Below are 57,671 nucleotides of genomic sequence, written 5' to 3' on the forward strand. Positions count from 1 at the left end.
TGCTATTTATCGTGATCAATATCCAGCTTGCTGAACGTCACCTGCCCACCCTCGCTGGTGTACCCGGTATTGTCCTGCACATACACGCCCGCCTTGAAATACAGCGGCTTGTTGCGCCACGTCGCGCTGATCTGCGAATCCCACTGATACCCGGCCGCACTCACGCCCAGTGCGCCGCCGGGGCTCAGGTGAATGAGGTAGTTGAACTCGCGATTGAGTTTGATCCCGGTGGCGAGGGTGATGACGCGGCTTTCGTCCTGATCCGGATGGGTGCGCAGCTTGATCACCAGGTTGCCGGTCTCGGTTTTTTCTTTGTATTGGTATTCAAGCTTGAGCATCGGCTTCTGGCTTTCATAGGCGTGGATCTGGCCGATGACGATCTTGCCGGAGCTGGGCACCTTGTTGACCGAGAGGGTCGCGCGCAGCAGGTTGTCGGCGTCGGGGTAATACCAGTTGCGCAATGTCCCGTTGCTCCAGGTCTCGCGCAGTTCGGTGCGCGGGTAGATGGCGTTTTCGGTTTTCGAACCGGTCACCGGGGACCAGAAGAACAGGGTGCCGGTGTCGGAATGGAAGTACTGATCCTTGAAGCCGTTCACCAGTTTGGAGGTTTCGACGGTGTAGGGCGGGCTGCCAACGGGAACGCTGAGGTTCCAGGTTGCGAGATCAATCATGTCGGTTCTTCCACTCTGTTTCTCTTGCACACGCGTGCCAGAAGCTCTAGCCCGCGCCTCTTGGGGGCGGCCTTTATAAGCGTAGAGGGATTTTTTGTTAACGGCCGTCTGGCGGATGATTGGCGTCAACATCCTGTCGAAATGCCATCTTTCCCGGTTTTCGGGGGCTTCAGCGGTGACCGTTAGTCGGCTGCCTATCGGTTTGGTTAAATGATGGCTGGATGACAGCTATTGCTTTTACAGATCCCGGACTAGAGTGAAGGCTCAGTGACTGTACGGTTTTCACGAGGAACCGCCCGGAACGCTGATCCGAGATGCCCCGACACGAGATGTCCCGACAAGAGAAGCAGCATGGAATGCGCGCAACCCCAGCCAGGTGAAGGCAGCTCAGTCCTTTTGATCGTTGATGACTACCCTGAAAATCTGATCAGCATGCGCGCGTTGCTGCAGCGCCAGGACTGGCAGGTGATGACTGCGGCGTCCGGTTTCGAAGCCCTCAGCCTGCTGCTCGAACACGACGTCGATCTGGTGTTGCTGGATGTGCAGATGCCGGGCATGGACGGTTTCGAAGTCGCGCGGCTGATGCGCGGCAGTCAGCGCACGCGCCTGACCCCGATTATTTTTCTCACCGCCAACGAGCAGTCCCAAGATGCCGTTATAAAGGGTTACGCCAGCGGTGCTGTGGATTACCTGTTCAAACCGTTCGATCCGCAGATTCTCAAACCGAAAGTCCAGGCGCTGCTGGAGCACCAGCGCAATCGCCGTGCGTTGCAGCGTTTGAGTCAGGATCTGGAATCGGCGCGGGCCTTCAATGCCTCGGTGCTGGATAACGCTGCTGAAGGCATTCTGGTGTTGGCCGAGGATGGCTTGATCCGCTTCGCCAACCCGGCGATTTCCCGGCTGCTGAATGCGCCGGTGAAGGAGCTGGAAGGGCAGGAGTTTCTCGATTTCCTGCAGAAACCGCACATTCCGCTGTGGGCCGATTCCGAGTTTTATGCCAGTTACAAACGTGGCGAGACGTTGCGCTTACACGACGCGTTGCTGCGTACCGCGCCGGGCCAGCAAGTGCCAGTGGCTTTGTCCTGCGCGCCGCTGCCGAGTGAACAGCACGCGATGGTGGTGACGGTGCTGGACATGTCGGTGGTGCGCCATCTGCATCAGCAGCTGGAATTTCAGGCGGTCACCGACCCGCTGACCGGGCTGCTCAATCGCCGGGGTTTCTACCAGACTGTGGAAAACCTGCTGCTGCGCGGCGAGCGCACGGACAGCAGTTGGGTGTTGATGTACCTCGATCTCGACGGCTTCAAAAGGGTCAACGATTCCCTCGGCCATGATGCCGGGGACCGGGTGTTGCGCTGGGTCTCCGAACAATTGAAAGCGTGTTTGCGGCCGTTCGACATTCTGGCGCGGATGGGCGGCGATGAGTTCACCGCGCTGCTGGATCTGGAATTCCCCGAACAAGCGGCGAAGATTGCTGAAAAACTCATCGAGCGGGTGTCGATCTGTCAGCAGATCGAAGGCCTCGATATCGCTCTGGGTGCAAGTATCGGCATCGCCACCTACCCGGATTGCGGCAACAACCTCGATGGTTTGCTGCGCGCCTCGGACATCGCCATGTACGAAGCCAAGCGCGCGGGGCGGCAGCAATATCGCTTCTACGATCATGAAATGAACGGCCGCGCGCGCTCGCGGTTGATGCTGGAAGAGAGCGTGCGCAACGCCATCGAGAACCGCGATTTCAATCTGGTGTATCAGCCGCAGGTGGCGATTGGCGACGGCCGGATTCGAGGTTTCGAGGCGCTGCTGCGCTGGCAGCACCCGAGCGTCGGCGATGTGCCGCCGGGGCTATTCCTGCCGTTGCTGGAAGAGGCGACGCTGATCAGCCGACTCGGCAGCTGGATTTATCATCGCAGCGCCGGGCAGCGTAAGGCGTGGGAGGCCGAATTTTCCAAGGATCTGGTGATCGGCGTGAGCCTGAGCAACACCCAGTTCGGCCTGCCGAATCTGGTCACCGAATTGCGTCAGGTGCTGGAGCGCCATGGTTTGCAGCCGCACCAGATGGAAGTGGAAGTGACCGAAGAGGCGCTGACGATCAACCCAGACGAGACCCGCAAACAGCTGAAGCTGCTGCGCAATCTCGGGGTGCGGGTGGCGCTGGATGATTTCGGTTCCGGCGCCTGCTCGCTGGCGCATCTGCGCGATCTGGAACTGGACACCCTCAAGCTCGATCGGCACCTGATCGCCCGATTGCCGGACTCGTCCCGCGACGCTTCGCTGGTGCGCACGGTCATCGACTTATGCAAGGAATACGGCTTGCTGGTGATTGCCGAAGGCGTGGAAACCGTCGAGCAATATCAGTGGCTGCAAGCCCATGGTTGCGAGTACGTGCAAGGCTTCCTGGTGGCGCGGCCGTTGGTCGCCGAGGACACCGCACGCTTTACCGAGCCGTTCGACTGGAGCGCTTTGGCCGGTTGAATTCGCTACACTGGCGGCCTTTTCATGACCCGTGCCGCCCCATGACTGCGTTGAAATACCTCCAGGCCTATCCCGCGAATCTGCAGGATCAGGTGCGCCAATTGATCGCTGACAACCGCCTCGGTGATTACCTGAGCCAACGCTATCCGGGTCGCCACGATGTGCAGAGCGACAAGGCGTTGTACGGCTACGCGCTGGACTTGAAGCAGGAATACCTGCGCAACGCCCCGGCCATCGACAAGGTGCTGTTCGACAACCGCCTCGACCTGACCCACCGCGCCCTCGGCCTGCACACCACGGTGTCGCGGGTGCAGGGCGGCAAGCTCAAGGCCAAGAAAGAGATTCGTATCGCCTCGCTGTTCAAGGACGCCGCGCCTGAGTTTCTGAAGATGATCGTCGTGCACGAACTGGCCCACTTCAAAGAGTCGGATCACAACAAGGCGTTCTATAAATTATGTGAGCACATGATGCCGGGCTACCACCAGGTCGAGTTCGACCTGCGGGTGTACCTGACGTGGCGGGACATGCAATAAGACATCAAACAACGGAGCGCAGGTATGGAAGTAAGCAAGACCAAGAGCAGTTTCTACCGGCGCTTGTACGTGGCATACCTGATCGACAGCGGCCTGGCCAGCAGTGTGCCGGCGCTGACCGAGGTCACCGGCATGCCCCGGCGCACGGCGCAGGACACCATTGCGGCACTGGCGGATCTGGATATCGTCTGTGAGTTCGAGCAGGAAGAGGGCGCGCGCAACCATGCGGGGCGCTATCGGATTCGCGAGTGGGGGGCGATTGATCGGGGGTGGATCGAGCGGAATTTGCGGCAGATCAAGGCTGTTCTCGAGTATCCCTGACCTCAGCAGTCCCTTCGCGGGCAAGCCCGCGAAGGGGAAATCTCAAGACCGACGCATTCCTATGTGCGGAATGTCATCCTCCAGATATTCCTCACCCGCCACCACAAACCCGTACCGCCCGTAATATCCCTGCAAATGCGCCTGGGCCGACAGATAGATCGGCACTTCAGGCCAACGTTTCTCGGCCTGTTTCAGTGCCTGCTCCATCATTTCATGCCCCAACCCTTTGCCACGCCCGGCCGGCGCCGTGAGCACGCGGCCGATCACCACGTCGCCACCCTGGGATTCCGGGTCCAGCAGGCGCAGGTACGCCACCAGCTGATCACCGTCCCAGCCCATCAAATGGCAGGTGTCACCGTCCAGATCCTGACCGTCCGGATCCAGGTACGCGCAGCGCTGTTCGACCACGAACACTTCCGAGCGCGATTTCAAAATGGCATACAGCTGCTCCAGTCCCAGATCGCTGTGATGTTTGCAGACCCACTCGATTGTCATCTTCCGATTCCTTGAACTACGTCGCCCGATACTAAGCGCAGCGTCGAAATATGTCTGTATGGCTGAGAAATCTGTGACAAAGGCCAAAATGCCATCATTCCAATATCGCGGCCCGCCGTACTTTGTGTAATCTGCTGGGAAGCGCTGTGCGATGGCTTCAATGAGCTAAGGTTAGGGCCTGGGATTCGCCGGTAAGGGGCCTTGGGGTTTTGACTGAAAACACGCCGGGCGGCCCGCCCGCTAAGGATTTTCAAGCATGCCGCGATTGCATCGAGCCTTTGCTTTGATCGGATTGCTGTTGCTGGGTCAAAGCGCGGCAGCGGAGAAATTGCGTCTGGTGTTCGACGTCTGGCCGCCCTTTACCGATGACACGCTGGTCAACGGTGGGCTGGCGACCGACATCGTCAGCACGGCCCTGGCCCGTGCCGGTTATGCCAGCGGTTACGAGCAAGTGCCGTGGGCGCGGGCGTTGATGGGGGTTGGCGAAGGACGTTACGACGTGCTGGTCAACGCCTGGTACAACGACGAGCGCACGAAGCTGGGGCAGTTTTCCGCCGAGTACCTGCTCAATCGCGTGCGCTTCCTCAAGCGCAAGGACGCACCCATCGAATACAACAACCTGCAGGAACTGCACACCTATCCGATTGCGGTAGTGCGCGGCTACGCCTATTCGGCGCCGTTCGATGCCGACACCGCGTTGCAGAAAGTTCCTGTGCATAACTTCGCCATGGCCGTGCGCATGCTGGCGGCGGACCGGGTCAAGCTGACCTTGGAAGACGAATACGTCGCCCGCTATTACCTGGCCCGGGAATCACCGAAAGTGCGCAACGCGGTGGAGTTTTTGCCCAAGCCGCTGAGCGAGAACAGCCTGCACATTCTGGTCAGCCTGAAGAACCCGCAGCACGAGCAGATCGTGGCCGGGTTCGACAAGGCGATTGCGTCGATGAAGGCCGATGGCAGCTATGACAAGCTGCTCAGGCAACACGGCATGTGAGGCGGCTCAATCTTCGGCTGTGTCTTTGATCAGGTGCGCCGCCAGCGTGCGCAACGGGCCGAGCTGGCGGCAGATCAGCGCCAGTTGCGTCTGCACCAGCCGTTGGCCTTCGTCGATTTCGTCCGGCATCTGCTCAAGCTCATTGGCCAGCGCTTCTTCCTCATCACTTTGAATCGCAATCGGCTGTTTGCTCGCCAGACCCTGGGCGATTTCATCGATGCTCGCCGCCAGACTCACCCCGGCACCGTCGATCAGGTGTTCGCGCACCTCGGCCGGCAGCTGGGTTTCCCGGTGTGCGCCGAGGCCTGACAGATAGCTGAGCAGGGTGTGCGACAGCACCAGGAAGCGGAAGCCCACGTCGGCTTCCTTCCGGAAATGCCCCGGCTCCATCAGCATGTTCGCCAGCGTGGTCGACAGTGCCGCGTCGGCGTTGTGCGCGTTGCGTCGAGCCAGGCGATAAGCGAGGTCGTCGCTCTTGCCGGCGGCGTATTGCTGCATGATCTGGCGCAGGTAAATGCTGTTGCAGGTGAGGGTGTTGGCCAGCACCTTATTCAGACGCCGACCCTGCCAGTCCGGCAGGAACAGGAACACCGCCAGCCCGGCGATCAGGCTGCCGAGCAAGGTGTCGAACAACCTCGGCACAAACAGCCCGTAGCCGTCGCCGACCTGGTTGAAGCAGAACAGCACCATGATCGTGATCGCGGCGGTGGCCACGGTGTAGCGAGTGGTGCGGTTGGTAAAGAACACCACGCCGGCGGCGATGGCGAAGCACGACTGCACCAGCGGATTCGGGAACAGATCGAACAGCGCCCAGGCAATCGTCAGACCGATGGCGGTGCCGAAGATACGCTGGCCGAGTTTACGGCGAGTGGCGCCGTAGTTCGGCTGGCAGACGAACAGCGTGGTGAGGATGATCCAGTAACCCTGCGACGGGTGAATCAAATGCACCATGCCGTAGCCGATGCTCAGCGCCAGCGGCAAGCGCAGGGCGTGACGGAACAGCAGCGAGGTCGGCGTCAGCTGGGTGCGCAGGCGAATCCACACGTCCTTGAAGTTGCGCGGCGAGCGGTCGAGCAGGCTGCTGTCGGTGGCATCGGCCAAGGCGTCGGGGTTGCTCGCATCGCTGAGCAAACGGTCGAGGGTGCCGAGGTTGGCCGCCAGTGCGCGCAACGAACGGAGCAGCCCGCGCCAGGCCGGGTTGCTCTGGATGCGCAGGTGTTCGAGGGAGGCGTGCAGGTCGCTCAGGGCTTCGGCGAAACTTGCGTCGTAGATGAACGGCTGACGCATCTGGATCGATTCGGCCAGCGCCCGACAGGCCTTGCCTTGCTGGCGCAGCAGGCGCTGGCAGCGGAACAAGACATCGCTGTGGAAAAACGCATCGGCCAGGGCGTTGTAGGGGTAGTGGGAAGAACTGGCGCGTTCGTGGATGTCTTGCGCCAGGAAGTACAGCTTCAGGTAACGGCTGACTTTCGAGCCGGGGCGACCGTTGCCGACCCGGTGCAGGATGATTTCCTTGGCGCTGTTCAGGGCTGCGACGACCCGGCCATTCTGCTGGGCCAGTTCCAGTCGCCGTGCTTCGACGTCCATCTGCCGGATCGGCTCGAACAGCGAGGATTTCAGCTTCAGGTAATAGCCGAGTTCGCGGAACAGCCGCGCCAGACTCTGCTGCACCGGCTGATTGGAAAACATCGCCTGCCATAGCACCGACAGCAGGCCGTACCATGCGGCGCCGGCTACCAGCAGCATAGGCTCATGCCAGAAATCCGTGACCGCGCCGCCGCGCTGATCCACGCCAATCATGGTGTAGACGGAAAGAATCAGGGTCGCCGAAGCAATCGCACCATAACGCTCGCCGAGCGCACCGAGCATGGTCAGGCCGAAACTGGCCAGTGCCAAAGCGATGACGAACACGATGGGGTAGGGGAACAGCAATTCCACGGACAGCGCCGCGACACTGAAACACACCAGCGTCACCGCCAGTGCGTTGAGGCGGCCCTGCCAACTGTCGTCGGTCTCGGCCAGGGCGCTGGCGATAATCCCGAGGAACAGCGGGATCAGCAGCCCCATTTCATCCTGATACCAGCACAGCGCCATGCTGCCGGTCAGGGCGATGAACACCCGCACGCTGTAGCTGAATTTATCCAGCGCCCACAGGCGCCGCAAAGACTGACGAAACGAGGTCGAGGACATGAAGTGCGAAGGCCTTCCGAGGCGATGCCGCTAAATTGAGCCAGTAATGACGCCGACGCAATGGCGCCGATCACATCTGACAGCAAAAAGTGTTCCCTACAGCTTCACCGATAACAAATGTGGGAGCAGTCTCGCCCACAGTTTGATTTGTGTTTATCAGACGTACTGCGCGGCGGCGTAGCCAGAGGCCCACGCCCACTGGAAGTTGAATCCGCCCAAATGCCCGGTGACATCCAGCACTTCACCAACGAAGTACAGGCCCGGGCTTTTCAGCGATTCCATGGTCTTGGACGACACTTCGCGGGTGTCGACCCCACCCAGCGTTACCTCGGCGGTGCGGTAGCCCTCGGTGCCGGCCGGCACGACTTTCCAGCTGCCCAGCTTCTCGGCGATGTCCGCCAGTTCGGCATGGGTGTACTGCTTCATCGGTTTGGAGACGAACCAGTTGTCCGCCAGCAGGTTGGCCATTTTCTTGGTGAAGATTTCGCCGAGCAGGGTTTTCAGTTCGCTGTTCGGGCGCTCGGCGGTTTGCTGTTGCAGCCAGCTTGCGGCGTCGTGATCGGGCAGCAGATTGATCTCCACCGTGTCGCCCGGCTCCCAGAACGAGGAAATCTGCAGAACCGCCGGACCGCTGAGGCCACGGTGAGTGAACAGGATGTTCTCGCGAAAGCTCTGGTCGTTGCAGCTGACCAGGCAATCCACCGAGGTGCCGGACAGTTCGGTGCACAACTCCTTGAGCTGATCGGTGATGGTGAACGGCACCAGCCCGGCGCGGGTCGGCAGCAGTTCATGGCCGAACTGTTTGGCGACCTGATAACCGAAACCGGTGGCGCCCAACGTCGGGATCGACAGGCCACCCGTGGCGATCACCAGCGACTGGCACTGGATCTGGCCGAGGGTGGTGTCGAGCAGGTAACCGCCCTCGACTTTCTCGATGGTCTGGATCGAGGTGTCGAGGTGCAGGTTGACGCCGACCTGATCGCACTCGTCCAGCAGCATGCCGAGGATGTCGCTGGATTTGTTATCGCAGAACAGCTGACCGAGCTTTTTCTCGTGATACGGCACGCCATGCTTGGCGACCATGCCGATGAAATCCCACTGGGTGTAGCGGGCCAGCGCGGATTTGCAGAAGTGCGCGTTCTGCGAGAGGAAATTGCTCGGTTCGGTGTACATGTTGGTGAAGTTGCAGCGTCCACCGCCGGACATCAGGATTTTCTTGCCGGCCTTGTTCGCGTGGTCGAGCAGCATCACCTGACGCCCGCGCCCGGCGGCGGTCAGTGCACACATCAACCCTGCGGCGCCAGCGCCAATGATCACGACTTCGGTAGAGCGCAAAACAGTGTCCTCACACTAAATTCAAATTCACCGGAAACCAATGTGGGAGCGAGCCTGCTCGCGATGAGGTCGGCACATGCAACATAGTTGTTGACTGACAGTCCGCCATCGCGAGCAGGCTCGCTCCCACAGGGGATCTTCCTTGGATGGAAGATCGCTTACAAAACCCGGACGCGCAGCGAACGACCCTTGATCTTGCCGTTGTTCAAACGCTGCAGCGCCTGCATGACCACGGTGCGCTCGACGGCCACATAGGACTGGAAGTCAAAGATCGCGATCTTGCCGACCTGGGCGCCCGGAATGCCGGCCTCACCGGTCAGTGCGCCAAGAATGTCGCCCGGACGTACCTTGTCTTTCCGGCCGCCAGCGATGCACAGCGTGCTCATCGGCGGTTGCAGCGGGGCACCGCCCTGGGACTTGAGGTTGTCCACCTGATCCCAGTTCAGCGGGGTCTTCTGCAGTTGTTCGATGGCTTGCGCGCGGTGCGCTTCGGACGGCGCCACCAGGCTGACCGCGATGCCTTTCTCGCCGGCACGACCGGTACGGCCAACACGGTGAATGTGGATTTCCGAGTCGCGGGCCAGTTCGACGTTGATCACCATGTCCAGTGCATCAATGTCCAGACCACGGGCGGCAACGTCGGTGGCAACCAGTACCGAAGTACTGCGGTTGGCGAACATCGCCAACACCTGATCGCGGTCACGCTGCTCCAGATCGCCGTGCAGGCCGACGGCGGAAATGCCTTTGGAGGTCAGGTGATCGACAGTTTCCTGCACTTGCTGCTTGGTGAAGCAGAACGCCACGGTGGAGGCCGGACGGAAGTGGTGCAGAACCTTGGTCACCGCACTCATGCGCTCTTCCGGAGAAATCTCGTAGAAGCGCTGCTCGATCTGGGTATCGTCGTGGAACGCTTCGGCCTTGACCGTTTGCGGATCGCGCATGAACTTCGACGCCAGTTGCTTGATGCCCACCGGGTAGGTCGCCGAGAACAGCAGGGTCTGACGACGGGCCGGGGTCTGCTCGATGATGTCTTCGATGGCGTCGTAGAAACCCATGTCGAGCATGCGGTCGGCTTCGTCGAGGATCAGCGTGTTGAGGCCGTCGAGGACCAGCGAACCCTTGCGCAGGTGCTGCTGGATGCGGCCCGGGGTGCCGACGATGATGTGCGCGCCGTGCTCCAGCGAGCCGATCTGCGGGCCGAAGGACACGCCGCCGCACAGGGTCAGGACCTTGATGTTGTCTTCGGCACGGGCCAGACGGCGGATTTCCTTGGCGACCTGGTCAGCCAGTTCGCGAGTCGGGCAAATTACCAGCGCCTGGCAACCGAAGTAGCGCGGATTGATCGGGTTCAGCAGGCCGATACCGAACGCGGCAGTCTTGCCGCTGCCGGTCTTGGCCTGGGCGATCAGGTCCATCCCCTTGAGGATCACCGGCAAGCTCTGCGCCTGGATCGGCGTCATCTGGGCATAACCGAGGGAGTCGAGGTTAGCCAGCATGGCGGCGGACAGCGGCAAAGTATTAAAAGCGGTGGCGATGGTGGTCACGGGACTGGCCTGCAAAACAAAATGTCGCGCAGTGTAGCAGCCTCTGGCCACTTTCCTCGAAAGTTCTGGACGAACGCAAAGCCTGTGACGAGGGCCGGTTCCCTCGCCACGCAGACCCCGGTCAATGCTCGATATGTTCTTCCCGGCGTTTGGCGCGCCGTCCGTCCTCTTTCGATAGCTGCGAGAAAATCGTCGCCGCCAGCATCGCCATGATCCCCACGGTCACGAACGTGAGCTGAAATGCGCCCAACACGGTCTCAACGCCGTCGTTGCCGACTTCCGCCGTAAAGCCGCCAAGCAGCGCACCGGCGCACGCCACGCCGAGGCTCAGCGACAACTGCGCCACCACCGACAGCAGGCTGTTGCCGCTGCTGGCGCTGGCGTCGTCGAGGTCGATCAGGGTCACGGTGTTCATCGCGGTGAATTGCAGCGAGTTGATCGCACCGAGAACCGCCAGCAGGCACAGCAGCAGCCAGTACGGCGTCTGCTCGCTGACCAGCCCCATGCTCGCCAGCATGATTCCCAGAAGCAGGGTATTGCCGGTCAGCACGATGCGATAGCCCAAGCGCTCGATCAGTGGCCGCGCGCCCCACTTGGCAACCATCGCGGCCGCCGCCAGCGGCAGCATGCTCATCCCGGCCTGGGACGGCGAATAACCCAGCGCCACTTGCAGCAGCAACGGCACCAGAAACGGCAGGGCGCCGCTGCCCAGTCGGGCGAACAGGTTGCCGAGGATGCCGACCGCGAAGGTGCGGGTCTTGAACAGCGACGGCGCGAACAGCGGGTTTTCAATGTGCCCGGCGCGCAGCCAGTACGCCGCCAGACATGCCATGCCGCCGAACAGCAACAGCATCACCCGCAGGTGCGGCAGGTGCAGTTCGCCGAGGCCTTCCATGGCGATGGTGATCAGCACCATCGCTGCGCCGAACAACAGGAAACCGAGGCTATCGAAGCGCGTGCGCTCGGTGCCGCGCAGGTCGGGGATGAATTTCCACACCGCGTAGCAGCCGATGATGCCGACCGGCAGGTTGATCAGGAAGATCCAGTGCCACGTCAGGTATTCCACCATCCAGCCGCCCATGGTCGGGCCGATCAGCGGGCCGAGCAGGCCGGGAATGGTGATGAAGCCCATGATCCGCACCAGTTCCGAACGCGGGTAGGCGCGCAGCACCACCAGGCGTCCGACCGGCAGCATCAGCGCACCGCCGAGGCCCTGGATCACCCGCGCGCCGATCAGCATGCTCAGGCTGCTCGACAAGGCGCACAGCAGCGAGCCCAGGCTGAACAGCAGGATCGCGCCGAAGAAGATTTTCTTGGTGCCGAAGCGGTCGGCGATCCAGCCTGACGCGGGAATCAGCAACGCCACGGTAAGCATGTAGGCGATGATCACGCCCTGCATGCGCAGCGGGTCTTCGGCCAGATCCCTGGCCATGGCCGGCAGGGCGGTGTTGAGGATGGTCCCGTCGAGGGACTGCATGAAGAAAGCGATGGCGACGACCCACGGCAACCAGCGGGCGGTGATGGCGTCGAGAGGCGGGCGGTTGGGCATGGAACCTCTTGTGGGTTGTTGGATGATCGTTCCCACGCAGAGCGTGGGAACGATCAGGTCCGGGATTTACAAAGTCAGGGTCAATCGGCTCACCAGCGCCCCCGGCAACAGCGCCGACGAGGTATTGCGCTGGCTGTAGGTGCTCGCCGACAGCAGCAACTCGCGCTCGGCGGTCAACGCTTCCAGCTGCGAACCCAGCAGGCTGTAGGCGCTGTCGTCGAAACGCATGGTGCTGACCGGCGCCTGAATCTCGCCATTCTCGACCCAGAACGTGGCAAACCGTGTCATGCCGGTCAGGCGCGCCGCCGGTTGATCCGAGAAATTCAGGTACCACAGGTTACTGATGTACAGCCCGGTGCCCAGTTGCTTGAGAATCTCCGCTTGAGGCAAATCACCAGCGCCCATGTTCAGCGCGCTCGGCGATTCGCCGCCGCTGGCACCGTTGGCCGTCAGACCGTACTCGGCGGCACTGCGCGAACCCACCAACTGGTCACCTGCTTTGCCTTCGATGATCAGCCGCAGATCGCTGCGCGGGTAACCTTCGCCGGAGAACGCCGGGCTCAGCGATTCGCTGACTTTCTCGTCGAGGGACACCAGCGGGCTGAACGCCTGATCGCCGGCATACAGCTTCTGCAACGGGCTGCTCTTGCTGGCAATCGACTGCGCCGAGAAACCACCCCAGCACAGCATGCCCATGATTTCTTCCAGGGCTGCCGGCGCCAGGTAGGCGCGGTATTGGCCGGGCGGCAGGGTGCGCAGCGGCCGCCCCAGAAATTCGAGTTGCTCGCGGGCCTGCTGGATGCGTCTGGCGAAGTCTTCGCTGTTCCAGTCATGCCCGGCGTAGCTGGCTTTCACCGCTTCGCCGTTCTCGTGGAACAGGCTGAAATCGAAGTTGAAGCTGTTGGCCTGATGCCAGCCGAACGCGCCGGAAGAGCTGGCAAAACCACGGCTGATCGGCCCGGCGGCATAGAAGCCGACCAGATCCAGGCCTTCGGCAGCATTAGCGATTTCCGCCACCACCTGCTCGGTGTCCGGCAGCGGATGTTCCTGCACGTTCTTGCTCTGCCAGCCGTTGTGGTTGAGCAACAGGTACGGATCCTGCGGCAGCAGCGGCAGGGTTTCGCGCAGTTGTTGCAAGCCTTCGGCAAGACGTTGCAGGTCGGTGGCCTGCTCGCCGGACAGGGTGATGTGCAGGTCGGCATGGCGACCGTCGTCGATCAGTTTCAGACCGATACCGGCTTGCTGAACTTGCCCGGCCTGACGCACCTTGGCGTGGTTGAAACGGACGAAGGCCGACGATTCGGCGTCGTAACTCAGGGTGAACTGTTCCGGCTCGCGCACGGCATCGCGCAGCCAGTTGACCAGCACCTTGAACGCCTCGGACGGGTTCTTGGAAATACTCATCAGGCGTCTCCCCCAAACACATCAACATTGCTGAACACGCAGGCCGGCGACGCATGGCCGACGCGGATCACCTGGTTCGGTTCGCCCTTGCCGCAGTTCGGCGTGCCCAGCACCTGGGTGGTGCCGGCGTTGCCGACGGCGCGCAGGCTCTTCCAGAAGTGCGCGGAAATGCCCCGGTAGTTCGGGTTTTTCACCACGCCCTTGAGTTCGCCGTTCTCGATCAACTGGCCCCATTCGCAGCCGAACTGGAATTTGTTGCGCGCATCGTCGATCGACCACGAACGGTTGGTGCTCATCAGGATGCCGTTTTCGATGCCGCCGATCAGCTGATCAAGCGGCTGGTCGCCCGGCTCGATGTTAAGGTTGGCCATGCGATCGATCGGTGGGCGGTTCCAGCCACAGGCGCGGCTGTTGGCGACGCCGTCCAGACCCGCGCGGAACTGCGACAGTGCGCCGCCCAACGGACGGACCAGCAGGCCTTCGTGAATCAAAAACTGCTTGCTGGTCTTGGAACCGTCGTCATCGTGACCGTAACTCGCCAGTTCTTCGGGAATGCCCGGATCGAACGTCACGTTGAGCAGTTTCGAGCCGTATTGCAGGCTGCCGAAATCCGAGGCTTTGACGAAACTGGTGCCGGCGTAATTGCGCTCGTCGCCGAGAATCCGGTCGAGTTCCAGCGGGTGGCCGATGGATTCGTGGATCTGCAGCATCATCTGGTCGGGCATCAGCAGCAAATCGCGCGGGCCTTGCGGGGTGTTCGGCGCGAGCAGCAGTTGCAGCGCCTGATCGGCGACTTGTGGGCCGGCACCGATCAGGCCGCAACGGCTGATCACGTCGGCGCCGCCCTGCTGACCGAAGTTCTCGCGGCCGAGGCTGCGGGTCTGGCTGTCGTTGCCGTCGTAGGCGGTGACGTCCAGGCCCGGATAGACGAAGCGCTGGGCCTGGCGCAATTCAGCGCCGGCGCTGCTCAGGTAGATCTGTTCGACGTAGGTGATGCCGATGCTCACTTCCCAATTCACCAGGCGCTCATCCTTTGGCACCGAGGCGGATTCCGCGCCGAGCAGCTCGAAGCATTCGCTCAGGGACGGAAAGGGTTGTTCGAGATTGGGTGAAAAGTAGTCGGCGCGGTCGCTGGACACCGGCTGCTGGCTCAGATCGAGCAGGGCGTGGGGCTTGATCCGCCGGGCCTGCTGTTCGGCGCGCTCGAGGGCGGCTTGCAGGCCTTGTTGCGACAGGTCATTGGTCGCGGCGTAGGCTTCGACGCCGTTGACGCGCACGGTGAGCATCGCGCCTTCGTCGCGGCTCAGGCTCGGCGGCTCGGCGACGTTCTTGCGCACCGACAGGTACTGGCCGGACTCGCGTACATACCGCAGGGAAAAAAACTCGGCGCCCGTGCGCAAGGCAGCAAAGCGCTGCTTGAGCTGGGGGTGGAAATCGAACATCAGGGGAACCTCCTTGTCATGGGAGCAGCGGCGAAGCGAATTCGGCGGGGAGGGGGTGAAACGATTGGGCGAGGACTAGAGTAGGCCTGCGAGGGGGTAGGATCAAGTGAAGAGGGGGTGTAGGGGGATTTACTGCTTTGAGTAGGCTGATCGTTCCCACATTGCATGGGAACGATCACCGCCCGGTATTACAACTTACTGAGCAACAGCGCTCACATCACGCATCGCCTTGCCTTTCACTGGCGCATCGCCAGCGACGTAGTACGGCGCCTTGCTGCGCGGCAGCGGCTGACGGCCACGGATCTTGTCGGCGATTTTCTCGGCCATCATGATCGTCGGCGCGTTCAGGTTGCCGGTGGTGATGATCGGCATGATCGACGCATCGACCACACGCAGACCCTGCATGCCATGCACGCGGCCTTCGCCATCCACTACGGCCATGTCGTCGGTGCCCATCTTGCACGAGCAGGACGGGTGGAACGCGGTTTCGGCGTGCTCGCGAATGAACTTGTCCAGCTGCTCATCGGTTTGCACCTCGATGCCCGGGCTGATTTCGCGGCCACGGAAGGCGTCCAGTGCAGGCTGTTGCATGATTTCACGGGTCAGGCGGATGCCGTCGCGAAATTCCTGCCAGTCCTGCTCGGTGGCCATGTAGTTGAACAGGATGCTCGGGTGCTGGCGCGGATCCTTGGATTTGACCTGGACGCGACCGCGGCTTGGCGAACGCATGGAACCCATGTGCGCCTGGAAACCGTGCTCTTTCACACCGTTGCTGCCGTTGTAGTTAATCGCCACCGGCAGGAAGTGATACTGGATGTTCGGCCACTCGAATTCCGGACGGGTACGGATGAAACCGCCGGCTTCGAACTGGTTGCTGGCGCCAATGCCGGTGCCGTTGAACAGCCACTCGGCACCGATGGCTGGCTGGTTGTACCAGAGCAGCGACGGGTACAGCGAGACCGGTTGGGTGCAAGCGTATTGCAGGTACAGCTCAAGGTGATCCTGCAGGTTTTCGCCGACGCCCGGCAGATCGTGAACGACCGGGATGTCGAGGCTTTCCAGCAGTTTTGCCGGGCCGACGCCGGAGCGTTGCAGCAGTTGCGGCGAAGCGATCGCGCCGGAGCAGACGATGACTTCTTTGCGGGCGCGGGCTTCGACGCGCTCTTCAGCGGCGCCGACCAGGTAACGCACTCCAACGGCACGCTTGCCTTCGAACAGAACCTTGTCGGTCAGGGCGTGAGTAACGATGGTCAGGGTCGAACGCTTCTTGGCCACGTCCAGGTAACCACGGGCGGTGGAAGCACGACGGCCATTCGGCGTCACGGTGCGGTCCATCGGGCCAAAGCCTTCCTGCTGATAGCCGTTCAAGTCTTCGGTGCGCGGGTAACCGGCCTGCACGCCAGCTTCAACCATGGCGTGGAACAGCGGGTTGTTGCCCGCTTTCGGCGTGGTCACGCTGACCGGGCCGTCGCCACCGTGGTAGTCGTTCGGGCCGATGTCGCGGGTTTCCGCTTTTCGGAAATACGGCAGGCAGTCGAGGTAGGACCAGTCTTCCAGGCCTGGCAGTTTGGCCCAGCCGTCGTAGTCCATTGCGTTGCCGCGGATGTAGCACATGCCGTTGATCAGCGAGGAACCGCCGAGGCCCTTGCCGCGACCGCATTCCATCCGGCGACCGTCCATGTGTGGCTCCGGATCGGTTTCGTACGCCCAGTTGTAGCGACGACCTTGCAGCGGGAATGCCAGAGCGGCCGGCATTTGCGTACGGAAGTCGAAACGATAGTCCGGGCCGCCGGCTTCAAGCAGCAGGACGGTGACGCCTTCGTCTTCAGTCAGACGGGTCGCCAGGGTGTTACCGGCAGAGCCGGCACCGACGATGATGTAATCGAATTCTTGGGACATTGAATGCACCCTCTTTGAAGTTGGTCAGGTCAGACAGCCAGCGCTTCCCTAGTGGGAACGGGCTTGCCCGCGAAGGCGGCTTCGCGGGCAGCACACAATGGCGGGTCTTAGAACACCGAGACGTAATCGCCCAGCTCGACCTGTACCGATTTGATGCGAGTGAAGTTGTTCAGCGAGCTGATGCCGTTCTCACGGCCAACGCCCGACTGCTTGTAACCGCCAACCGGCATTTTTGCGTCGGACTCGCCCCAGGCGTTGATCCAGCAGATACCGGCTTCCAGTTGATGAATCACGCGGTGGGCGCGGTTCAGGTCGCGGGTGACGATACCGGCGGCCAGGCCGAAGTCGGTGTCGTTGGCGCGGCGGATCACTTCTTCTTCGGTTTCGTAGCTCAGGATCGCCATCACCGGGCCGAAGATTTCTTCACGGACGATAGTCATGTCGTCGGTGCAGTCGGTGAACACGGTTGGAGCCACGAACGCGCCTTTGGCGAATTCGCCGTCGGTCAGACGCTCGCCACCGCACAGAACGCGGGCGCCTTCTTCTTTACCCTTGGCGATGTAGCCCAGCACGCTTTCCATGTGCGGGAAGCTGACCAGCGGGCCGAAGTTGGTGTTCTCGTCTTCCGGATTGCCAACACGGATACGCGCAACGCGCTCGACGATCTTGGCTTCGAAAGCGGCTTTCAGGTGGCTCGGCACGAACACGCGAGTGCCGTTGGTGCAGACCTGACCGGAGCTGTAGAAGTTGGCCATCATGGCGGTGTCGGCGGCGCGATCCAGATCGGCGTCGTCGCAGATGATCAGCGGGGACTTGCCGCCCAGTTCCATGGTCACGTCTTTGAGCGACGAAGCCGAAGCGCTGGCCATGACCTTCTTGCCGGTGTCGGTGCCGCCGGTGAAAGAGATCTTCTCGATGCGCGGGTGCTCGGTCAGCCAGGTGCCGACTTCACGGCCGCTGCCGGTCAGTACGTTGAACACGCCGTTCGGAACGCCGGCTTCGGTGTAGATCTCGGCCAGTTTCAGGGTGGTCAGCGAGGTGACTTCGCTTGGCTTGAAGATCATCGCGTTACCGGCCGCCAGGGCTGGCGCGGATTTCCACAGGGCGATCTGGATCGGGTAGTTCCACGCGCCGATACCAGCGACAACGCCCAGCGGCTCGCGACGGGTGTAAACGAAGGAAGTGTCACGCAGCGGGATCTGCTCGCCTTCGATGGCGGGTACCAGGCCTGCGTAGTATTCCAGCACGTCGGCGCCGGTGACGATGTCGACGTACTTGGTTTCGGAGAAGGCTTTACCGGTGTCCAGGGTTTCCAGGGCAGCCAGTTCATCGTTGCGCTCGCGCAGGATGTCGACGGCGCGACGCAGGATGCGCGAACGCTCCATGGCGGTCATCGCGGCCCAGATTTTCTGGCCCTTTTCGGCGCTGACCACAGCACGCTCGACGTCTTCCTTGGTCGCACGTTGCACGTGTGCGAGGACTTCACCGTTAGCCGGGTTGATGGCTTCGAAGGTGGCATCGCTGCCGGCGTCGGAGTACGCGCCATCGATGTAGAGTTTTTGCAGTTCGAAACGGGCCATAGTGTCCTCGCAAGTGCATTAGTGGTTGGCGTTGGTCACCGGGTGAGCCATGTAGCTGTGGCATCGCTGGTCGGTGACAGTTCAGGGGCCGAGCGTTTTTTCTGTGCTCTAGCTCACCTGCTTGGCCAATTGGAAATCCATGTATTCGTAAGCGATCTGTTGCGCCTGCGCAGTGTCGAAAGCGTCTCCCGACAGCGCGCCGCGTAACCACAAGCCGTCGATCAGAGCTGCCAGTCCACGGGCGGCGGTGCGCGCATCTTCGAGCGGCAACACACGGCGGAACTCGCAGCACAGGTTGGAATACAGACGGTGATCGTTGATCCGCTGCAACCTGTGCAAAGACGGCTGGTGCATGCTGGTGGCCCAGAAGGCCAGCCAGGTTTTCATTGCCGGGCCATTGACCTGGCTGGCGTCGAAGTTGCCTTCGATGATCACCTGCAGATGCGCCCGGGGGCTGCTGTCTGCCAGCGCCTGACGGCGCGCGGTGACGTTCTCGCTGAGGACGCTCATCAGATACCGCATCGTGGCGGCAATCAGGCCGTTCTTGTCCTGAAAATAGTGACTGATGATGCCATTCGAGACACCGGCCAAACGGGCGATCAGCGCAATGCTGGCGTCCCCCATTCCGACCTGATCAACCGCCTGCAAAGTGGCTTCGATCAGTTGTTGGCGGCGGATGGGTTGCATACCGACCTTGGGCATCTTGCACATCTCCTTAGGCCTTCCGACGGACGACAAACGCCGATCGGATTGAGGGCCAGTCTATTTTGTTTTGATTGAACGTTCAATCAACAAAGAATAAGATCTGCGACAAATCGTCGCTGCCTACAGATTTTTCCTACGTGTAAGTGGCGATAAAACCGACATCCGAAAATGCTCGAAACCTGCGCGGGGCAAGGCGCGGTTCGACGTTCGATGGACGTGTTGAATGGGCAAGACGCTCAAGGCCAGGTTTCGGATGAACGTCCAAGCCTCGGCCACGACGGCGATTCGCGGTGCCAACTCTGCAGGTTCGGGCTTTTTTCGGGGTGTCTTTATATCACCCGCCGGTCGGCTGCCAACTAACCGATTGGTCGGGTTCCGTGTTGCCTTGTGTTCTTCTCTCGCACTGCCTGGAGCATTTGTGCCATGAGTTCTGCCTCGCTAATAAAGACCCCGCCCGAGAAGGTGACGGTCAACGGTTGGGTGTTCTACACCTCTACCGCGCTGATTCTGTTGTTGACCGCCATTCTGATCATCGCCCCGCAAGAGGCCGGCAGAATGCTGGGAGTGGCTCAGGCCTGGTTGTCCCGCAGCTTCGGCTGGTACTACATGGTGGTGATCGCCGCTTACCTGGTGTTTGTGGTGGGCTTGGCGTTTTCCTCGTACGGCAAACTCAAACTGGGTAGCAAGGACGACACCCCGGATTTCAGCTACGGCGCCTGGGCCGGGATGCTGTTCTCGTCGGGTATCGGTATTTCGCTGCTGTACTTTGGCGCCTCCGAGCCACTGGATCACTACTTCAATCCGCCGGAAGGCGCGTCGGCCACCAACATGGCGGCACGTCAGGCTGTTCAGCTGACTTTCCTGCACTGGGGCCTGCACGGCTGGGCGATCTACGCACTGGTCGGTCTGGCCGTGGCCTATTTCGCTTACCGTCATAACCAGCCGCTGGCCCTGCGTTCGGCGCTGTACCCGCTGGTGGGCGAGCGTTGGGTCAAGGGCGCTGCCGGTCATGCGGTGGACGGCTTCGGCATGTTCGTGACCCTGCTGGGTCTGGTGACCAACCTGGGGATCGGCTCGCTGCAAGTGTCCTCGGGCCTGGAAAACCTGTTCGGCATGGAACACAGCAACACCAACCTGCTGATCGTGATCATCGTGATGAGCACCGTGGCGACCATCGCTGCCGTGTCCGGCGTGGAAAACGGTATCCGTCGTCTGTCCAACCTCAACATCATCCTGTTCAGCGGCCTGCTGATTTTCGTCCTGCTGTTCGGCCCGACCCTGCATTTGCTCAACGGCTTCGTGCAGAACATCGGCGACTACCTCAACGGCGTGGTGCTGAAGACTTTCGACCTGTACGTCTATGAAGGCGACAGCGAGAAGTCCGACCGCTGGCTGGGCCTGTGGACGCTGTTCTACTGGGCCTGGTGGATTTCTTGGGCCCCATTCGTCGGCATGTTCATCGCGCGGATTTCCCGTGGTCGTACCGTGCGTGAACTGGTGGCTGGCGTGCTGCTGATTCCGCTGGGTTTCACCCTGGCGTGGCTGTCGATCTTCGGTAACTCGGCGCTGGATCTGGTGATGAACCAGGGCGCGGTGGAACTCGGCAAGACGGCGCTGGAACAGCCGTCGATGGCGATCTATCAGTTGCTGGAACACTACCCGGCGTCGAAAGTCGTGATCGGTGTTTCGATCTTCGTTGGTTTCGTGCTGTTCCTGACCCCGGCCGACTCCGGCGCGGTGATGATGGCGAACCTGTCCTGCAAGGGCGGCAACGTCGACGAAGACGCCCCGCACTGGCTGCGGATCTTCTGGTCGGTCGTGATCACGCTGGTGACCATCGGCCTGCTGTTCGCCGGTAACTTCGAAGCCATGCAGACCATGGTGGTGCTGGCCGGTCTGCCGTTCTCGGTGGTGCTGGTGTGCTTCATGTTCGGCCTGCACAAGGCGATGCGCCAGGACATGCAGATCGAACAGGAACAGGCGCAACTGGCTGAACGCGGTCGTCGTGGTTTCAGCGAGCGCCTGACCCAGCTGGATCTGCAACCGAGCCAGTCGGTGGTTCAGCGCTTCATGGACAAACACGTCAGCCCGGCACTGGAAGATGCCGCTGCGCAAATGCGTGCACAGGGTCTGGAAGTGCAGACGCTGCTGGGCAAATCCAAGCGCTGCATGGGCGTGCGGGTCGAGATGGAAGAGGGCAACCCTTTTGTCTACGAAGTGAGCCTGGACGGCTACCTGGCGACCCCGAGCGAGTCGGTTCAGTCCGATGAAGCGCGCCAGCGTTTCTATCGCGCCGAGGTGTACCTGCACAACGGCAGCCAGGACTACGACCTGATGGGCTTCACACAGGATCAGATCACACGCGATGTGCTCGATCAGTTTGAAAGCCATCGGCAGCTCCTTGGCCGGGTCTATAGCTGAGTTGTGAAGTGATCAATCCCACGCGATGCGTGGGAATGATGAAAACAAAAACGCCGCGATCCTCTCGCGGCGTTTTTGTGTCTGCTCTCTTTACCCCAGGTTCTTGCCGAGCAACGCGTGATACAGCTCGCTGTCCCCAAGAATCCCCACCACATGGTTGTTGTCGTGCAGCACCAGTTTGTTGCCGGTCTGGTATCGGATCTGCAACGCGTCGCGCATGCCGATGTTCGAGTCCACCAGCGTCGGTTTGCGCTCCAGCCCTTCCACGGCTTGCCCCGGTGCCCAGTTCTGCAGGTTCAGCACCGAACCGTTCTGCCGCGCACCCTTGATGGTGTTGCCTTCGGCCAGGTCCAGCCACGAATCGCCGCCCGGATCCAGACATACCGAACCGTTGATGCGTTTGCAGTTGTCCAGGGTGCGCATCAGGCTGCGACCGCACAGCACGTTCAGCGGGTTGGTGTGGGCGACGAAGGTGCGCACGTAATCGTCCGCAGGATTGAGCACGATCTCTTCCGGCACGCTGTACTGGATGATCCGGCCGTCTTTCATGATCGCGATGCGGCTGCCGAGTTTCAGCGCCTCGTCGAGGTCGTGGCTCACGAACACGATGGTCTTGCTCAGCTTGCGTTGCAGTTCCAGCAGTTCATCCTGCAGGCCCTGACGGATCAGCGGGTCGAGGGCCGAGAACGGTTCGTCCATCAGCAGAATGTCGGCGTCCATCGCCAGCGCGCGGGCCAGGCCGACACGCTGCTGCATGCCGCCGGACAGCTCGTCGGGCTTCTTGTTGCGCCATTGGGTCAGGCCCACCAGTTCGAGTTTGTCATCGACCAGTTTGCGCCGTTCCTTCTCCGGACGACCCTGCATTTCCAGACCGAAACTGATGTTCTCGCGCACCGTCAGCCAGGGCATCAGGGCGAACTTCTGGAACACCATGGCGATGCGTTTGGTGCGCATCATTTTCAGCTCGGCCGGGGAGCAGGAGGCGATGTCGATCTGCTTGCCTTCATGTTCGACGAACAGCTTGCCGCGGCTCACGGTGTTGAGGCCGTTGATGCAGCGCAGCAGGCTCGACTTGCCGGAGCCGGAGAGGCCCATCAGCACGCAGATCTCGCCTTTGTTGATGTCCAGGCTGGCCTTTTCAACGCCGACGATCTGCCCGGTCTTTTTCAGGATTTCACTGCGGGTCAGGCCTTGATCGAGAAGTTTCAGTGCTTCGCGCGGATCCTTGGTGAAGATCACGTCAACGTTATCGAAGCGAATTATGCTCATGCGTCACCCCCTGCTTTGGCGTCGGGTTGTTTGCAGATACGGTCGAGCATGATCGCCAGCAGTACGATCGCCAGGCCCGCTTCGAAGCCCAGGGCGATATCAGCAGTGTTCAGTGCGTTGACCACCGGTTTGCCGAGTCCGTCGGCGCCCACCAGTGCCGCGATCACCACCATCGACAGCGACAGCATGATGCACTGGGTGATGCCGGCCGCGATGCTCGGCATGGCGTGAGGCAGTTCGATCCGTGAAAGCAGTTGGCGACGCGAGCAGCCGAAGGCCTTGCCGGCGTCCATCAGTTCTTGCGGGACATCGCGGATGCCCAGGTAGGTCAGGCGGATCGGCGCGGCGATGGCGAACACCACCGTCGAGATCAGGCCCGGCACCACGCCCAGCCCGAAGAGGGTCAGGGTAGGAATGAGGTAAACGAAGGTCGGTACGGTCTGCATCAGATCGAGTACCGGCCTCATCAAAGTGTAGAACATCGGTTTGTGCGCGGCGACGATGCCCAGCGGCACGCCGATGACCACGCAGACCAGGGTCGCGAACATGACCTGGGCGAGGGTTTCCATGGTTTCCTGCCAGTACCCCAGGTTGAGGATCAGCAGGAAGGAAGCGACCACGAACGCGGTCAGGCCCCATTTGCGTTGAATGAAGTGGGCCAGCAGGGCGATGAGGCCGATCAGCACCAGCGGGTTGAACCAGGTCAGCGCAAACGTCACGCCGTGGATCATCGTTTCCAGTGTCACGGCGATTGCGTCGAAGGTGTTGGCGCCGTGTTGCGTCAACCATTCAACGAAGCCCGCGATGTACTGGCCTAAAGGGATTTTCTGATCAATCAGCATGGTAGTGAACGTCCGCATGCAAGGAAATAAACAGCCCGGACGGGACTAGCCCGCCCGGCATAAGCGATTACTGGGCAATCTTGGCTTTCACGGCCTCCAGGCCAGGTTTACCGTCAATGGTGGTCACGCCAGCGAGCCAGGTATCGAGCACCTGTGGATTCTTTTTCAGCCAGGCCTTGGCGGCCGCGTCAGGCTTCATCTTGTCGTCCAGGATGTTGCCCATCAGTTCGCTTTCCATGTCGACGGTGAACTCCAGGTTTTTCAGCAGCTGGCCAACGTTGCTGCATTCCTCGGCGTAGCCCTTGCGGGTGTTGGTCGCCACGGTGGCGGCGCCGAAATCCGGGCCGAAGAAGTCATCGCCGCCGGTCAGGTACTGAATCTTGAAGCGCTTGTTCATCGGGTGCGGCGCCCAGCCGAGGAACACCACGGCGGTGTCGCGTTTCTGCGCGCGGTCGACCTGTGACAGCATGCCCGCTTCGCTGGACTCGACGACCTTGAAACCGGCGTCTTTCAGGCCAAAGGCGTTCTTGTCGATCATGCTCTGGATCAGGCGGTTACCGTCGTTGCCCGGTTCGATCCCGTAGATCTTGCCGTCGAGTTCTTTCTTGAATTTGGCGATGTCGGCGAAGTCGTGCAGACCCTTGTCATACAAGGCCTGCGGAACGGCGAGGGTGTACTTGGCGCCCTTGAGGTTGGTGCGCACGGTTTCCACGGTGCCGGCGTCGCGGTAGGCCTTGATGTCGTTTTCCATGGTCGGCATCCAGTTGCCAAGGAACACGTCCATGTTCTTGCCGTCGGCCAGCGACTTGTAGGTCACGGGTACGGAAATCATGGTGGTCTTGGTCTTGTAGCCGAGGGCGTTGAGCACAACGCTGGTGGTGGCGGTGGTTGCGGTGATGTCGGTCCAGCCGACATCGGAGAAGTTCACGGTACTGCACTGCGCCGGTTCTGCGGCTTGAGCCAGTAACGGCAGACTCAGCATGGCGGCCAACAACAACGACGGGGAACCTTTCATGAATGGACTCCTTGGTGTTTTTTTTGGCAGTGTTCCGATTGGACCACCGCACTTATGGGTTGCGGTTGGATGGCGTTCTGGAGACAGCTCTACCGCAGCGCCTTGCAATCGAGTCGATACGATCATGTACCAGTGAAAATCTGACGCCTACAGGGTGCGTCGTATCCAGTACAGGGATGGTCGCATCCAGTGTCAGTGACGTCGTTTACAGCTTTTTTCTGCCCTGTCTGGCCATCTGAACCGCATAAAAACGGCGAAAACACGGGCTGAAACCGGCACGGCGTTGGTGGGCATGAGTGCGTCGGTGTCAGACGCCGAACGACCCGGGAAAAGCCCGATGATGCGGGCATTCCGGCGGATCGCAGCTTGAGCGTAGCAGCTCCGCCAGCGGGCGCTTCACGCCCCGGACCGGCACTCTCAGGAGCTCTGCAGCAATGGCTATCAGCGTTTTCGACCTGTTCAAAATCGGCATTGGCCCGTCCAGTTCCCACACCGTCGGGCCCATGCGCGCCGCCGCCCTGTTCGTCGAGTCGTTGCGCGACAAACATCTACTGGAGCAGGTGCGTCGCATCGAGGTGCAGCTGTTCGGCTCGCTGTCGGCCACCGGTGTCGGTCACGGCAGCGACAACGCGGTGATCATGGGCCTGATGGGCGAGTGGCCGGACGCGATCGACCCGTCGCAGATCGGCCCGCGGATCCAGGCCCTGCGCGAAACCCACACGCTGTTGCTCGACGGTCGTTTGTCGGTGCCCTTTATATGGGGCCGCGACATGCGCCTGATCGACGAAAACCTGCCGTTTCACCCTAACGCCATGACCCTGGTTGCCGAAGGCGATCACGGCGAGCTGCATCGCGACACCTACTATTCGGTCGGCGGCGGTTTTGTGGTGGACGAGGCGCAGGCTTCCAGTGGTGTGGTGGATCTGGATCGCACCGAGTTGCCTTACGATTTTTCCAGCGCGGTGGAGTTGCTGGAGCTGTGCAAGACCCACAACCTGCGCGTGGCCGAATTGATGATGGCCAACGAAAAGGTCTGGCGCAGCGAAGAGGAAATCCGCGCCGGCCTGATGAAGCTCTGGCGGGCGATGCAGGATTGCGTCGAGCAGGGCCTCAAGCACGAAGGCATCCTGCCCGGCGGTCTCAACGTGCGCCGCCGCGCGGCGAAGTTGCACCGCAGCCTTCAGGAGTTGAACAAGCCCAACGTGATCGGCTCGACCCTCAGCGCGATGGAGTGGGTCAACCTGTTCGCCCTCGCGGTGAACGAGGAAAACGCCGCCGGCGGACGCATGGTCACGGCGCCCACCAACGGCGCGGCGGGGATCATTCCGGCGGTGCTGCACTACTTCATGAAATTCAGCGAGGCGGTGACTGACGCCAACGTGGTCGACTATTTCCTCGGGGCGGCGGCGGTGGGGATTCTGTGCAAGAAGAACGCTTCGATCTCCGGCGCCGAAGTCGGCTGTCAGGGTGAGGTCGGTTCGGCCTGTGCGATGGCGGCGGCAGGGTTGGCGGAAATCCTCGGCGCAAGCCCGGAGCAATTGTGCAACGCGGCGGAAATCGGCCTGGAACACAACCTCGGCCTGACCTGCGATCCGGTGGGTGGTCTGGTGCAAGTGCCGTGCATCGAGCGCAATGCGATTGCGGCGGTGAAGGCGATCAACGCGGCGCAGATGGCCTTGCGCGGGGACGGTCAGCACTTTATTTCGCTGGATCGGGTGATCCGCACCATGCGCGATACCGGCGCCGACATGCATGACAAATATAAAGAGACATCGCGGGGCGGGTTGGCGGTCAGCGCGGTGGAATGCTGATTCCTCAGATAACGTCGGACCAGTCAAAACTGCGCACCAAGTGAGCATGGGCAATAAAACGCGCCACCTTTTGGCGCGTCGTTATCAGATAAGAGCCTTTCCCACCTCCAGCGCCTGATTCGCAGGCGCTACCGTCCGTCACCCGTGCCTGCGGTGACACTGTAGGACAATCGCGCACAGGCCAGTTCCCACAAGTGCTACCGATTTGCTCACACGCTCCGGGGCAGGGCTTTCGCGGCCGCTGATGGCACTTCGAATTACCCTCCGGCGGAGCGCTTGTATAGACGCGTCGCGACGTCGTTTTCAGGAGTTATTGAACAGCCATTCAATTTTAGGCATGGCAATTGCTCTGTCATAACAAAGCCCGTCTCACGCAAGAGAACGATGGCAATAACAAGAGCCTCCGCCTGAGGCCATCACCCGCTTTGTGTGAGGAGATACCGCGATGACGTCGTTCAACTCCGGGGCTCAACCCCAGAACCGTGCGCCTCAATCCATCGGCTTTCTGCTGCTGGACAATTTCACGCTGATTTCCCTGGCTTCCGCAGTCGAACCCCTGCGCATGGCCAACCAGTTGTCCGGTCGCGAGCTGTATCGCTGGACCACCCTCACCGTTGATGGCGGCCAGGTCTGGGCCAGTGACGGTCTGCAGATCACCCCCGACGCCTCCATGCACAAAGCCCCGGCCCTCGACACCGTCATCGTGTGCGGCGGGATCGGCATTCAGCGCACTGTTACCCGTGAACACGTCTCGTGGCTGCAAAGCCAGGCGCGTCAGTCACGCCGCCTCGGTGCCGTGTGCACCGGCAGTTGGGCCCTGGCCTGCGCCGGCCTGCTCGACGGCTTCGATTGCAGCGTGCACTGGGAATGTCTGGCGGCGATGCAGGAAGCTTTCCCGCGTGTTGCGATGAGCACCCGCCTGTTTACCCTCGACCGTAACCGTTTCACCAGCTCCGGCGGCACCGCGCCGCTGGACATGATGCTGCACCTGATCAGCCGCGATCACGGCCGTGAACTGTCCGCCGCGATCTCGGAAATGTTCGTCTACGAACGCATCCGCAACGAGCAGGATCACCAGCGTGTCCCGCTCAAGCACATGCTCGGCACCAACCAGCCGAAACTGCAGGAAATCGTTGCGCTGATGGAAGCCAACCTGGAAGAGCCGATCGACCTCGACGAACTGGCGGTGTACGTCGCCGTGTCCCGTCGCCAGCTCGAGCGCCTGTTCCAGAAATACCTGCACTGCTCGCCGTCGCGCTACTACCTCAAGCTGCGCCTGATCCGTGCGCGGCAACTGCTCAAGCAGACGCCGATGTCGATCATCGAAGTGGCGTCGGTCTGCGGCTTCGTGTCGACACCGCACTTCTCCAAGTGCTACCGCGAATACTTCGGCATTCCGCCGCGTGACGAGCGCGTCGGCTCCAACACCACCCAGCAGGTGGCGATGATGCCGCTGCCGCAGGCCATCGTGATGTCGCCGCTGTCCGGGCCGATGTCGGCGCTGAGCCAGGCACGCAACGAGTCGACCTTCGCCAGCGTGCGCCTCTAAAACGAAAGATCGCAGCCTGCGACAGCGCCTTCAGGAAAGGCACTGTCGCAGGCTGCGATCTTTTTTTGTCAGGTTTCAGGCGCGGGTTTGCTGATACTGCGCCAGGGCCGGCAGCAACTGCTTGTCGATGGCTTCGCGCACGGTCGGCTGAATGCTCGCGCTGCTGGTGTACATTTGCTTGACCATGGTGCGCAGCGTGTTGGCCCGCACATCATCCAGACCCCGCACCGCGCACTCGCAGGCCTGCTGGGCGGTGGAGCCCGACGGTACTTCGAATCCCAACGACTTGAGCTGGCCCAACAGGTCTTCCTGATCGATCAAATCGGCATACATCATGACGCGAATCCTTCTTCGGCAACGGAGGTCGTGGCTCGATTCTGGTAGGCCTGCCCAGGCACGGCAAGGGCGATTTGTCGCAGTGGCCGCGACAACTATGAACAGGTCGTTTTCGGCTAACTTGCCGTCAAGGGGAGTGGGCACACTGGCCTCAGCTTGCTTCACGAAGGTTTGGTCACCCTCGCCACGGCAGCTCCTCAACAGTACCCTCGCCCCGATCCTGTCACGGCTTGTATCGGGGCTTTTTTTGCCTGCGAATTACGATGATGCGGTCTAGCGCTGCAACACCAGAATCCGCGACAACAATTCATCCCGATCGATGTAGCAGCCCTGAAAATGTCGGGCCCCGGTGGCCGGGTCGAAGGCGTTGCGCGCGTGCAAAGTGCGGCGGTTGTCGAAGCACCACAGCTCGCCCGGATTGAGCCGCTGCATGACCCGAAAACGTGGCTCGCGGGTCATGGCGATGAAGCGCCGATAAGCGCGATACAGCAGGGGCATTTGCTCCACGGACGTGTCGAACGCCCCGCGCAAGAAGTTGGCCATGCGGATTTCTGCGACCCGACCCAACGCGTCCAGGGCGATGACCGGCGCGAGGCAGCGATAGTCGCTGTGGCGGTCCTTGTTGCGAAACTCCACCGGGATTTCGCACAGCGCCTGAAACGACGCGGGATCTTCCTGACGCAGCGTTTCGGCAATCGCAAAACCGTCGACGAAAATGCTCTCGCCACCCTCGGCGTCGTTCACCAGACAATGCAGAAATTGCAGCCCCGGTTGCAGCTCGCGGGTCGGCAGGTCGGTGTGCAATGGCAGGTTGAAAGCGGTGTAGGCGTTGCTGTCGGCGTCCGCCTTGGATTGCACGTTGAACAGCACGCCGAAGTTGCTCTCGCGGATGAACGAAATGCGCTGGGCGATCAGCTTCAGTGAGCCGGGTTCGGTGGGCACGCCGCGCACCTGGGTCAGGCCGATATCGCGTACCGCCAGCAACCATTGCAGCAGTGCGGCGTTGTCGTTCATCAGGGCTGCATAGTCGAACACCGGCAACTGCAAATCGCTGCGCCACAGGAAGGGTTCAGGTTTGGCGGCGAGGCGTTCGGCACGGGATTCGTCGTCATAGGCGTGGGCGCGCAACCAGCCGGCATCGAAGCGGCTGAGGTGGCCGTCCTGCCAGTCGATGCGCAGACAACCATCGGTGTCGATGTGCACGGCGGAGGGCGACAGATCCTGTGCCGCGTCGACGATCTCGAACACCTGCTCGCGGGTGACGCTGTAGACGCATTGCGGACACGGACAGTTGTCGCGCAACCACACGTGGTGGAACGGGCTGACACGCCCGTCAGCCCATTCAATCAGGACGCGATCCGCCAGGTTCTGCACGCCGTTCAGCGCGCTGATCAACGGATAAGTACGGAAATCGGCAACTGCAGCGGCGGTTTGCATGGCGGCTCCTTGTGAGGGATGGATTTACCGGGCTGGGGGCAGGCCGATGACCCGGCCGATGTAAGCGGGAGCGGGCAGATCGGCCTGCTCGGCGACGATGGCTTGCAGACGGCCCAGGGTGTCCGGGGTAAACGGTGCGGAGCGCGGCCCGGCGAGGTCGACGTGCAGCAGCATCTGTTCGTTGCCGGCCAGCTCCTTGTCACCGCCGGCCAGGTGCAGGCTGTGATAGAGGTGCAGGCGTTTCTGGTCGTGGCCGATGATCTGCGTGCGCACTTCGACCTCGGCATCGAGCTTCACTTCGTGCAGGTAGTTGAGGTGCAGTTCGAGGGTGAACAGCGAGTGGCCGCTGGCTTCGCGGTTGTTGCTGTCCATGCCGAGGCGATCCATCAGGGCGTCGGTGGCGTAGCTGAAAATCAGCAGATAAAAGGCGTCGCGCAGGTGGCCGTTGTAGTCGACCCAGTCCGGGATGATGCGGGTTTGGTAGGTGGTGAGGGTGGGCATGTTTATCTCCAGACACGAGCGTTCCCACGCTTTGCGTGGGACGCTCAATATGCGATTACTCGCTGAAACTCATTCCATGCTTTTCTTTGGTGGTCTTCACCGCCTCAAGCACCGCCAGCAAGCAATCATCACGATAGCGCTCCAGCGCCGAAATACTGTGCCGGCCCAGTTGATCGCTGGTGCCGTCCACCACATCGTCGATCAACTTGTCGGTCAGTTCCGGCGCTGGGAGGTATGTCCACGGCAGCTGCAACGCCGGGCCGAACTGCGACATGAAGTGGCGCATACCGGCATCGCCACCGGCCAGGGTGTAAGTCAAGAATGTGCCCATGAACGACCAGCGCAGCCCGGCGCCAAAGCGGATTGCATCATCGATTTCACCGGTGGTCGCCACCCCGTCGTTGACCAGGTGCAGCGCCTCGCGCCACAGCGCTTCGAGCAGGCGGTCGGCGATGAAGCCCGGCACTTCCTTGCGCACATGCAGCGGGCGCATGCCGAGGGATTCGTAGACTTTCATCGCCGCTTGAACCGCTTCCAGCGTGGTGTTCTTGCCGCCGACCACTTCCACCAGCGGCAGCAGGTAAACCGGGTTGAACGGGTGACCGACCACGCAACGTTCCGGGTGGGTCGAGCTCTCGTAGAACTCGCTCGGCAACAGGCCGGAAGTGCTGGAACCGATCAGCGCATTCGGCTTGGCCGCTGCGCTGATCTTGCTGTGCAGGTCCAGTTTCAGTTCGAGGCGTTCCGGGGCGCTTTCCTGGATGAAGTCCGCATCGCGCACGCACTCTTCAATGGTCGCGACAAAGCGCAGGCGATCCTGCGACGCACCCGGCGCCAGACCATTTTTCTCCAGCGCGCCCCAGGCATTGGCCACGCGTTTGCGCAGCGCCGCTTCAGCGCCCGGCGCCGGGTCCCAGGCCACCACGTCGAGGCCGTGGGCGAGGGCGCGGGCGACCCAGCCGCTGCCGATGACGCCGCTGCCGAGTGCTGCGAAGGTTTTGATTTCGGTGATAAAGCTCATGGTCACTTCCTGGAGTGAGGCAAAAAAACGGTGGGCGTCAATCGCCCGCCCACCGGGGGAAAGGGTGATTTCAGCCGCGCTGGGTCAGGCCCATTTTCTTGCGACCTTCAGCCGGGGTCAGCACGCGGGCGCCGAGGCGGCTGAGGATTTCGCTGGCGCGTTCGACCAGTTGGCCGTTGGTCGCCAGCACGCCTTTGTCCAGCCACAGGTTGTCTTCCAGACCGACCCGCACGTTGCCGCCGAGCAGTACCGCTTGCGCGGCCATCGGCATCTGCATCCGGCCGATGCCGAACCCGGCCCACACCGCGTCGGCAGGCAGGTTGTCGACCATGGCTTTCATGGTGGTGGTGTCGGCCGGCGCGCCCCACGGGATGCCCAGGCACAGCTGGAACAGCGGATTGTCGAGCAGGCCTTCCTTGATCATCTGTTTGGCGAACCACAGGTGGCCGGTGTCGAAGATCTCCAGCTCCGCCTTCACGCCCAGCTCGGTGATGCGCTTGGCACCGGCGCGCAGCTGGGCCGGGGTGGAGACATAAATGGTGTCGCCGTCACCGAAGTTCAGGGTGCCGCAATCCAGGGTGCAGATTTCCGGCAGCAGTTCTTCGACGTGGGCCAGGCGGGTCAGCGGGCCGACCAGATCGGTGTTCGGACCGAACTCCATCGGGCTCTCGCCAGGGCCGATTTCCAGGTCGCCGCCCATGCCGGCGGTGAGGTTGACGATGATGTCGACGTCGGCTTCGCGGATACGCTCCATGACTTCGCGGTACAGCGCCACGTCGCGGCTGAACTTGCCGGTCTGCGGGTCACGAACGTGACAGTGCACGACCGTGGCGCCGGCCTTGGCCGCTTCTACTGCGGCAGCTGCGATCTGTTTTGGGGTGACCGGCACGTGTGGGCTTTTGGCGGTCGTGTCGCCAGCACCGGTGAGTGCGCAGGTGATGATGACGTCGTGATTCATGGTGCGTTTTCCTTCAGGCGTGATGGGTCTGTTCGCAGCCCGTGGCGGGCTGCGAAGTGGTTCGTTCGTTGCGGTTTATTTGCTGGTGAGCTGGAGGTTTTCAGTCGCCGGTTTGCCATCGAAAGTGGTAACGCCTTCGAGCCAGCGCTGTTTGTCCTGCGGGTGATCCTTGAGCCATTGTTTGGCCGATTCGAAAGCGTCCTTGTGATCGAGCAGCGGCTGCATCATCCGGCTCTCGTCTTCGGCGGTGAACGTCAGGTTGCTCAGCAGACGGCTGACGTTCGGGCATTGTTCGGCATATTTCGGCGCGGTGACGGTCCATACGGTGGCCATGCCTTCGTTCGGGCCGAGGGCGTCGTCGCTGCCGGTCAGATAAGTCATCTGCACGTTGACGTTCATCGGGTGCGGCGCCCAGCCGAAGAACACCACGGCTTCCTTGCGGCGCACCGCGCGATCGACGGCGGCGAGCATGCCGGCCTCGCTGGATTCCACGAGCTGGAATTTGCCGAGGCCGAACTGGTTCTTGGCGATCATCGCCTTGATCTGGGTGTTGGCGCCCGAGCCTGGTTCGATGCCGTAGATCTTGCCGCCCAGTTCCTTCTCGAACTTGGCGATGTCGGCGAAGGTTTTCAGGCCCTTGTCCGCCAGATAGGTCGGCACGGCGAGGGTGGCGCGGGCGTCTTTGAGGCTTGGTGCTTCGAGCACTTTGACCTGGTTGGCATCGACGAACGGGGTGATGGTCTGGGTCATCAGCGGGTTCCAGTAGCCGAGGAACAGGTCCAGACGCTGGTCGCGGATGCCGGCAAAGACGATCTGCTGGGAGGCGCTGGTCTGTTTGGTGCTGTAGCCGAGGCCGTCGAGCAGAACCTGGGCCATGGCGCTGGTGGCGATCACGTCGGTCCAGTTCACCACTCCCATGCGCACGTTCTGACACGATGGGGAATCGGCCGCCATGACACTGGCGCTTAAAAACGCGGTACCGCTGAGTGCGAGAACACAGCTGCTGATCAGTCGTTTCATGTCGGGTTCCTCGGCAGGTCGTTATTGTGGGTTCCGGTGTCTGTGCGCCGGTGATGCTCAAATTACGCAGCTGTACGCCCTTGAAAGCGCACTGCGGCGACCAGCTCTTGCACTGCAGCGACCTGTGCTCTTGAATGCCGCTCGCAACTGGCGTATCAACGTTGCACGCTACCCGCTGACCGAGTGCGCGCCATGTCCCAGGATTTCTACTTTCTGTTGATGCCGGGTTTTTCCGCCATCGGGTTCATCTCTGCGATCGAACCGTTGCGAGTGGCCAACCGCTTTCGCGGCGAGCTGTATCGCTGGCATGTGTTGAGCGCCGATGGCGGGGCGGTGCTGGCAAGCAACGGGATGTCGGTCAACGCCGATGCGGCGCTGGAGCCGCTGAAGAAAGGTGCGACGCTGCTGGTGGTCGCCGGTTTCGAACCGCTGAAGTTCGCCACCCCGGCGCTGGAGCACTGGCTGCGACGGCTGGACAACGAAGGCGTGACCCTCGGCGCCATCGACACCGGTAGCTTCGTCCTTGCCGAGGCGGGCCTGCTCGATGGTCATCGCCTGACTCTGCACTGGGAGGCCATCGACGCCTTCAAGGAATCTTATCCACAGCTCAGCGTCACCCAGGAGCTGTTCGAGATCGACCGTCGGCGCATCACATCCGCCGGCGGCACCGCGTCCATCGACCTGATGCTCGACCTGATCGCCCAGGCCCACGGCCCGCAGCTGGCGATCCAGGTCAGCGAGCAGTTTGTATTGGGGCGCATTCGTCCGCGCAAGGACCACCAGCGCATGGAGGTCGCCACGCGCTACGGCATCAGCAACAAGAAGCTGGTGCATGTGATCGGCGAGATGGAGCAGCACAGCGAACCGCCGCTGACCACGCTGGAACTGGCGGAATCGATCAAGGTGACAAGGCGGCAACTGGAGCGGTTGTTCCGTCTGCACCTGAACGACACACCGAGCAATTTCTATCTGCGCTTAAGGCTGGAAAAGGCCCGGCAGCTGTTGCGCCAGACCGACATGAGCGTGCTGGAAGTCAGCATCGCCTGCGGGTTTGAATCCCCGTCGTATTTCACCCGCAGCTACCGGGCGAAGTTTGCCCGGTGTCCGCGGGAGGATCGGCGTACGATACCTATAGATTAGATGTTGGATGATTTTGGTAGTTGAAGGTCAATAAAGACTGCCGCTAACATTTGCTCCTTTTAGTTGGGAGGGATTTTAGCGGAGTTTGTTATAATTCCTGTTTTGATAGGCTACACATTCTAAATAATTGGGAAAGTTGCTGCCGGTGAGAAAGTCTTTTTTTTCTCTTGCCCAACCGTCATAGGTTCTTATTTGGATATAGTGGTTTTCTTCCGTCTTGGCTGTCCATCTATCCTGTCTTTGGATGCTGTTAATTTCTGCGCTTCGACCGTATATCAGTATCCCTCGTGGGGCATACATTGTGATTGCGTCCCCGGATTTTCGTCTTAAAGGTTCTAATTGTTGGCTTAGTGATTCTCTATTTTTGGAGCACCAGATTAACCAGTCATTGACTTGTTGCAATGCTTGATTGAAATCTTGTGTAAATTGATCGTTTTTTGTGAAAATGGATTTGCTCGGGCTTTCTAGCTCGACCAGATAAACAAAACACCGTCCCGACTGAGGGTTGACATATGAGAAGTCAGTTATGTAGTCGGTGCCAAGTGGGAATTTTCGGATAACGGCGTTGCCCATGAGGTACCCGCTTCCGCAGATGGCTCCAACATTAGACTCGAAAAAATTTTGGCAGTCGCGCTCTTCAGGGTTTGTTTGTAATAGTGCTTCTAGTGTGTTGTTTGTCATATTTTAATGTTTTAGTATGTTTATGATTATGCTGATTTTTTTGCGCGAGATAAGTTTGGTCTTGTTGTAATTGTTTCGCTATGCATTAGCCACAATGAGTGTAAATAGATTCGGTCTGGGTACAAGCCGGTTAGTGTTTACCGATCAAGACCTAAATTTTTTCGCCAATGCCGCGCAACCTGCCTTGTACGCCTCATGCTGATATTTGTTCAGCGTGCCCGGCAGCTCGAAATTGTGCTTCTTGGCCTCGGCGTTGATCGTCTGCGGCGAAAGCAGCGTCACCTCGCAACCATCCAGCAACTGAAACACACCCTCGATCTTGAACGTGGTCGGGCCACCTGCAAACTCGCCCTTCTTGCTGCGCTTCTTGATCGCGATGCGATCGATGGAGTTCTCGCGCACGAACGACGCGACCTGCGCGGCGAATAGTTTGACGTTGGCCGTCTCGTCGTCATCGTCCAGCGCGATTTTCTTGGTGCTCAGCGCGACATGGCTCAGCGCCGAACCGTCGAGGGACGCCACCGCGATAATCGCTTCACTGCCTTTGATTTCGATACCGCAAATGTTCATGTGAATCCCTTTAGATGAAGATGCCAGGCACCGCGATAATTATGGAAATGAACCCAGTTATGAAGGATGTGTGAGATCACCATTGGAAAAGTGAATCCCAACGTGTTTGTGCACGGCTTTTGTAATTCCCAATAATGTCTTGTTCAAGCTTTCCTTCGGAAGGGGGCAGATTTCCTTCCGCTAATAGGGTCTCGTGTAGAAATAGAATGGACGCTGAAAACTTTCCTTTACATGCATTTGTAAAGCCACGTCGTTTTGACTTTGGCATGCATAAGTAGGTGTGGGCGACAAATCTTCTCAGATGGTTTTCGGTGTTTTTATTTGCGCTTTCGAGATTGCTCCATGAACTATGAGCCAAGCTGTTTCTGACAGCTCTTAAAAGATTCAGACCATCGAGTGTTGCTGGGGACAAGGTTCCAGCTTTATCCAGGGCATCAATTTTATTGGAAAATGACGGGAATGAGCCCTGCCTGATCGTCAGTGAAATATTGTTTTGCCGAATAATTGAATCTAGAACACCTTCGATTAAGAGTGTGCTTGAGTTTGCCGTCTTTAGTGCATCGTATTTATGAACGATACCGCCAGCTCGAGTCAAGGACTCCAAGTCTACTCCATCAGTAGTCAGCGCTTTTTCAGTAGTTTTTGCCAGTATAAAAATAGTATCAGTCGAAATTTTTTCCAGATGTTGGATGTAGCTCTTGAGGATTTCAGTTATTTTTGCGTGTGCCTGGAGGAAGTCTTTTTGAATAAACAGTATTTTTGGGGAGTTTGCTATTCTTTTGAGACTGACTAGCGGGAGGCTTGGTAAGCGAACGCTCTTGCCTTCATGTCCTTCAACTTCCAGTCTTTCGAGCGTTAAATATTTTTTGTGCAGGAAAAAACTGATGATCTTAAGGAACGCTTTGGTCTTCGTCTCGTCCAGCGTCAAGATCGGCGTTTTATCTACACAAACGAAAGAATATGTTTTTAGAGACGCTGGGATCAAGCTAAGGCTGTCTGCGGATTTTGCATGGCTCAGCAGTCGATCTATTCGATCCGTCTCACTAATTCCGGATTGATGAAAGAGTGCGTCTTCGAGAATATCTTCCTGTTCCATTTTTAGCTAAATCGTTCCTGAAATAATAAAGTCACCGCTTACAACGATATACGGAATGAGGAGAGTCACTCCTGACCAATCGACTCCAAAAACTCCGACCGCTCGTCACTCATCCGCGCCACGCAGTCATTCTGCGCAATCTTGAACGCCTTGCTGCCGTCCGTCGCCGGGAAGGCTTCTACGGCGCAGTCGGCGTCGCGGGTTTTCAGCCATTGTTGCTGGGCGGCCTTGAGTCTGGCGGTGATGTCGGCCAGTTGTGCCGGGTTCTTGCCGTAGGCGGTCTGCATGCGCTCGTTCAGGCTGGCGTAGTTGTCCTTGAGCAGGTCCTCGGCGGTGGTGCGGCTGTAGGCCGAACATTCCAGGGTCTGGATGTCGTTTTCCACCGCGTCGCACGGGTTGTTGTCGGACTCTTCGGCGGCGTGTACGCCGGTCGCAATCAGGGCCAGGGCCAGGAAGATCGATTTCATTGATGTCGCCGCTCTAATCCAGTGGTGTTTCCGGGATGCGGCAGATTCTGGCTCAAGCTCGCGGGCTTGAACAGGTGGCCGGTCGGACCGGTTGGCGACCCTTTGTCGCGGATTGACGCTTTCGGCAATTCCCCTGTCGTTTTTGCACCCGGCTGGTCGCGCACCGAGGCATATGCTGGCCCCAAAGCGCCGGCAGACGATTCGGCGCATGAATCGCCAATAAGGGGACGCCTGATGAGCCCAGCCGAATTACACGCCGACAGCATCGTTATCGACGGTCTGATCATTGCCAAATGGAACCGCGAGCTGTTCGAAGACATGCGCAAGGGCGGTCTGACGGCGGCCAACTGCACCGTGTCGGTGTGGGAGGGCTTTCAGGCCACGGTCAACAACATCGCTGCCAGCCAGAAACTGATTCGCGAAAACAGCGACCTGGTGATCCCCGTCCGCACCACCGCCGACATCCGCAAGGCCAAGGAGCAGGGCAAGACCGGCATCCTCTTCGGCTTCCAGAACGCCCACGCGTTCGAAGACCAGATCGGCTATGTCGAGGTGTTCAAGCAGCTCGGCGTCGGCATCGTGCAGATGTGCTACAACACCCAGAACCTGGTGGGCACCGGTTGCTACGAACGTGACGGCGGCCTGTCGGGCTTCGGTCGCGAAATCGTCGCCGAAATGAACCGTGTCGGCGTCATGTGCGACCTGTCCCACGTCGGCTCCAAGACTTCCGAGGAAGTCATCCTCGAATCGAAAAAACCGGTCTGCTATTCCCACTGCCTGCCGTCGGGGCTGAAAGAGCACCCGCGCAACAAGTCCGATGAAGAGCTTAAGTTTATTGCTGACCACGGCGGTTTCGTCGGCGTGACCATGTTCGCGCCGTTCCTGGCCAAGGGCATCGATTCGACCATCGACGACTACGCCGAAGCCATCGAATACACCATGAACATCGTCGGCGAAGACGCTATTGGCATCGGCACCGACTTCACCCAGGGTCACGGTCAGGACTTCTTCGAATACCTGACCCACGACAAGGGCTACGCCCGCCGTCTGACCAACTTCGGCAAGATCATCAACCCGCTGGGCATCCGCACCGTCGGCGAGTTCCCGAACTTGACCGAGACCCTGCTCAAGCGCGGCCACTCCGAGCGCGTGGTACGCAAGATCATGGGCGAAAACTGGGTGAGCGTCCTCAAAGACGTCTGGGGCGAATAAGCCGCCGCTTCCCGAATACTTTCCCCCGGCCGTCCGTGCCGGGGGCAACACCAAAATTTTCTGGAGTTAAGTTTCCATGGCCAAGATCGCCCCGCAATTGCCAATCGAAGTCGACAGCGAGACCGGTGTCTGGACCTCCGACGCCCTGCCGATGCTGTACGTGCCCCGGCATTTTTTCGTCAACAACCACATGGGCATCGAGGAAGTACTGGGCGCTGACGCCTATGCCGAGATCCTCTACAAGGCCGGCTACAAATCCGCCTGGCACTGGTGTGAAAAAGAAGCCGAGTGCCACGGCCTGGAAGGCGTCGCGGTGTTCGAACACTACATGAAGCGTCTGTCGCAACGCGGCTGGGGCCTGTTCAAGATCCAGGACATCGACCTCGACAAAGGCACCGCCAGCGTCAAGCTCGAACACTCGGCGTTCGTCTACGTCTACGGCAAGGTCGGGCGCAAGGTCGACTACATGTTCACCGGTTGGTTTGCCGGCGCGATGGACCAGATCCTCGCCGCTCGTGGCAGCAAGATCCGCACCGTGGCCGAGCAGGTCTACGGTGGCTCCGAAGAAGGCCACGACGACGGCCTGTTCACCGTCAAGCCGTTGTAAGTCGAGGAACCCGCCATGGCTTTCGAAGCAATGTTTCAGCCAATTCAAATTGGCAAACTGACCATCCGCAACCGCGTGCTCAGCACCGCGCACGCCGAGGTCTACGCGACCGACGGCGGCATGACCACCGAGCGGTACGTCAAGTATTACGAAGAGAAAGCCAAGGGCGGCATCGGCCTGGCGATCTGTGGCGGTTCGTCCGTGGTGGCGATCGACAGCCCGCAGCAATGGTGGAGTTCGGTGAACCTGTCCACCGACCGGATCATCCCGCACTTCCAGAATCTCGCCGACGCCATGCACAAGCACGGCGCCAAGATCATGATCCAGATTACCCACATGGGCCGTCGCTCCCGTTGGGACGGTTTCCACTGGCCGACCCTGATGTCGCCGTCGGGTATCCGCGAACCGGTGCACCGCGCCACCTGCAAGACCATCGAGCCGGAAGAAATCTGGCGGGTGATCGGTAACTACGCGCAAGCCGCGCGCCGCGCCAAGGCCGGTGGCCTGGACGGCGTCGAACTGTCGGCCGTGCACCAGCACATGATCGACCAGTTCTGGAGCCCGCGCGTCAACAAGCGGACCGACGAATGGGGCGGCACTTTCGAGGGCCGCATGAAGTTCGGTCTGGAAGTCCTGAAAGCCGTACGCGCCGAGGTAGGTGACGACTTCTGCGTCGGCATGCGCATCTGCGGTGACGAGTTCCACCCGGACGGTCTGTCCCACGAAGACATGAAGCAGATCGCCAAATATTACGACGACACCGGCATGCTCGATTTCATCGGCGTCGTCGGCTCGGGTTGCGACACCCACAACACCCTGGCCAACGTGATTCCGAACATGAGTTATCCGCCGGAGCCGTTCCTGCACCTGGCGGCCGGAATCAAGGAAGTGGTCAAGGTTCCGGTGCTGCACGCGCAGAACATCAAGGACCCGAACCAGGCCACGCGGATTCTCGAGGGCGGTTACGTCGACATGGTCGGCATGACCCGCGCCCACATCGCCGACCCGCACCTGATCGCCAAGATCAAGATGGGCCAGATCGACCAGATCAAACAGTGCGTCGGCGCCAACTACTGCATCGACCGTCAGTATCAGGGTCTGGACGTGCTGTGCATCCAGAACGCCGCGACCTCCCGTGAATACATGGGCGTGCCGCACATCATCGAGAAATCCACCGGGCCGAAACGCAAGGTGGTGATCGTCGGTGCCGGTCCGGCGGGGATGGAAGCTGCCCGCGTGGCGGCCGAACGTGGCCACGACGTGACCCTGTTCGAGAAGAAGGAATTCATCGGCGGCCAGATCACTACGGCCTCGAAAGCGCCGCAGCGTGACCAGATCGCCGGCATCACCCGCTGGTTCCAGCTGGAGCTGGCACGGCTGAAAGTCGACCTGCGCCTGGGCACTGCCGCAGACGCCGACACCATCATGGACCTGCGCCCGGACATCGTGGTGCTGGCGGTTGGCGGGCATCCATACCTTGAACAGAACGAACACTGGGGCGCCGCCGAAGGGCTGGTGGTCAGCAGCTGGGACGTGCTCGACGGCAAGGTCGCGCCGGGCAAGAACGTGCTGGTCTACGACACCATCTGCGAATTCACCGGGATGTCGGTGGCCGACTTCCTTGCCGACAAGGGCAGCCAGGTCGAGATCGTCACCGACGACATCAAACCGGGCGTGGCCATCGGTGGTACGTCGTTCCCGACCTACTACCGCAGCATGTACCCGAAAGAAGTGATCATGACCGGCGACATGATGCTGGAGAAGGTTTACCGCGAAGGCGACAAACTCGTCGCCGTGCTGGAGAACGAATACACCGGCGCCAAAGAGGAGCGGGTGGTGGATCAGGTGGTCGTCGAGAACGGCGTGCGCCCGGACGAAGAAATCTACTACGCCCTCAAGGACGGCTCGCGTAACAAGGGCCAGATCGATGTCGAGGCACTGTTTGCGATCCAGCCACAACCTTCGTTGAGCAGCACCGGCGACGGTTACTTGCTGTTCCGCATCGGTGACTGCGTGGCGCAGCGTAATACTCACGCTGCGATCTATGACGCCCTGCGGTTGTGCAAAGACTTCTAAAGGCTTGCACATGACCCTGTGGGAGTGGGCTTGCCCGCGAATGCATGCTGTCAGTCACCGCTGCATCGACTGACCCGGCGCTTTCGCGAGCAAGCTCGCTCCCACAGGAACACGCCGAACGTGTTTCTCCAGGCTGTACTGGTGGGAGCTTCACCATGTTGAACACCCTTCTTCCAATCCTGTTGTTCGCAGCCCTGGCCCTTGCGGTGCTGGGGGCGTTGCGGCGGGTGGCCATGTGGCGTCGGGGCCGGGCCTCGAAGGTCGATCTGATCGGCGGCCTGTTCGCCATGCCCAAGCGTTACATGGTCGATCTGCACCACGTGGTGGCGCGGGACAAATACATCGCCAACACCCACGTCGCCACGGCGGGCGGGGCGGTGGCGTCGATTGTGCTGGCGATTCTGGTGCACGGTTTCGGCCTGCATAACCGCATTCTCGGCTACGCGTTGCTGCTGATGACGGCGGTGATGTTCGTCGGGGCGATCTTCGTTTATCGGCGCCGGCTCAACCCGCCGGCGCGGCTGTCGAAAGGCCCGTGGATGCGCCTGCCGAAAAGCCTGCTGGCGTTCTCGGCCTCGTTCTTCCTGGTGACCTTGCCCGTGGCCGGAATCCTGCCGGAGAACTTCGGTGGCTGGGTGTTGGCAGCGATTCTCGGCATCGGTGTGTTGTGGGGCGTGTCCGAGTTGTTCTTCGGCATGACCTGGGGTGGGCCGATGAAACACGCCTTCGCCGGGGCCCTGCACCTGGCCTGGCACCGTCGCGCCGAACGTTTTGGTGGCGGCCGTTCCACCGGTTTGAAACCGCTGGACCTGAATGATCCAACCGCGCCGCTGGGCGTGGAGAAACCCAAGGATTTCACCTGGAACCAGTTGCTCGGTTTCGATGCCTGCGTGCAGTGCGGCAAGTGCGAAGCCGCGTGCCCGGCGTTCGCCGCCGGCCAGCCGTTGAACCCGAAAAAGCTGATTCAGGACATGGTCGTCGGCCTCGCCGGCGGCACCGATGCCCAGTTCGCCGGCAGCCCGTATCCGGGCAAACCGGTGGGCGAACACAGCGGCAATCCGCACCAACCGATCGTCAACGGTCTGGTCGATGCCGAAACCCTGTGGTCGTGCACCACCTGCCGCGCCTGCGTCGAGGAATGCCCGATGATGATCGAGCACGTCGATGCCATCGTCGACATGCGCCGGCACCTGACCCTGGAGAAAGGCGCGACCCCGAACAAGGGCGCCGAAGTCCTGGAAAACCTGATTGCCACCGACAACCCTGGCGGTTTCGCCCCGGGCGGGCGGATGAACTGGGCGGCCGACCTGAACCTCAACCTGCTCAGCGAGAAGAAGTCCACCGACGTGCTGTTCTGGGTTGGCGACGGTGCCTTCGACATGCGCAACCAGCGCACTCTGCGGGCGTTCGTCAAAGTGCTGAAAGCGGCCAAGGTCGACTTCGCGGTGCTGGGGCTGGAAGAGCGTGACAGCGGCGACGTGGCCCGACGTCTGGGTGACGAAGCGACTTTCCAGTTGCTCGCCAAACGCAATATCCAGACCCTGGCCAAATACAGCTTCAACCGCATCGTTACCTGCGATCCGCACAGTTTTCATGTGCTGAAAAACGAGTACGGCGCGTTCGATGGCAACTACCTCGTGCAGCACCACAGCACCTACCTGGCGGAAATCATCCAGGCCGGCGCGCTGAACCTCGGTCAGCACAAAGGCAACAGCGTGACCTACCACGATCCGTGCTACCTCGGCCGCTACAACGGCGAGTACGAGGCACCGCGCGAAGTGCTGCGTGCGCTCGGCATCGAGATCAAGGAGATGCAACGTTCCGGCTTCCGTTCGCGCTGCTGCGGCGGCGGTGGCGGGGCGCCGATCACTGACATTCCGGGCAAGCAGCGGATCCCCGACATGCGCATGGAAGACATCCGCGAGACCGGTGCCGAGCTGGTGGCGGTGGGTTGTCCACAGTGCACGGCGATGCTCGAAGGCGTGGTCGAACCGCGTCCGCTGATCAAGGACATCGCCGAACTGGTGGCCGACGCGCTGCTCGAAGACGCCGCGCCGAACAAGCCTGCCACCCCGGCCAAGCGTGAACCTGCGGAGGCCCACTGATGAGCGACATTATCCGCCGCGATCCCCGCGCCGAATGGATCGCACGCAACCGTCTGCACCCGCTGCACGCGGCCATGCAGCCGGCGCAACACAGCTGGATGGGCCCCAACGGGATCATCCGCAAGAACCTGCACGGCATCGGCTTCATCGGGCCGAACGGCATCAAGCGTATCGACCGCAGCGGCGCCCAGCAGGGCGGGGCGGTCAAACGCTCGGCCGCGGTCGAAGTGCAGTTGCCGCTGCATCAGGTGCCGGCGCCGGCGTTCTACATCAGCGTGGTGCCGGACATGGTCGGCGGCCGCTTGAGCAGCCACGACCGCGACCTGCTTGGTCTGGCTCATCAGCTGGCCGGCAGCGACGGCGCGGTGCTGGCCGTGGTGTTCGGTGAGCACAAGGAAAACGCTTTCGCCACCGCAGGCGTTGACCGCTTGCTGGTGCTGGAAGGCGAAGAATTCAGCGGTTATGCACCGGAGCAACGGATCCAGGGCCTGCGGGCTGTGGATAACCAGTTCACCCCGCGTCACTGGCTGCTGCCGGACAGCCGCAGCGGTGGCGGCGAACTCGGGCGGCGCTTTGCTGCCGCACTGGGTGAACGCCCGGCGACACGGGTGTGGCAGGTCAAGGATCAGGAGTGCATCGGCCGCGCCGGTGCCGGTCTGCAGGATCTGGCCCGTCCGGTGGCGCGGTTGATTCTGGCGTCCGCCGAATGTGCCGAACCGGTCAGCGAAACCCGTCACGAAGCGCTGCCGGTGGAGTTATCCACACCCGTCGCACGCAGCCTGTCGCGGATCGAGGATCTGGGTGCGGTGGCGGTGGATCCGGCAGCGATTCCGATGGCCGAAGCCGAGTTCATCTTCTCAGGTGGTAACGGGGTCAAGGACTGGGAGCTTTTCCACAGGACCGCCGCCGCCCTCGGCGCCACCGAAGGCGCCTCGCGGGTGGCAGTGGACGATGGCTTCATGGCCCGCGACCGCCAGGTCGGCGCGTCCGGCACCTGGGTTACGGCGCGGGTTTACGTGGCCGTGGGGATTTCCGGGGCGATCCAGCACCTGCAGGGCATCGGTGCCTGCGACAAAGTGGTGGCGATCAACCTCGATCCGGGCTGCGACATGATCAAGCGTGCCGACCTGTCGGTGATCGGCGAGAGCGCGGAAATTCTTCAGGCCTTGATCGCGGCGGTAGACGCTTACCGCAACGAAGCCAAGCGCGATGCGGCTTAAGGAACGGTTATGAGCACAAAGATCATCAGTCTGGTTTCAATCGGCGCCCACCCGACCTCCGGCCGCCCTCGCCGCGCAGATCAGGACGCCCGCGCGGTGGAGCTCGGCCTGCAACTGGCGGGGGACAACCTGCAAGTGCTGCACGCCGGTGACATCGCGGAACCGGCGCTGCGCGCCTATCTGGGCATGGGGCTTGCGCAGATGCATGTGCTGGAACAACCGGCGGGCGCCGATGCGTTGCCGGCGTTGACCGAGTATCTGCGAGATGCCGGTGCCCAGATGGTGTTGACCGGCAGCCAGGCGGAAACCGGCGAAGGTTCGGGGATGCTGCCGTTCCTGCTGGCCGAAGGGCTGGGCTGGCCATTGGTGGTGGGGCTGGCGCAGGTCGAGTCGATCAACGACGGTTCGGCGCTGGTGCTGCAAGCGTTGCCCCGTGGGCAGCGGCGCCGGCTGAAGGTGCGCCTGCCGTTTCTCGCGACTGTGGATAACGCCGCGCCCAAGCCTCGGCAGAGTGCTTACGGGCCTGCGCGGCGTGGTGTTCTTCAGGCGAAAGACGTGGAAGTGGTGGATGACGAACTGCTGGCCGTTGCGACCCTGCAACCAGCCAAGCCCCGGCCGAAACGGTTGAAGGTGATCAAGGCCAAGAGCGGGGCGGACCGGATGAAGGCGGCGACGGCCAAGGCTAGCGGCGGTGGTGGGCAAGTCCTGAAAGGCGTAACGGCGCAGGCCGGTGCCGAAGCCATTCTCAAACTGCTGATCGAAGAAGGTGTTGTCCGCTGAAACCTTTGCTGACCCTCTCCCTTCAGGAGAGGGCGCTTTACCCACAATCCCTGTTGGCGGATCTGTGGATAACGTGTTCGCCCCTCCCTGTACCCCACGCCAATCAAGCTCTCCAGCCCTCAGGTCAAAAAACAACCAGCCTAACTCGCGGTTTTTTCTGAGGTTTTCCCCAGAACAACGCCCAGACTTGCCCCCAATCTCTGTTGGCGCTTCTGTGGATAAGATGTTCGCTATCCGCCAAGAGCCCTATAAACCGTGGCTTACAAGGATCTGATCAAAAAACGCTCAATTCAACCTTTTAACCCGCCAATCCCCACGCAAACCCCGATTTACCAACGCCCTCAGCGCTTTTCCACAGCACTCGCCAAGTTACCCCCGAACTCTGTTGGCGCTTCTGTGGATAAGGTGTTCGCCATCCTCTGCAAGCCAGGTAATCCGTGCCATGTAGAGGATTGATCAAAAAATGATCAATCGCTAATGGAAACCCTGCATCTGGATAAGTCACCAATTTTCTTCACAAAACCCCGATTATTTTTCCAGGTCATCCACAGTTGTCCCCATTAGCTGTGGGTGTCTGTGTGGATAACTTGTTCGCCAAACCCTGCAACCCCCGGCGGGCTTAGTCCAAATCGCAATTGATCAGATTTCATACAGTTCTAAGAGCCCGCCTTGACTTCGATCCGGTGCCTGTCTTCACTGCAATGGCACAAGGACAGCTGTCACTTATCCACATCTGGTTCAGGGAGAACGCGTGATGGATACCCAGCCACACCGCTTACCCCCCAATCCCTGCACGCTCCGCGTTCTGCCGGCTCCTTCGCCGCGCAAGCGTACGTTGCGTCGTGCCGTCAATCAGCACGCCCGTCTGTAGCACCTGATTCCTGCCCAAACCGTTGTACTGCCGTCGGGATTTCCCGGAGGCCAGGTGCCCGTTCGCCCATTGATTGCAGGCAACCGCAGAGTTGCCCCATCTGCCTGAGAGAGGAACCCCCTCATGACACGGATCGCAACGCCCATCAGCGAAATCAAGGAACACTACGACGTGATCGTCATCGGCTCCGGGTATGGCGGCGGCATTGCCGCGTCGCGCCTGTCCAGGGCCGGTAAAAGGGTCTGTCTGCTGGAACGCGGTCGGGAAATCCAGCCCGGCGAATACCCCAACACCATGATCGCCGCGACCGAGGAGTTGCAGGTACACGATCCGGACGGCCACATCGGCTCGCGCACCGGGTTGTTCGACCTGCACGTCAACGCCCAGCAGAACGTGGTGGTCGGCTGCGGCCTCGGCGGCACGTCGCTGATCAATGCCAATGTCTCGCTGGAACCGACCGCCGACGTGTTCAAGGATCCACGCTGGCCACTGGCGGTGCGCGAGGATCACGACGGCTTACTCAAGGCGGGTTACGAAAAAGCCCGAGAGATGCTCAAGCCCAATCCCTACCCAAGCACCGCGCCGAACCTGCCGAAGCTTGATGCCAACAAAAAATCGGCAGACTTCCTCAAGCAAGGCGCGCATTTCTACAAGCCGCCGATCAACGTGACCTTCGACAAACTGCCCAACAACCTCAATCACGTCGGCGTCGAGCAACTGCCGTGCAACCACTGTGGCGACTGCGTGTCGGGCTGTAACAACAAGGCCAAGAACACCACGCTGATGAACTACCTGCCGGACGCCACCAATCACGGCGCGGAGATTTTCTGTCAGGCCCAGGTGCGGCATCTGGAGCGCGACGGCAATGGCTGGATCGTGCACTTTCAGTACCTGGACAGCGGTCGCGAAAAATTCGACGCGCCGACGCTGTTTGTGAAAGCCGACATCGTCGTGGTCTCCGCCGGCACCCTCGGCTCCACTGAAATTCTGCTGCGCTCGCGGGACAAAGGCCTGGTGATGTCCGGCCAGCTCGGCGAGAACATGAGCGGCAACGGCGACATCCTCGGCTTCGGCCACAACTGCGAGCAGACCATCAACGGCATCGGTTTCGGCGCGCATTCGGCCAAGGAACTGCAACCGGTCGGCCCGTGCATCACCTCGATCATCGACATGCGCACCGAGGGTGACCGCAGCAGTCGCATGGTCATCGAGGAAGGCTCGATCCCCGGCGCCCTTGGCCGGCCGATGGTGCCGGCGATGGCCGGGTTCGCCGAGATGATCGGCAAGCCCACCGACGACAGCTTCAGCGGCAAGGTGAAGTACAAGGAGCGCGAAGCCGAAAGCTTCCTGCGCGGCCCGTACCACGGCGCGCTGCACAACATGCAGACCTACCTGATCATGAGCCACGACAGCGGCCAGGGACGCATGGTCCTCGACAACAAGGATCAACTGCGCATCGACTGGCCGGGCGTCGGCGAGCAGGAAAACTTCAAGATCGGCAACGAACGCTTGTACCAGAGCACCAAGGCCCTGGGCGGGATCTGGGTCGAGAATCCGATCTGGACCAAGTTGCTCAAGCACAGCATCGTCTCGGTGCATCCGCTGGGTGGTTGTGTGATGGGTGAAGATGCCGCGCAAGGCGTGGTCAATCACAAGGGCCAGGTGTTCAGCGGCGCCAGCGGCACCGATGTCTACGCCAACCTGTACGTGACCGACGGCGCGGTGATCCCGACATCACTGGCGGTCAATCCGCTGCTGACCATCTCCGCCGTGAGCGAGCGCAACATGGGCCTGCTGGCGGCCGATCGTGGCTGGACGATCGACTACACGCTGCCGTCGGCGCCGCGCAAACAAACCGCGCCGCCGACCCTTGGCGTGCAGTTCACCGAAACCATGAAAGGCTACTTCTCCCGCGCCTTCACCGCCGCGCAAAGCACCGACCTCAAAGTCTATGAAGCTGCCGCCAAACGTGGCGAGGCGGACAACTCGCCAATCGATTTCACCCTGACCATCACCGCCAACGACCTCAACCGGATGATCAAGGAGCCGGAACACGCCGCGACCATCGTCGGCACGGTGATCGCTCCGGCGCTGTCGCCGGAACCGCTGACTGCCAGCAACGGCGTGTTCAACCTGTTCGAGCAATTCGAGCAGCAGGTCAATACGCGTCACATGAAGTACGACATGAAACTGACCGCCGAGGACGGCAACGACTACTTCTTCAGCGCCTTCAAGACCGTGCCGGAAGACAATGGCGTGCTGAACATCTGGCATGACACCAGCACCCTCTACGTCACGCTGTATCGCGGGCCGGACAAGACCGGCGAGGTGATCGGCTCCGGGGTGATGCACATCAAACCGACCGACTTCGCCAAGCAGATGACCACCATGAAAGTCCTCAATGCGCGTAACGAGCGTGAGCGCATCGAAGGGCTGGCGCGGTTCGGCAAGTTCTTCGCCGGGATTCTCTGGGAGAGTTATGGCGGGGTGTTTGCCGGTGACAAATACTTCAACCCCGACGCGCCGCCACGGCTGAAACGGCCACTGGATGCGCCGACGCCGGCCGTGCATTTCTTCTCCACCGAAGACGGCGTGCAGTTGCGCCTGACCCGTTATCAGGCCGGCAGCAAAGGCCCGGTGATGCTGGTGCATGGTCTGGGTGTGGGTTCGAATATCTTCTCCACCGATACGATCCAGACCAACCTGCTGGAATTTTTGTGCAAGCACGACTACGACGTGTGGCTGCTGGATTTCCGGGTGAGCATCCTGCTGCCGGCGAGCAAGAAGGAATGGAACGGCGACCAGATCGCCCAGTACGACTTCAAGGCCGCCATCGCACAGATCCAGCAGGAAACCAAAGCCAAAGACGTGCAGTGCGTGGTGCATTGCTACGGCGCCACGACCTTCTTCATGTCGCTGCTCGCCGGTTTGCAGGGCGTGCGTTCGGTGGTCTGCTCGCAGATTGCCGCCGACACGGTGGTCGCGACCGCTACGGGGCTGAAGGCCGGGCTGCACCTGCCGGGGATGCTCGATGCGATCGGCATCAAATCGATGACTGCCTACGCCGACAGCAAGGAGAACTGGTTCAACCGGCTCTACGACAAGGCGCTCAACGGCTACGCGCGGATCGAAGCCCAGGGCTATTGCACCAACCCGGTGTGCCACCGCATCACCTTCATGTACGCCTCGCTGTATCGCCACGACACCCTCAATGAAACCCTGCATGACAACCTGCACGAGCTGTTCGGCGAGTCGAACATCGAGACCTTCGAGCACCTGGCGCTGATCGTGCGCAAAGGGCATCTGGTGGATTTCAAAGGGCGCGACGTGTACATGCCGCACTTTGATCGGCTGACCATGCCGATCTGCTTTATCAGCGGTGCCGACAACCAGTGTTATCTGCCGGAAAGCACGCTCAAGACCTATCAGCGGGTTTGTGAGAAGCACGGGCCGGAACGCTACAGCCGGCATGTGGTGCCGGGTTACGGCCACATCGATTGCATGTTCGGCAAGAACGCGGTGGTCGATGTGTATCCGATCATCCTTGAACACCTGGAGAAAACGGCCCTCGGATAGCCCCCGATCGTGTCGATCGTTCCCACGCTCTGCGTGGGAACGCCGCCATGGACGCTCTGCGTCCGCTTTTGTGACGCGGAGCGTCACGAGATGCATTCCCCCGCGGACGGTTCGACGCTTCGACGGGGGAACGATCTGGGGAACTGATATGGACAGCTACATCCGCTGGTTTCAACGCTTCATCTGGCTCGGCATTGCGATGAACATGGTGTTCGCGATCCCGGCGCTGTTCGCGCCGGGGTTGCTGACATCGGTGGTCGGCCTGCCGCCGCAACTCTCCGACCCGTGGCTGGAAAACGCCGGAATGCTGCTGGTCGGCATCAGCGTGTTCTACATGCCGTCGGGCTTCGACGCGCCGCGCTACGTGGTGCATTCCTGGTTGTGCGTGCTGACGCGGCTGATTGCGGTGGTGTTCTGGATCTACCTGATCAACACCAGCAGCCAGGGTTCGGTGTTCGTGCCGATGCTGATGGGTGACCTGAGCTTTTTCCTGATCCTCGGCATCCTGCTGTACCTCGGCACCCCCCCTGAAAACCGACCCCTGGCGCTGCTGTGTGACGGCTGGCGCGAATGGCGGGCGGCGTGGGCGCGGCAGTGGCAGAGTCACGCGTTCAAAGTCGGCACCCTGATCGTGGTGGCGCTGCTGGCGTTCATCGGTTACCAGACCTGGTATCAGATGCTGCGCGTGGTGCCGGAGCAGGATTACGCCTCAGACGAAGATCACTACAAGTACGCCGCGATTGGCCTGGGTATCGAGGCGCGGATTCCCTATTACCTGTTCTCCGTGCTGCCACAAATGTGCCCGGAAAAACTGCCGAAACCCGGTGGCTGGGAAGTCTTCGGTTTCCTGTTCGAGAACGGCAAGGACCTGCCGATCGGCATGGCCAAGCGGCAGATCGGCTACCCGACCGTCGAGCCGAACTGCGCGCTGTGCCACACCGGTTCCTACCGGGCGAATGCCAGCGACGTTGCGGTGAATGTGCCGAGCGCGCCGGCCAACACCCTGCAACTGCAGGCCTTCCAGTGGTTCGCCTACGATTGCGCCAGCGATCCGAAATTCACCACCGACGCGGTGATGGCGGCGATCAACAGCAAATTCCAGCTGGGCTTTTTCGAGAAGCTCTACAACCGCTACCTGATCATCCCGATGGCCAAGACCGCGCTGCTCAAACAGAAGCAGGCCTACGCCTGGCAGAAGCTGCGCCCGCAACAGGGGCCGGGGCGCACCGACACCTTCAACCCGACGAAAATGGTGGTGTTCGGCTTCCCGGATGACTCGACCATCGGCACTGTCGACCTGCCGCAAGTGTGGAACCAGAAACCCCGGGAATCGATGTACCTGCACTGGGACGGCAATAACAACAAGATCCACGAGCGCAACTACGCCGCTGCGATGGCGGTGGGCGCGACGCCGGAGTCGGTGCTGCCGCCGAGTTTCAACCGGGTGACCAACTGGCTGCTCGGGCACAAGGCGCCGGCGTGGCCGTGGGCACTGGATCAGGCAAAAGTCGCCCAGGGCAAACCGGTGTGGGAGGCTAACTGCGCGGGTTGTCACGATTTCGGTCGCGTCGATACCGGGCAAGTCACCACCAACATCGACCAGCTCGGCACCGATCCGCACCGGCTGAACTCGTTCACCACCGGGCTGGTGGCGGCGTTCCACACCTTCAAGAAACCGCCGTTCGATTTCGGTGCCTATCGCAAGACCCAGAGCTACAGCAACACGCCCACCGACGGCATCTGGCTGCGCGCACCTTACCTGCACAACGGTTCGGTGCCGACCCTGTGGGACTTGCTGCAACCGCCGGAAAAACGTCCGCAGGTGTTCATCACCGGCTCCGATGTCTACGACCCGGTCAACGTCGGCTTCGTGACGAGTGGCGCCCAGGCCAAAGCCTCGGCGGATTTCACCTACGACACGCGTCTGGAAGGCAACCACAACAGCGGTCACCTGTACGGCACGACGCTGTCGGACGACGACAAGCGTGCGCTGATCGAATTCATGAAAACCCTGTGAACCCTTACGGATAGAGGATTTCGCCATGTCAGCGGTCGGTCATCTGAAACACGAATACGACAAGGTCAAGCTGCGCCTGCACGGCTTGTTCACGCGCATCGAAATGGCCTGGATGAAGCTCATCAGCGAACTCGAACCCAAGGAATTCGAGGCCATCATCAAGTTGCTCCAACGCGGTCACGATCAGGCGCAATACGTGCTCAAGCATGGCGAGTTGCCGACCGACGAGCCGGCCGTGCCGTGGGAGTTGGCCCACGGTTTGTCGATCCTGCGTATCGGCAACGCGACGCCGTTGCCGCAATCGCCCGATCAATTGCAGACCAAGGTGCTCAAGGACGGCACGTTGCTTGGCTGCCGCAAATGGGAACTGCTGGATCTGCTGTGGAGCGAGGCTCTGCTCAAGTGGATCGAGAACCTGCGCCATCACGCGACTTTCGGCACCGATCCGGCGCTGGTGACCATGGAGCGCGAAGTGACGCTGGCGATTGCCGGCGACTGGGGCACCGGACCGTTCAACAGCCATGCGCCGGCGGTGTCGGTGGCCAACCAGATGCAACTGGCCAATGCCGATTTCACCATTCACCTGGGGGACGTCTATTACGCCGGCACTCACTCCCAGGAAGACACCGACATGGCCGGCTGGCCGATGGGCACCCACGGCTCGTTCACCCTCAATTCCAACCACGAGATGTACAGCGGCGCCCACGGCTATTTCAAGGAACTGGCCGCGCGTTTTCCGGGGCAGCAGGGCACCAGTTACTTTGCCCTGATCAATGACGACTGGCTGATTGTCGGGCTGGATACGGCGTACGCCTCGGACGTCATGAACCTGTACATGGACGGCACGCTGAACAAGCCGCAGATCGAATGGATGAAGGGCCTGCCGAAGCGCAAAAAACTCATGGTGCTCAGCCACCATCAGGGCTTCGACATCACCGGGCACCACAAGACTGCGCTGTATCAACCGGTGTGCGATGCGCTGGGGCGTGAGCCGGATTATTGGTATTGGGGCCATTTGCACAACGGCATTGTCTATGCGGCCCAGGGCGGACTGCATGCGCGTTGTGCCGGGCACGGAGCGATTCCCTACGGCACCACCAGCGAGCTGAACGGGCATTCGCGGGTGCTGTTTTCGGAGACGAAGGATGCGAACGATCCGGACTACCCGCTGCGGGTGTTGAACGGGTACGCGAAGATCAGGTTGGTGGGGGAGGAGATTTTCGAGGAGTTTATCGGGGAGGATGGATCGGTGAGGTGGTCATCGAAATGATGCGGTGATTGTGTGATCGCTCCCACGCTCTGCGTGGGAATGCCTCAATGGACGCTCTGCGTCCGCTTTTGGGACGCAGAGCGCCCCGGGCTGCATTCCCACGCAGAGCGTGGGAACGATCTGTCACGATTCAACTTGCCAGCGATGCTTTTTAGCCTTGGACCGGCACGCCTTTGAGGTACGGCGCAGGCTCGGCGCCGAGGTTGCTCAGCATCCGCTCGCTGTACCAATCGACGAAGTTGACCACGCCGAACTCATAGGTCTTGGAGTACGGGCCCGGCTGGTAGGCGGTGGAGTTGATCCCGCGCTGGTTCTCTTCGGCCAGACGACGGTCCTGATCGTTGGTCGCGTCCCATACCTGGCGCATGCGTTCGACGTCGTAATCCACGCCTTCGACCGCATCCTTGTGCACCAGCCACTTGGTGGTGACCATGGTTTCCTGGGCGCTGATCGGCCACACGGTGAACACGATGATATGGTCGCCCATGCAGTGGTTCCACGAGTGCGGCAGGTGCAGGATGCGCATCGAGCCCAGGTCCGGGTTCTTGATCCGGCCCATCAGCTTGGCGCAGCCCTGTTTGCCGTCCATGGTCATCGACACGGTGCCCTTGAGCAGCGGCATGCGCACGATGCGGTTGCGCAGGCCGAAACTGGCGTGGGCGTAAGGGATCTTTTCGGCTTCCCACGCGGCAGCGGAGGCGGCGACGTGATCCTTGAACGCCTGATCGGCACGGGGGTCGGTGACGTCGTCCCATTCCAGCAGGGTTTTCAACAGTTCCGGGTGAGAACCGCTGCAGTGGTAGCACTCGCGGTTGTTTTCCAGCACCAGTTTCCAATTGGCCTTTTCCATCAAGGTGGTTTGCACCGCCACCTTGGTGTTTTCCATGTCGTACGGTTCCATGTAGTGGTTCAGGGTCGACAGGAAGTCATCGATGGCCGGCGGGTTCTCCGCCAGGCTGATGAAGATGTAACCGCCGGCGGTCTTAACGTTCACCGGTTTCAGACCGTACTGCTTCATGTCGAAGTCGGCGCCCATTTCGGTGCCGGCGAACAGCAGGCGACCGTCCAGCTCGTACGTCCACTGGTGGTAGTGGCAGACCAGTTTGGCGACCTTGCCCTTGTCGCTGGTGCACAGGCGCGAGCCACGGTGGCGGCAGACGTTGTGGAACGCATGCACCACGCCATCGGCGCCGCGAATGACGATGATCGGGTTCTTGCCGATCTGCAGGGTGATGTAGTTGCCCTTGGCCGGGATCTCGCAGGTCATGCCGGCGATCAACCACTCTTTCTGGAAGATCTCCTGCATGTCGATATCGAACAGGCGTTCGTCACTGTAGAACGGTTGCGGCAGCGAATAGGTGCGCTCGCGTTCCTGGAGCATTTGTGCGGTGGCCTTGCGTGCGGGTTCCAGCGGGTCGCCCAGGCTGATTTTTGCGGTGTCCATCGATGAATTCCTCAAGGCCATCTGCGTGGCCGCGAAAGTGGCTGATCAGGGTTGCAGCGCAAGGTGTAAAGAATCTGTTTGTGTTGGGGGCGAGTGTGGGGCCGCCGCTGCCCGGAACCTTATCCATGGGCGACATGGTGCAATCTGTTCCCGACGCGCAACCCCCGGTGGTTGGGGGCTGGTCGCGATAAGTATGTCAATGTCGCGGATAGGTAAACGGGGCGTTCGCGCTATACGCAGAATCGCCACATGAAGGCCGACAGTCGGCCGTGGAGAACAGCATGTCGAACAGCTTCCTGAATCCGGTCACCACCCAGACCTGGGCCAATGGCCGACACATCGTCCGTTGCGTCAAAGTCATCCAGGAAACCTGGGATGTGCGCACCTTCTGCTTCATGGCCGACCAGCCGATCCTGTTCTTCTTCAAGCCCGGGCAGTTCGTGACCCTGGAGCTGGAGATCGAAGGCCAGCCGATCATGCGTTCGTACACCATCTCCAGCTCGCCGTCGGTGCCGTACAGTTTTTCGGTGACCATCAAGCGCGTGCCGGGGGGCAAGGTCTCCAACTGGTTGCACGACACCCTGCATGAAGGCCAGGAGCTAGCGGTGCACGGACCGGTCGGGCTGTTCAACGCCATCGATTTCCCGAGCCCGAAAGTGCTCTACCTGAGCGGTGGTGTCGGCATCACACCAGTGATGTCCATGGCGCGCTGGTTCTACGACACCAACGGCAACGTCGACATGACGTTCATCCACAGTGCCCGCTCGCCGAAAGACATCATTTACCACCGCGAGCTGGAACACATGGCGTCGCGGATCGACAACTTCAGCCTGCACCTGATCTGCGAAAAGCATGGGCTGGGTGAGCCGTGGGCCGGCTATCGCGGCTACCTCAACCACAAGATGCTCGAACTGATGGTGCCGGACTTCCTCGAGCGCGAAGTCTTCTGCTGCGGCCCGACGCCGTACATGACGGCGGTCAAACGCCTGCTGGAAAACGCCGGCTACGACATGAAGCGCTATCACGAGGAATCCTTCGGCGCCACGCCGCCGGAAGCCCGTGCCGATGCGGTGGAGCAGGCCGAACAGGCAGCGGAAGCACCGGAAGTGCCGGCGGCGGATCTGCACCTGGTGGAATTCACCTCTTCGGACAAGAGCATCCGTGTCGCGCCGGGCGAGACCGTGCATGCGGCGGCTGCCAAGGTCGGCCTGATGATCCCGAAAGCCTGCGGCATGGGGATCTGCGGGACGTGCAAGGTGCTCAAGCTGGGCGGCGAGGTGGAGATGGATCACAACGGCGGGATCACCGAGGACGACGAGGCGGAGGGGTACATTCTTTCTTGCTGCAGTGTGCCGAAGGGGGATGTTCGGATCGAATATTGAATTCAGTTTGCAGGCTTGGGGGCGATCTCTCGTAGGGGAGATCGTATGAAGTAATTAGTTGCTGTTTTTAAATAACTTCTAATGCGGCGAGAAGTCCAAAGAGCAAAAAAGTTAAGCCGGAAATTCTCTGATATTTATATAGTGTAAGTAGCGTGCGTTTGAAGTCTGGCGGAAAATTTTTAATATCTTTTGCGCTCAGTTTCCCTTGGTAAAGGTAGATTTCTGGACGTTTCAGGAAGCTAAAAATTTCCCCCATCATGTAGATCCGCCCCCGCACGCCTCCATGCCATAGCATCATAAGGCCTCCGGCGATCGAACTGTTTTGAAGGCTGTTCATTATTAGTTCTATTTTTGTTTTTGCGATATATAAAACGATGCAGTTAATTATTATGAGTGCGGCGACGTTTATGATGTTTAGAATGATAAAGGCATCTCTTGCAGTTTCATAACTCATCGGGTTTTCTCGTAAATCAATTCACCGGCGATTTCGCCGCCTTTTTCGCCCATATAGCCGACCGTAAAGGATCCGGCTCCCGCAACCACGATCCCGCACAGTGCCCCACCGATTCCTGCACTGGATACCCCGAGTGCTACGCAAATGGTGGAGGCCGTGCTTGCACCTACAGCAGAACCGACAGCTCCACCCAGAAAACTTCCGGTTTCGGTGAATTTAATCTTTTCGCACTCCTCGGCGTTCTCGTTCGTACAGACATCCTGAACCTTCATTACCGAGGCTCCGCCAGCCACGGCCGTACCAATCCATCCGCCATATTTTACGTATTGCGAGGCTTTCACCACGCCTTGAATGTGAGTGGCGTACCCGGGCGGCTGGCCGATGCCGCCAGCCTTCCTCCAGCGGTGCACCAGGTGCGGATGCTCGATTCCTAGAGCGATCTTGAGGTTTGGGTGATCAGGGAGGCCAATGACTTTCTTCGTCAATCCGGTTAGCTGTCCGTCCAGCCGTTGAAGTAATTCGGCGCGCCGCTTTTTGAATGCTTTTGAGTTCAGGCTGCCATTGGTCTCGATAGTGCTGATATGCAATGCCTCAATTTCTTTCAAAGCGGCTTTTATGCCATCCAGATGATTAGCCGCCATGGCAGTACCAACCCCAATAACTTTTGACCCATCTGAAAGCGTCCGTCTGATGACCTCATAGTGCTGGGCAAAAAAGTCCGCCTCTTCCACCGTCAACGGCGCCAGCGCCATGCTGACGATGTGCGCGGTTTCCATCAGCAGTGATTCTTCATAGGTGCATTGCTGATTGTCTGGATCACTCAGAACAATCATCGATCCGGCCTTCACCACGTCCTCCAGTGGATTCAGGCTTTTGAATTTGGCGATGACACTCGGGTTTGGCGACGCAAACAGCTGCGCCTGAAGTTTCTCGGCGGACACGCTTTTGGGCACGATGTAGAACCCTGGCTCTTCGGGCGCCGGCAGCTCCTGCGGCCAATGCTCGCGGGGAACCATTCGCAAGTCGTTGACCGGACGCGGAGAGGAGGGCGGGGCTGAGTTCGGGCGTGTCACTTTCAGGTTCTGCTGGTGAGCGGCCCGCAGCAGACGTTCCGGATCGGGAGTTGCTGCAGGCTGTGGGAGCATCGACAAGCGTCGTGCCTTGGCCGTGCCGGTGATCGCTCCGTGCCTGTTTTGCTGCAGGATCCGAGACTGGTTCAGCAGGTTGTGTTGTTCCTGCACAAGCGCAAGGATTCCCTGCTCCGGAGTCAGGCGTCCGGCGGCAACCTCATCGGTGATGTGCTTGGCGAAATATGCGACTTGTTGATTGAACTGCACACGCGCGATGCCGAACGCCAGATGGCGAGCACTGGCGGTCAGCGCCTGG

At 60.7% G+C, this 57,671-nt stretch carries 45 protein-coding genes (1 of these 45 cut by a window edge); 18 read left to right on the forward strand and 27 right to left on the reverse strand.

What is annotated here, in order from left to right; genetic code table 11:
- Nucleotides 1-2 precede the first annotated feature (2 nt).
- The gene (locus QRN46_RS05195) at nt 3-671 is read right to left on the reverse strand and encodes a polysaccharide lyase family 7 protein (RefSeq protein WP_236192162.1); all 669 of its coding nucleotides are present in this window, start codon (nt 669-671) and stop codon (nt 3-5) included.
- Between the two features lie 351 nt (nt 672-1,022).
- Between QRN46_RS05195 and QRN46_RS05200 the strand changes: the two genes are divergently transcribed.
- Genes QRN46_RS05200 through QRN46_RS05210 form a run of 3 tightly spaced genes read left to right on the forward strand, consistent with a single transcriptional unit; the run spans nt 1,023 to nt 4,000 of the window.
- A complete protein-coding gene (locus tag QRN46_RS05200) occupies nt 1,023-3,146 on the forward strand; it encodes a putative bifunctional diguanylate cyclase/phosphodiesterase (RefSeq protein ID WP_285354361.1) in 2,124 nt (707 codons plus the stop codon).
- Nucleotides 3,147-3,187: 41 nt separating this feature from the next.
- Nucleotides 3,188-3,679 (forward strand): M48 metallopeptidase family protein, encoded by a 492-nt coding sequence (locus QRN46_RS05205; protein WP_285354362.1) that lies wholly within the window; start codon nt 3,188-3,190, stop codon nt 3,677-3,679.
- A gap of 24 nt (nt 3,680-3,703) precedes the next feature.
- Nucleotides 3,704-4,000 (forward strand): winged helix-turn-helix domain-containing protein, encoded by a 297-nt coding sequence (locus QRN46_RS05210; RefSeq protein WP_011336315.1) that lies wholly within the window; start codon nt 3,704-3,706, stop codon nt 3,998-4,000.
- 42 nt (nt 4,001-4,042) lie between these two features.
- On the opposite strand, the gene QRN46_RS05215 is transcribed toward QRN46_RS05210, so the two are convergent.
- A complete protein-coding gene (locus QRN46_RS05215) occupies nt 4,043-4,495 on the reverse strand; it encodes a GNAT family N-acetyltransferase (protein ID WP_285354363.1) in 453 nt (150 codons plus the stop codon).
- Between the two features lie 256 nt (nt 4,496-4,751).
- On the opposite strand from QRN46_RS05215, the gene QRN46_RS05220 reads away from it, so the two are divergent.
- The gene (locus QRN46_RS05220; protein WP_064380188.1) at nt 4,752-5,489 is read left to right on the forward strand and encodes a substrate-binding periplasmic protein; all 738 of its coding nucleotides are present in this window, start codon (nt 4,752-4,754) and stop codon (nt 5,487-5,489) included.
- Nucleotides 5,490-5,495: 6 nt separating this feature from the next.
- Here the strand turns inward: QRN46_RS05220 and yccS are convergent, their stop codons facing one another.
- From yccS to betI, 9 genes are all read right to left on the reverse strand, one after another.
- Nucleotides 5,496-7,679, reverse strand: a complete 2,184-nt coding sequence (yccS, locus tag QRN46_RS05225; protein ID WP_007959728.1) for a YccS family putative transporter — start codon at nt 7,677-7,679, stop codon at nt 5,496-5,498.
- Between the two features lie 156 nt (nt 7,680-7,835).
- Complete coding sequence (locus QRN46_RS05230) at nt 7,836-9,014, reverse strand: BaiN/RdsA family NAD(P)/FAD-dependent oxidoreductase (protein WP_011336312.1); 1,179 nt, start codon at nt 9,012-9,014, stop codon at nt 7,836-7,838.
- 158 nt (nt 9,015-9,172) lie between these two features.
- Nucleotides 9,173-10,558 carry an ATP-dependent RNA helicase DbpA gene (gene dbpA, locus QRN46_RS05235; RefSeq protein WP_007959732.1) on the reverse strand — a complete coding sequence of 462 codons (1,386 nt, stop codon included), beginning with the start codon at nt 10,556-10,558 and terminating at the stop codon, nt 9,173-9,175.
- Nucleotides 10,559-10,679: 121 nt separating this feature from the next.
- Complete coding sequence (gene mdtD / locus QRN46_RS05240) at nt 10,680-12,107, reverse strand: multidrug transporter subunit MdtD (protein WP_221615984.1); 1,428 nt, start codon at nt 12,105-12,107, stop codon at nt 10,680-10,682.
- Nucleotides 12,108-12,173: 66 nt separating this feature from the next.
- The gene (locus QRN46_RS05245; protein WP_011336309.1) at nt 12,174-13,511 is read right to left on the reverse strand and encodes a TldD/PmbA family protein; all 1,338 of its coding nucleotides are present in this window, start codon (nt 13,509-13,511) and stop codon (nt 12,174-12,176) included.
- Entirely contained in the window at nt 13,511-14,953 is a 1,443-nt protein-coding gene (locus QRN46_RS05250; protein ID WP_285354364.1) for a TldD/PmbA family protein, read from the reverse strand. The genes QRN46_RS05245 and QRN46_RS05250 overlap by 1 nt, the downstream gene beginning before the upstream one ends.
- 195 nt (nt 14,954-15,148) lie before the next feature.
- Nucleotides 15,149-16,852, reverse strand: coding sequence for a choline dehydrogenase (gene betA / locus QRN46_RS05255; protein ID WP_011336307.1), 1,704 nt, complete (start codon nt 16,850-16,852; stop codon nt 15,149-15,151).
- Nucleotides 16,853-16,959: 107 nt separating this feature from the next.
- Nucleotides 16,960-18,432 (reverse strand): betaine-aldehyde dehydrogenase, encoded by a 1,473-nt coding sequence (gene betB, locus QRN46_RS05260; RefSeq protein WP_011336306.1) that lies wholly within the window; start codon nt 18,430-18,432, stop codon nt 16,960-16,962.
- Nucleotides 18,433-18,540: 108 nt separating this feature from the next.
- Nucleotides 18,541-19,134 (reverse strand): transcriptional regulator BetI, encoded by a 594-nt coding sequence (betI, locus tag QRN46_RS05265; protein ID WP_011336305.1) that lies wholly within the window; start codon nt 19,132-19,134, stop codon nt 18,541-18,543.
- Nucleotides 19,135-19,617: 483 nt separating this feature from the next.
- On the opposite strand from betI, the gene QRN46_RS05270 reads away from it, so the two are divergent.
- Complete coding sequence (locus tag QRN46_RS05270; protein ID WP_223290698.1) at nt 19,618-21,558, forward strand: BCCT family transporter; 1,941 nt, start codon at nt 19,618-19,620, stop codon at nt 21,556-21,558.
- Between the two features lie 90 nt (nt 21,559-21,648).
- Here QRN46_RS05270 and choV read toward each other — a convergent pair whose 3' ends face one another.
- From choV to QRN46_RS05285, 3 genes are all read right to left on the reverse strand, one after another.
- Nucleotides 21,649-22,827 (reverse strand): choline ABC transporter ATP-binding protein, encoded by a 1,179-nt coding sequence (gene choV, locus QRN46_RS05275; RefSeq protein ID WP_011336304.1) that lies wholly within the window; start codon nt 22,825-22,827, stop codon nt 21,649-21,651.
- Nucleotides 22,824-23,669, reverse strand: a complete 846-nt coding sequence (gene choW, locus QRN46_RS05280) for a choline ABC transporter permease subunit (protein ID WP_039767993.1) — start codon at nt 23,667-23,669, stop codon at nt 22,824-22,826. Before choW ends, choV begins: the two co-directional genes overlap by 4 nt.
- A gap of 67 nt (nt 23,670-23,736) precedes the next feature.
- Nucleotides 23,737-24,684, reverse strand: coding sequence for a choline ABC transporter substrate-binding protein (locus QRN46_RS05285; RefSeq protein WP_011336302.1), 948 nt, complete (start codon nt 24,682-24,684; stop codon nt 23,737-23,739).
- A gap of 434 nt (nt 24,685-25,118) precedes the next feature.
- Between QRN46_RS05285 and QRN46_RS05290 the strand changes: the two genes are divergently transcribed.
- Nucleotides 25,119-26,495 (forward strand): L-serine ammonia-lyase, encoded by a 1,377-nt coding sequence (locus QRN46_RS05290; protein ID WP_007959754.1) that lies wholly within the window; start codon nt 25,119-25,121, stop codon nt 26,493-26,495.
- 445 nt (nt 26,496-26,940) lie between these two features.
- Entirely contained in the window at nt 26,941-28,044 is a 1,104-nt protein-coding gene (gene gbdR / locus QRN46_RS05295) for a choline metabolism transcriptional regulator GbdR (protein ID WP_011336300.1), read from the forward strand.
- A gap of 75 nt (nt 28,045-28,119) precedes the next feature.
- Here gbdR and QRN46_RS05300 read toward each other — a convergent pair whose 3' ends face one another.
- From QRN46_RS05300 to choX, 6 genes are all read right to left on the reverse strand, one after another.
- On the reverse strand, nt 28,120-28,380 hold the full coding sequence (locus tag QRN46_RS05300) for a hypothetical protein (RefSeq protein WP_007959758.1): 261 nt from the start codon (nt 28,378-28,380) through the stop codon (nt 28,120-28,122).
- 273 nt (nt 28,381-28,653) lie between these two features.
- The gene (locus QRN46_RS05305) at nt 28,654-29,817 is read right to left on the reverse strand and encodes a gamma-butyrobetaine dioxygenase (protein ID WP_201817872.1); all 1,164 of its coding nucleotides are present in this window, start codon (nt 29,815-29,817) and stop codon (nt 28,654-28,656) included.
- Nucleotides 29,818-29,841: 24 nt separating this feature from the next.
- On the reverse strand, nt 29,842-30,318 hold the full coding sequence (locus QRN46_RS05310) for a thioesterase family protein (protein ID WP_221615988.1): 477 nt from the start codon (nt 30,316-30,318) through the stop codon (nt 29,842-29,844).
- A gap of 55 nt (nt 30,319-30,373) precedes the next feature.
- A complete protein-coding gene (locus tag QRN46_RS05315; RefSeq protein WP_221615989.1) occupies nt 30,374-31,339 on the reverse strand; it encodes an L-carnitine dehydrogenase in 966 nt (321 codons plus the stop codon).
- A gap of 70 nt (nt 31,340-31,409) precedes the next feature.
- Nucleotides 31,410-32,297, reverse strand: a complete 888-nt coding sequence (gene cdhC, locus QRN46_RS05320; RefSeq protein ID WP_285354365.1) for a 3-dehydrocarnitine:acetyl-CoA trimethylamine transferase CdhC — start codon at nt 32,295-32,297, stop codon at nt 31,410-31,412.
- A gap of 75 nt (nt 32,298-32,372) precedes the next feature.
- Nucleotides 32,373-33,317 (reverse strand): choline ABC transporter substrate-binding protein, encoded by a 945-nt coding sequence (choX, locus tag QRN46_RS05325; protein ID WP_285354366.1) that lies wholly within the window; start codon nt 33,315-33,317, stop codon nt 32,373-32,375.
- 192 nt (nt 33,318-33,509) lie between these two features.
- Between choX and QRN46_RS05330 the strand changes: the two genes are divergently transcribed.
- Nucleotides 33,510-34,457 (forward strand): GlxA family transcriptional regulator, encoded by a 948-nt coding sequence (locus tag QRN46_RS05330; protein ID WP_221615990.1) that lies wholly within the window; start codon nt 33,510-33,512, stop codon nt 34,455-34,457.
- A 75-nt stretch (nt 34,458-34,532) separates the two neighbouring features.
- On the opposite strand, the gene QRN46_RS05335 is transcribed toward QRN46_RS05330, so the two are convergent.
- From QRN46_RS05335 to QRN46_RS05350, 4 genes are all read right to left on the reverse strand, one after another.
- On the reverse strand, nt 34,533-35,138 hold the full coding sequence (locus QRN46_RS05335; protein ID WP_285354367.1) for a Shedu immune nuclease family protein: 606 nt from the start codon (nt 35,136-35,138) through the stop codon (nt 34,533-34,535).
- Nucleotides 35,139-35,282: 144 nt separating this feature from the next.
- Nucleotides 35,283-35,708 (reverse strand): DUF3010 family protein, encoded by a 426-nt coding sequence (locus QRN46_RS05340; RefSeq protein WP_221615992.1) that lies wholly within the window; start codon nt 35,706-35,708, stop codon nt 35,283-35,285.
- Nucleotides 35,709-35,784: 76 nt separating this feature from the next.
- Nucleotides 35,785-36,804 carry a hypothetical protein gene (locus tag QRN46_RS05345; protein ID WP_285354368.1) on the reverse strand — a complete coding sequence of 340 codons (1,020 nt, stop codon included), beginning with the start codon at nt 36,802-36,804 and terminating at the stop codon, nt 35,785-35,787.
- A gap of 65 nt (nt 36,805-36,869) precedes the next feature.
- Nucleotides 36,870-37,271, reverse strand: a complete 402-nt coding sequence (locus tag QRN46_RS05350; RefSeq protein WP_221615994.1) for a lysozyme inhibitor LprI family protein — start codon at nt 37,269-37,271, stop codon at nt 36,870-36,872.
- A gap of 234 nt (nt 37,272-37,505) precedes the next feature.
- Between QRN46_RS05350 and QRN46_RS05355 the strand changes: the two genes are divergently transcribed.
- From QRN46_RS05355 to QRN46_RS05395, 9 genes are all read left to right on the forward strand, one after another.
- The gene (locus QRN46_RS05355) at nt 37,506-38,483 is read left to right on the forward strand and encodes a dipeptidase (protein ID WP_221615995.1); all 978 of its coding nucleotides are present in this window, start codon (nt 37,506-37,508) and stop codon (nt 38,481-38,483) included.
- A gap of 76 nt (nt 38,484-38,559) precedes the next feature.
- Nucleotides 38,560-39,090 carry a DUF5943 domain-containing protein gene (locus tag QRN46_RS05360; protein WP_007926354.1) on the forward strand — a complete coding sequence of 177 codons (531 nt, stop codon included), beginning with the start codon at nt 38,560-38,562 and terminating at the stop codon, nt 39,088-39,090.
- Between the two features lie 15 nt (nt 39,091-39,105).
- Nucleotides 39,106-41,166 (forward strand): dimethylglycine demethylation protein DgcA, encoded by a 2,061-nt coding sequence (dgcA, locus tag QRN46_RS05365; RefSeq protein WP_011336289.1) that lies wholly within the window; start codon nt 39,106-39,108, stop codon nt 41,164-41,166.
- A 155-nt stretch (nt 41,167-41,321) separates the two neighbouring features.
- Nucleotides 41,322-43,271: a dimethylglycine demethylation protein DgcB gene (gene dgcB / locus QRN46_RS05370; RefSeq protein WP_011336288.1), complete on the forward strand. Its 1,950-nt coding sequence runs from the start codon at nt 41,322-41,324 to the stop codon at nt 43,269-43,271.
- A complete protein-coding gene (etfA, locus tag QRN46_RS05375; protein WP_285354369.1) occupies nt 43,271-44,491 on the forward strand; it encodes an electron transfer flavoprotein subunit alpha in 1,221 nt (406 codons plus the stop codon). The genes dgcB and etfA overlap by 1 nt, the downstream gene beginning before the upstream one ends.
- 9 nt (nt 44,492-44,500) lie before the next feature.
- On the forward strand, nt 44,501-45,271 hold the full coding sequence (gene etfB / locus QRN46_RS05380) for an electron transfer flavoprotein subunit beta (RefSeq protein ID WP_169432226.1): 771 nt from the start codon (nt 44,501-44,503) through the stop codon (nt 45,269-45,271).
- Between the two features lie 994 nt (nt 45,272-46,265).
- Entirely contained in the window at nt 46,266-49,718 is a 3,453-nt protein-coding gene (locus QRN46_RS05385) for a GMC family oxidoreductase N-terminal domain-containing protein (RefSeq protein WP_285354370.1), read from the forward strand.
- Between the two features lie 148 nt (nt 49,719-49,866).
- Nucleotides 49,867-51,735: a c-type cytochrome gene (locus QRN46_RS05390; protein ID WP_201817870.1), complete on the forward strand. Its 1,869-nt coding sequence runs from the start codon at nt 49,867-49,869 to the stop codon at nt 51,733-51,735.
- A 25-nt stretch (nt 51,736-51,760) separates the two neighbouring features.
- The gene (locus tag QRN46_RS05395) at nt 51,761-53,005 is read left to right on the forward strand and encodes a metallophosphoesterase family protein (RefSeq protein WP_221615996.1); all 1,245 of its coding nucleotides are present in this window, start codon (nt 51,761-51,763) and stop codon (nt 53,003-53,005) included.
- 151 nt (nt 53,006-53,156) lie between these two features.
- Here QRN46_RS05395 and gbca read toward each other — a convergent pair whose 3' ends face one another.
- Nucleotides 53,157-54,449, reverse strand: coding sequence for a glycine betaine monooxygenase oxygenase subunit (gene gbca / locus QRN46_RS05400; RefSeq protein WP_201817868.1), 1,293 nt, complete (start codon nt 54,447-54,449; stop codon nt 53,157-53,159).
- Between the two features lie 281 nt (nt 54,450-54,730).
- Between gbca and gbcB the strand changes: the two genes are divergently transcribed.
- Nucleotides 54,731-55,831 carry a glycine betaine monooxygenase reductase subunit gene (gene gbcB, locus QRN46_RS05405; protein WP_011336281.1) on the forward strand — a complete coding sequence of 367 codons (1,101 nt, stop codon included), beginning with the start codon at nt 54,731-54,733 and terminating at the stop codon, nt 55,829-55,831.
- A gap of 67 nt (nt 55,832-55,898) precedes the next feature.
- Here gbcB and QRN46_RS05410 read toward each other — a convergent pair whose 3' ends face one another.
- Nucleotides 55,899-56,285, reverse strand: a complete 387-nt coding sequence (locus tag QRN46_RS05410; RefSeq protein ID WP_011336280.1) for a hypothetical protein — start codon at nt 56,283-56,285, stop codon at nt 55,899-55,901.
- Nucleotides 56,282-57,671: the 3' portion of a hypothetical protein gene (locus QRN46_RS05415; protein WP_011336279.1), read on the reverse strand. The gene runs 59 nt beyond the window's last position; 1,390 of the gene's 1,449 nt are visible here — the last part of the coding sequence; its start codon lies off the right edge, out of view — the gene reads right to left on this strand; its stop codon occupies nt 56,282-56,284. The genes QRN46_RS05410 and QRN46_RS05415 overlap by 4 nt, the downstream gene beginning before the upstream one ends.

It is taken from the genome of Pseudomonas sp. lyk4-R2A-10, from assembly GCF_030209075.1.
GTDB lineage: Bacteria > Pseudomonadota > Gammaproteobacteria > Pseudomonadales > Pseudomonadaceae > Aquipseudomonas > Aquipseudomonas glycinae.

What these genes read in the sequence shown, in the direction of transcription:
- QRN46_RS05195 (WP_236192162.1), bottom strand. Translation starts at nt 671, where the DNA reads ATGATTGATCTCGCAACCTGGAACCTCAGCGTTCCCGTTGGCAGCCCG.
- QRN46_RS05200 (WP_285354361.1), top strand. Translation starts at nt 1,023, where the DNA reads ATGGAATGCGCGCAACCCCAGCCAGGTGAAGGCAGCTCAGTCCTTTTG.
- QRN46_RS05205 (WP_285354362.1), top strand. Translation starts at nt 3,188, where the DNA reads ATGACTGCGTTGAAATACCTCCAGGCCTATCCCGCGAATCTGCAGGAT.
- QRN46_RS05210 (WP_011336315.1), top strand. Translation starts at nt 3,704, where the DNA reads ATGGAAGTAAGCAAGACCAAGAGCAGTTTCTACCGGCGCTTGTACGTG.
- QRN46_RS05215 (WP_285354363.1), bottom strand. Translation starts at nt 4,495, where the DNA reads ATGACAATCGAGTGGGTCTGCAAACATCACAGCGATCTGGGACTGGAG.
- QRN46_RS05220 (WP_064380188.1), top strand. Translation starts at nt 4,752, where the DNA reads ATGCCGCGATTGCATCGAGCCTTTGCTTTGATCGGATTGCTGTTGCTG.
- yccS (WP_007959728.1), bottom strand. Translation starts at nt 7,679, where the DNA reads ATGTCCTCGACCTCGTTTCGTCAGTCTTTGCGGCGCCTGTGGGCGCTG.
- mdtD (WP_221615984.1), bottom strand. Translation starts at nt 12,107, where the DNA reads ATGCCCAACCGCCCGCCTCTCGACGCCATCACCGCCCGCTGGTTGCCG.
- QRN46_RS05245 (WP_011336309.1), bottom strand. Translation starts at nt 13,511, where the DNA reads ATGAGTATTTCCAAGAACCCGTCCGAGGCGTTCAAGGTGCTGGTCAAC.
- QRN46_RS05250 (WP_285354364.1), bottom strand. Translation starts at nt 14,953, where the DNA reads ATGTTCGATTTCCACCCCCAGCTCAAGCAGCGCTTTGCTGCCTTGCGC.
- betA (WP_011336307.1), bottom strand. Translation starts at nt 16,852, where the DNA reads ATGTCCCAAGAATTCGATTACATCATCGTCGGTGCCGGCTCTGCCGGT.
- betB (WP_011336306.1), bottom strand. Translation starts at nt 18,432, where the DNA reads ATGGCCCGTTTCGAACTGCAAAAACTCTACATCGATGGCGCGTACTCC.
- betI (WP_011336305.1), bottom strand. Translation starts at nt 19,134, where the DNA reads ATGCCCAAGGTCGGTATGCAACCCATCCGCCGCCAACAACTGATCGAA.
- choV (WP_011336304.1), bottom strand. Translation starts at nt 22,827, where the DNA reads ATGAGCATAATTCGCTTCGATAACGTTGACGTGATCTTCACCAAGGAT.
- choW (WP_039767993.1), bottom strand. Translation starts at nt 23,669, where the DNA reads ATGCTGATTGATCAGAAAATCCCTTTAGGCCAGTACATCGCGGGCTTC.
- QRN46_RS05285 (WP_011336302.1), bottom strand. Translation starts at nt 24,684, where the DNA reads ATGAAAGGTTCCCCGTCGTTGTTGTTGGCCGCCATGCTGAGTCTGCCG.
- QRN46_RS05290 (WP_007959754.1), top strand. Translation starts at nt 25,119, where the DNA reads ATGGCTATCAGCGTTTTCGACCTGTTCAAAATCGGCATTGGCCCGTCC.
- gbdR (WP_011336300.1), top strand. Translation starts at nt 26,941, where the DNA reads ATGACGTCGTTCAACTCCGGGGCTCAACCCCAGAACCGTGCGCCTCAA.
- QRN46_RS05300 (WP_007959758.1), bottom strand. Translation starts at nt 28,380, where the DNA reads ATGATGTATGCCGATTTGATCGATCAGGAAGACCTGTTGGGCCAGCTC.
- QRN46_RS05305 (WP_201817872.1), bottom strand. Translation starts at nt 29,817, where the DNA reads ATGCAAACCGCCGCTGCAGTTGCCGATTTCCGTACTTATCCGTTGATC.
- QRN46_RS05310 (WP_221615988.1), bottom strand. Translation starts at nt 30,318, where the DNA reads ATGCCCACCCTCACCACCTACCAAACCCGCATCATCCCGGACTGGGTC.
- QRN46_RS05315 (WP_221615989.1), bottom strand. Translation starts at nt 31,339, where the DNA reads ATGAGCTTTATCACCGAAATCAAAACCTTCGCAGCACTCGGCAGCGGC.
- cdhC (WP_285354365.1), bottom strand. Translation starts at nt 32,297, where the DNA reads ATGAATCACGACGTCATCATCACCTGCGCACTCACCGGTGCTGGCGAC.
- choX (WP_285354366.1), bottom strand. Translation starts at nt 33,317, where the DNA reads ATGAAACGACTGATCAGCAGCTGTGTTCTCGCACTCAGCGGTACCGCG.
- QRN46_RS05330 (WP_221615990.1), top strand. Translation starts at nt 33,510, where the DNA reads ATGTCCCAGGATTTCTACTTTCTGTTGATGCCGGGTTTTTCCGCCATC.
- QRN46_RS05335 (WP_285354367.1), bottom strand. Translation starts at nt 35,138, where the DNA reads ATGACAAACAACACACTAGAAGCACTATTACAAACAAACCCTGAAGAG.
- QRN46_RS05340 (WP_221615992.1), bottom strand. Translation starts at nt 35,708, where the DNA reads ATGAACATTTGCGGTATCGAAATCAAAGGCAGTGAAGCGATTATCGCG.
- QRN46_RS05345 (WP_285354368.1), bottom strand. Translation starts at nt 36,804, where the DNA reads ATGGAACAGGAAGATATTCTCGAAGACGCACTCTTTCATCAATCCGGA.
- QRN46_RS05350 (WP_221615994.1), bottom strand. Translation starts at nt 37,271, where the DNA reads ATGAAATCGATCTTCCTGGCCCTGGCCCTGATTGCGACCGGCGTACAC.
- QRN46_RS05355 (WP_221615995.1), top strand. Translation starts at nt 37,506, where the DNA reads ATGAGCCCAGCCGAATTACACGCCGACAGCATCGTTATCGACGGTCTG.
- QRN46_RS05360 (WP_007926354.1), top strand. Translation starts at nt 38,560, where the DNA reads ATGGCCAAGATCGCCCCGCAATTGCCAATCGAAGTCGACAGCGAGACC.
- dgcA (WP_011336289.1), top strand. Translation starts at nt 39,106, where the DNA reads ATGGCTTTCGAAGCAATGTTTCAGCCAATTCAAATTGGCAAACTGACC.
- dgcB (WP_011336288.1), top strand. Translation starts at nt 41,322, where the DNA reads ATGTTGAACACCCTTCTTCCAATCCTGTTGTTCGCAGCCCTGGCCCTT.
- etfA (WP_285354369.1), top strand. Translation starts at nt 43,271, where the DNA reads ATGAGCGACATTATCCGCCGCGATCCCCGCGCCGAATGGATCGCACGC.
- etfB (WP_169432226.1), top strand. Translation starts at nt 44,501, where the DNA reads ATGAGCACAAAGATCATCAGTCTGGTTTCAATCGGCGCCCACCCGACC.
- QRN46_RS05385 (WP_285354370.1), top strand. Translation starts at nt 46,266, where the DNA reads ATGACACGGATCGCAACGCCCATCAGCGAAATCAAGGAACACTACGAC.
- QRN46_RS05390 (WP_201817870.1), top strand. Translation starts at nt 49,867, where the DNA reads ATGGACAGCTACATCCGCTGGTTTCAACGCTTCATCTGGCTCGGCATT.
- QRN46_RS05395 (WP_221615996.1), top strand. Translation starts at nt 51,761, where the DNA reads ATGTCAGCGGTCGGTCATCTGAAACACGAATACGACAAGGTCAAGCTG.
- gbca (WP_201817868.1), bottom strand. Translation starts at nt 54,449, where the DNA reads ATGGACACCGCAAAAATCAGCCTGGGCGACCCGCTGGAACCCGCACGC.
- gbcB (WP_011336281.1), top strand. Translation starts at nt 54,731, where the DNA reads ATGTCGAACAGCTTCCTGAATCCGGTCACCACCCAGACCTGGGCCAAT.
- QRN46_RS05410 (WP_011336280.1), bottom strand. Translation starts at nt 56,285, where the DNA reads ATGAGTTATGAAACTGCAAGAGATGCCTTTATCATTCTAAACATCATA.